38 protein-coding genes and 6 tRNA genes (2 of these 44 cut by a window edge) are annotated in these 57671 nt (G+C 44.9%); 12 read left to right on the top strand and 32 right to left on the bottom strand.

Going from position 1 to position 57671, the window contains the following annotated elements:
* On the top strand, positions 1 to 2560 hold the 3' portion of the coding sequence (locus tag J7I42_RS23785) for a glycoside hydrolase family 2 protein (RefSeq protein ID WP_209141378.1). 500 nt of this gene lie to the left of the window's left edge; the window shows 2560 of its 3060 coding nt (coding positions 501-3060); its start codon lies beyond the left edge, outside the window; the stop codon is at positions 2558 to 2560.
* A gap of 79 nt (positions 2561 to 2639) precedes the next feature.
* Here J7I42_RS23785 and J7I42_RS23780 read toward each other — a convergent pair whose 3' ends face one another.
* Positions 2640 to 4949: a T9SS type A sorting domain-containing protein gene (locus tag J7I42_RS23780; protein ID WP_209141377.1), complete on the bottom strand. Its 2310-nt coding sequence runs from the start codon at positions 4947 to 4949 to the stop codon at positions 2640 to 2642.
* 532 nt (positions 4950 to 5481) lie between these two features.
* Between J7I42_RS23780 and J7I42_RS23775 the strand changes: the two genes are divergently transcribed.
* Entirely contained in the window at positions 5482 to 6459 is a 978-nt protein-coding gene (locus tag J7I42_RS23775) for an acetyl-CoA carboxylase carboxyltransferase subunit alpha (protein WP_209141376.1), read from the top strand.
* A 193-nt stretch (positions 6460 to 6652) separates the two neighbouring features.
* Positions 6653 to 7537, top strand: a complete 885-nt coding sequence (gene dapA / locus J7I42_RS23770) for a 4-hydroxy-tetrahydrodipicolinate synthase (RefSeq protein ID WP_209141375.1) — start codon at positions 6653 to 6655, stop codon at positions 7535 to 7537.
* A 101-nt stretch (positions 7538 to 7638) separates the two neighbouring features.
* Here dapA and J7I42_RS23765 read toward each other — a convergent pair whose 3' ends face one another.
* From J7I42_RS23765 to rplK, 14 genes are all read right to left on the bottom strand, one after another.
* Positions 7639 to 8553 carry a ribonuclease Z gene (locus J7I42_RS23765; RefSeq protein ID WP_209141374.1) on the bottom strand — a complete coding sequence of 305 codons (915 nt, stop codon included), beginning with the start codon at positions 8551 to 8553 and terminating at the stop codon, positions 7639 to 7641.
* A gap of 258 nt (positions 8554 to 8811) precedes the next feature.
* A complete protein-coding gene (locus tag J7I42_RS23760; RefSeq protein WP_209141373.1) occupies positions 8812 to 9675 on the bottom strand; it encodes a fructosamine kinase family protein in 864 nt (287 codons plus the stop codon).
* 84 nt (positions 9676 to 9759) lie between these two features.
* Entirely contained in the window at positions 9760 to 10758 is a 999-nt protein-coding gene (locus J7I42_RS23755) for a bifunctional heptose 7-phosphate kinase/heptose 1-phosphate adenyltransferase (RefSeq protein ID WP_209141372.1), read from the bottom strand.
* Positions 10759 to 10828: 70 nt separating this feature from the next.
* Entirely contained in the window at positions 10829 to 12283 is a 1455-nt protein-coding gene (locus J7I42_RS23750) for an APC family permease (protein ID WP_209141371.1), read from the bottom strand.
* 248 nt (positions 12284 to 12531) lie between these two features.
* Positions 12532 to 13128, bottom strand: coding sequence for an OmpH family outer membrane protein (locus tag J7I42_RS23745; RefSeq protein ID WP_209141370.1), 597 nt, complete (start codon positions 13126 to 13128; stop codon positions 12532 to 12534).
* A 141-nt stretch (positions 13129 to 13269) separates the two neighbouring features.
* A complete protein-coding gene (gene rpoC / locus J7I42_RS23740) occupies positions 13270 to 17562 on the bottom strand; it encodes a DNA-directed RNA polymerase subunit beta' (protein ID WP_209141369.1) in 4293 nt (1430 codons plus the stop codon).
* Positions 17563 to 17692: 130 nt separating this feature from the next.
* Positions 17693 to 21496 (bottom strand): DNA-directed RNA polymerase subunit beta, encoded by a 3804-nt coding sequence (rpoB, locus tag J7I42_RS23735; protein ID WP_209141368.1) that lies wholly within the window; start codon positions 21494 to 21496, stop codon positions 17693 to 17695.
* Positions 21497 to 21936: 440 nt separating this feature from the next.
* Positions 21937 to 23493, bottom strand: coding sequence for a RagB/SusD family nutrient uptake outer membrane protein (locus J7I42_RS23730; RefSeq protein ID WP_209141367.1), 1557 nt, complete (start codon positions 23491 to 23493; stop codon positions 21937 to 21939).
* A 23-nt stretch (positions 23494 to 23516) separates the two neighbouring features.
* Complete coding sequence (locus J7I42_RS23725) at positions 23517 to 26666, bottom strand: SusC/RagA family TonB-linked outer membrane protein (RefSeq protein WP_209141366.1); 3150 nt, start codon at positions 26664 to 26666, stop codon at positions 23517 to 23519.
* 583 nt (positions 26667 to 27249) lie between these two features.
* Positions 27250 to 28287 carry a LacI family DNA-binding transcriptional regulator gene (locus J7I42_RS23720; protein ID WP_209141365.1) on the bottom strand — a complete coding sequence of 346 codons (1038 nt, stop codon included), beginning with the start codon at positions 28285 to 28287 and terminating at the stop codon, positions 27250 to 27252.
* A 130-nt stretch (positions 28288 to 28417) separates the two neighbouring features.
* Entirely contained in the window at positions 28418 to 28795 is a 378-nt protein-coding gene (rplL, locus tag J7I42_RS23715; RefSeq protein ID WP_209141364.1) for a 50S ribosomal protein L7/L12, read from the bottom strand.
* Positions 28796 to 28905: 110 nt separating this feature from the next.
* Positions 28906 to 29448: a 50S ribosomal protein L10 gene (rplJ, locus tag J7I42_RS23710; protein WP_209141363.1), complete on the bottom strand. Its 543-nt coding sequence runs from the start codon at positions 29446 to 29448 to the stop codon at positions 28906 to 28908.
* 71 nt (positions 29449 to 29519) lie between these two features.
* The gene (gene rplA, locus J7I42_RS23705; RefSeq protein WP_209141362.1) at positions 29520 to 30215 is read right to left on the bottom strand and encodes a 50S ribosomal protein L1; all 696 of its coding nucleotides are present in this window, start codon (positions 30213 to 30215) and stop codon (positions 29520 to 29522) included.
* A gap of 45 nt (positions 30216 to 30260) precedes the next feature.
* Positions 30261 to 30704: a 50S ribosomal protein L11 gene (gene rplK, locus J7I42_RS23700; protein WP_014221090.1), complete on the bottom strand. Its 444-nt coding sequence runs from the start codon at positions 30702 to 30704 to the stop codon at positions 30261 to 30263.
* A 1389-nt stretch (positions 30705 to 32093) separates the two neighbouring features.
* On the opposite strand from rplK, the gene J7I42_RS23695 reads away from it, so the two are divergent.
* Positions 32094 to 32720 (top strand): hypothetical protein, encoded by a 627-nt coding sequence (locus tag J7I42_RS23695; RefSeq protein ID WP_209141361.1) that lies wholly within the window; start codon positions 32094 to 32096, stop codon positions 32718 to 32720.
* Between the two features lie 181 nt (positions 32721 to 32901).
* Here the strand turns inward: J7I42_RS23695 and nusG are convergent, their stop codons facing one another.
* The 11 genes from nusG to rpsU all read right to left on the bottom strand — a co-directional run bounded on the left by nusG (position 32902) and on the right by rpsU (position 38063).
* Positions 32902 to 33468 carry a transcription termination/antitermination protein NusG gene (nusG, locus tag J7I42_RS23690; protein ID WP_081150214.1) on the bottom strand — a complete coding sequence of 189 codons (567 nt, stop codon included), beginning with the start codon at positions 33466 to 33468 and terminating at the stop codon, positions 32902 to 32904.
* A 2-nt stretch (positions 33469 to 33470) separates the two neighbouring features.
* A complete protein-coding gene (secE, locus tag J7I42_RS23685) occupies positions 33471 to 33662 on the bottom strand; it encodes a preprotein translocase subunit SecE (protein WP_209141360.1) in 192 nt (63 codons plus the stop codon).
* Positions 33663 to 33733: 71 nt separating this feature from the next.
* Positions 33734 to 33804: transfer RNA gene (locus tag J7I42_RS23680), tRNA-Trp, on the bottom strand.
* Between the two features lie 97 nt (positions 33805 to 33901).
* Positions 33902 to 35089, bottom strand: coding sequence for an elongation factor Tu (gene tuf / locus J7I42_RS23675; protein WP_209141359.1), 1188 nt, complete (start codon positions 35087 to 35089; stop codon positions 33902 to 33904).
* Between the two features lie 310 nt (positions 35090 to 35399).
* Positions 35400 to 35471: transfer RNA gene (locus J7I42_RS23670), tRNA-Thr, on the bottom strand.
* Between the two features lie 39 nt (positions 35472 to 35510).
* Positions 35511 to 35583 (bottom strand) — tRNA-Gly (locus J7I42_RS23665).
* Positions 35584 to 35685: 102 nt separating this feature from the next.
* Positions 35686 to 35768 (bottom strand) — tRNA-Tyr (locus J7I42_RS23660).
* Positions 35769 to 35804: 36 nt separating this feature from the next.
* A tRNA-Thr gene (locus J7I42_RS23655) sits at positions 35805 to 35877 on the bottom strand.
* Positions 35878 to 36236: 359 nt separating this feature from the next.
* Positions 36237 to 36536 (bottom strand): HPF/RaiA family ribosome-associated protein, encoded by a 300-nt coding sequence (locus J7I42_RS23650; RefSeq protein ID WP_209141358.1) that lies wholly within the window; start codon positions 36534 to 36536, stop codon positions 36237 to 36239.
* Between the two features lie 322 nt (positions 36537 to 36858).
* Positions 36859 to 37773 carry a tyrosine-type recombinase/integrase gene (locus J7I42_RS23645; protein ID WP_209141357.1) on the bottom strand — a complete coding sequence of 305 codons (915 nt, stop codon included), beginning with the start codon at positions 37771 to 37773 and terminating at the stop codon, positions 36859 to 36861.
* A gap of 92 nt (positions 37774 to 37865) precedes the next feature.
* Positions 37866 to 38063, bottom strand: a complete 198-nt coding sequence (gene rpsU, locus J7I42_RS23640; RefSeq protein WP_209141356.1) for a 30S ribosomal protein S21 — start codon at positions 38061 to 38063, stop codon at positions 37866 to 37868.
* A 95-nt stretch (positions 38064 to 38158) separates the two neighbouring features.
* On the opposite strand from rpsU, the gene J7I42_RS23635 reads away from it, so the two are divergent.
* The 6 genes from J7I42_RS23635 to J7I42_RS23610 all read left to right on the top strand — a co-directional run bounded on the left by J7I42_RS23635 (position 38159) and on the right by J7I42_RS23610 (position 44391).
* Positions 38159 to 38746 carry a riboflavin synthase gene (locus J7I42_RS23635; protein ID WP_209141355.1) on the top strand — a complete coding sequence of 196 codons (588 nt, stop codon included), beginning with the start codon at positions 38159 to 38161 and terminating at the stop codon, positions 38744 to 38746.
* Between the two features lie 23 nt (positions 38747 to 38769).
* Complete coding sequence (locus J7I42_RS23630) at positions 38770 to 39810, top strand: Gfo/Idh/MocA family protein (RefSeq protein ID WP_209141354.1); 1041 nt, start codon at positions 38770 to 38772, stop codon at positions 39808 to 39810.
* A 51-nt stretch (positions 39811 to 39861) separates the two neighbouring features.
* Positions 39862 to 40602, top strand: a complete 741-nt coding sequence (locus tag J7I42_RS23625) for a glycosyltransferase (RefSeq protein ID WP_209141353.1) — start codon at positions 39862 to 39864, stop codon at positions 40600 to 40602.
* A gap of 12 nt (positions 40603 to 40614) precedes the next feature.
* Positions 40615 to 41634 carry a glycosyltransferase family 2 protein gene (locus tag J7I42_RS23620; protein ID WP_209141352.1) on the top strand — a complete coding sequence of 340 codons (1020 nt, stop codon included), beginning with the start codon at positions 40615 to 40617 and terminating at the stop codon, positions 41632 to 41634.
* 15 nt (positions 41635 to 41649) lie between these two features.
* Positions 41650 to 43152: a glucosyltransferase domain-containing protein gene (locus tag J7I42_RS23615; RefSeq protein WP_209141351.1), complete on the top strand. Its 1503-nt coding sequence runs from the start codon at positions 41650 to 41652 to the stop codon at positions 43150 to 43152.
* A gap of 78 nt (positions 43153 to 43230) precedes the next feature.
* Entirely contained in the window at positions 43231 to 44391 is a 1161-nt protein-coding gene (locus tag J7I42_RS23610) for a radical SAM protein (protein ID WP_209141350.1), read from the top strand.
* A 63-nt stretch (positions 44392 to 44454) separates the two neighbouring features.
* On the opposite strand, the gene porU2 is transcribed toward J7I42_RS23610, so the two are convergent.
* Positions 44455 to 49536: a putative type IX secretion system sortase PorU2 gene (gene porU2, locus J7I42_RS23605; protein WP_209141349.1), complete on the bottom strand. Its 5082-nt coding sequence runs from the start codon at positions 49534 to 49536 to the stop codon at positions 44455 to 44457.
* Between the two features lie 37 nt (positions 49537 to 49573).
* On the bottom strand, positions 49574 to 50686 hold the full coding sequence (locus J7I42_RS23600) for a putative type IX sorting system protein PorV2 (protein ID WP_209141348.1): 1113 nt from the start codon (positions 50684 to 50686) through the stop codon (positions 49574 to 49576).
* Between the two features lie 334 nt (positions 50687 to 51020).
* Here J7I42_RS23600 and tyrS point away from each other — a divergent pair, with 334 nt between their 5' ends.
* A complete protein-coding gene (gene tyrS, locus J7I42_RS23595; protein WP_209141347.1) occupies positions 51021 to 52298 on the top strand; it encodes a tyrosine--tRNA ligase in 1278 nt (425 codons plus the stop codon).
* Positions 52299 to 52374: 76 nt separating this feature from the next.
* Here tyrS and J7I42_RS23590 read toward each other — a convergent pair whose 3' ends face one another.
* On the bottom strand, positions 52375 to 53703 hold the full coding sequence (locus J7I42_RS23590) for an aminotransferase class V-fold PLP-dependent enzyme (protein ID WP_209141346.1): 1329 nt from the start codon (positions 53701 to 53703) through the stop codon (positions 52375 to 52377).
* A gap of 150 nt (positions 53704 to 53853) precedes the next feature.
* Here J7I42_RS23590 and J7I42_RS23585 point away from each other — a divergent pair.
* Positions 53854 to 53924, top strand: a tRNA-Gln gene (locus J7I42_RS23585).
* A 480-nt stretch (positions 53925 to 54404) separates the two neighbouring features.
* On the opposite strand, the gene J7I42_RS23580 is transcribed toward J7I42_RS23585, so the two are convergent.
* The 3 genes from J7I42_RS23580 to J7I42_RS23570 all read right to left on the bottom strand — a co-directional run.
* Complete coding sequence (locus J7I42_RS23580; protein WP_209141345.1) at positions 54405 to 55241, bottom strand: NmrA family NAD(P)-binding protein; 837 nt, start codon at positions 55239 to 55241, stop codon at positions 54405 to 54407.
* A gap of 126 nt (positions 55242 to 55367) precedes the next feature.
* Positions 55368 to 56351 carry an alpha/beta hydrolase gene (locus J7I42_RS23575; protein ID WP_209141344.1) on the bottom strand — a complete coding sequence of 328 codons (984 nt, stop codon included), beginning with the start codon at positions 56349 to 56351 and terminating at the stop codon, positions 55368 to 55370.
* 182 nt (positions 56352 to 56533) lie between these two features.
* Positions 56534 to 57671, bottom strand: partial view of a PA14 domain-containing protein gene (locus J7I42_RS23570; protein ID WP_209141343.1) — the 3' portion only. It continues 1133 nt past the right edge of the window; the window shows 1138 of its 2271 coding nt (coding positions 1134-2271); its start codon lies off the right edge, out of view; its stop codon occupies positions 56534 to 56536.

Below are 57671 nucleotides of genomic sequence, written 5' to 3'. Positions count from 1 at the left end.
CAAACCCGGTGCCACTAATGCAATTGCCATCCGCATCACCGATCCCAATGGTAACTTTGACTGGCGCGATAGCCAGAACTTTATGTGGGGCGTGTACCGCACCCAACCCACACATGGTTTTGGCGGCATTACCGGCAACGTAAAACTGGTAGCCACCGATCGCATTTTTTTCGATGATATTTTTGTAAAAAACAAACCTGCCATCACCGAAGTGGATGTACAGGTAACCGCGCAAAACACCAGCACCAGCACAGTAAACGGCAAATATGTCGTTGACATTCGCGAAGCGAATCCACAAAAAAAGTCTGTATTTCAACAAACGATCACCGGTCTGCAGTTAGCTCCGGGCGAATCAACCAAAACCATAACAGTAAAACTGCCTGCCGCCAAACTGTGGAGTGTTGACAGTCCGAACCTGTATACAGCCACTGTGCGTTGGGAAGGCAGCAATGGAACAGCCGACAATACTTCTCAGCGATTCGGGTTTCGTTGGTTTGAAATAAAAGAAGTGACCGGCGATCAGCAATTCTATTTAAACAATAAACGCATCGTATTACGCACCTCCATCTCCTGGGGCTTCTGGCCCGGGAATGGCATCACCCCCTCCAACGAACTGGCAAAAAAACAAATACTCGATGCCAAACGGCTGGGTCTGAACATGCTCAACTTTCATCGCACCATAGGGCAACGCAATGTGCTCGATTATGCCGATGAGCTCGGGTTGTTGTATTTTGAAGAACCTGGTGGTAACTCATACCCAGATAATCTCTTCAATCCTAAAAATGACCTGGAGAAAAAACAAACCCTGTTTTACCTCACCGGCCGCACCGAAAAGTTCCTGCGAATGGTACGTCGGGATAGAAGCCATCCATCGCTTGTTATTTATAACATGCACAACGAACGGGGTGCCCAACCCCAGGCTATTGACCGGGCAGAAATGATGGCAGGGCATTACCTCGATGACACCCGCATTATCACCTACAACTCCTGCAATGGCAATATAAAACTGAATGAACCCGATCCTAAATTCAAACTACACCTGCTGCCCTATGACACTACTTTTTATGATTATGGCTGGTTCGATCAGCACCATGCCGGCGGCCCCGGGGTTTACCACGACAATCTGTATTCAAGCCCCACCTCCTATGCAAAGTACACCGATCACAAAAATGAGATCAACTATTGGGGCGAAGAAGGCGCCATTGGCACCCCACCCCGCTTGCAACTTATTCGGGAGGCTATCTTAAAAAGAGGTAAAGACATTGGATGGGAATCTGACAGCTACCTGAAATGGTACGATGCCTATAATGCTTTCTTAAAAAATAATGGATTCAGCAAAGCCTATCCCAATGTAGACAGCCTCACCCGTAAAATGGGCAACGTGGCCTATTACTACCAGGGCCGGGTGATTGAGAACGTGCGCATCAACAACATCACCGACGGATATGCAGTGAACGGTTGGGAAAGCATGAAGCTCGAAAACCACTCAGGTATTGTTGACAACTACCGCAACCTGAAAGGCGATCCTGATCTTATTGCCAAATACAACCAGCCTTTATATGTGGCCGTTAAGCTCAATCACAAAGTGCTGGCCGTTGGCGATACCACTACCATCGATTTGTATCTGGTAAACGAAAAAAACATCACCGGTAATTATACTCTTGAAATTGCTGCACGCAATGCCATTGGAGCAACCACCTGGCATAAGAACATTCCGGTTGAAGTAAAAGGCGGTGCTGTATACGGACAACTACTCTCAGCCGGTAATGCATTCGTAGCGCCGGCTCCTGGCTACACGGCCATTACTGCAAAACTGGTTAACGGCACCACTACATTGGCAACTGGACAGGACGAGCTTTTCGCCGTTCAACTAAATACCACTGGCATTCCACAAGAGGTAATGCTGGCCGACACCAGCGGCGTATTAAACAATTATTTTACAAGCATGGGATTGAACCAGTTTAAAAACTATCGCGGTGGTAAACCAGCAGGCAACGTGCTGGTGATAGGCGCGTTTGAGCCCCAGCAAACCGGTAATCCATTGGTAACCGATATCCTGGAATGGGTAAATAATGGCAATACACTGGTTGTAGTGAACAACAGTGAACACTGGGCCGACCACCTGGCTAAAAAAGAAGTACTCGAGTACCGTGGTTCAAAAGAACTGGGTAAAAGCTGGTATGGTGGTAACTATTTCTCCAAACAACATACATTGTTGAATGGCCTGCCACAGGCCTGTGTATTCAATTGGGAATACCAGTGTTTTGCATCCTATAATAAATACCGCCTGGGTCTTCGCCTCAATACCGGCAACTGTGTGGTGGGCTGCGTAAGTGACCACAAACCGGAAGTTTATTCCGCATTAAGCATCATCCCGCATGGGAAAGGCAAGATCATTATATGCGCCCTGGACATCTTCTCCTGTATAAAAGAGGTAAAGCTGGAAAAGAAAGCCGAAGGCGATGGCGAGAACGCCTCCCTGGCCACATTCAACAACTCACAAAAGAACAGCGCCAATATTGTAGGGCAGCAGTTGTTGTTGAATATGTTGAAGTATTAACAAAAGTTGATCCGTTCTCTAAACAAAAGTGGGTCATCCGCCAGTTAGCAGATGACCCACTTTGTTTTAATAATCTATGCTACTGAACGATCAATTTTTGTGTTTGATCTGTCTTTGAGTTTTTGATCTTCACCAGGTAAGTCCCCGATCTCAGGAATTTTGATTCTATTACATAGCGCATACCAGTAGTACTTGTTTCCAGCACTTTGGCGCCTTCCATGGTAAATAAAGTAATGGTTGTTTTTTCATTACCGGTCCCAATAAAATCAAGCGTTACCCGGTTGTTGAGCGGAGCCGGATTGGGATATACCTGCATTTTGACCAGGTTATTTAACGGCCCTGCAGTACGGGCAACCGGAGCATCATGGTTACAGTATTTCGACCAGTCAATCCCAACGGTGCTTTCTGTTCCGGTAGTTTCTTCACGAGCCGATGACAGCGTAGCGGAGTTATACCATTTTGTATTTACACTTGCGGTGCCGGTAACTCCGGTTACCAATCGCAGGCGGTAATCATAATGGGCTTTGCGCGTAGTTTCACCACTATAAACGTAATCGGTATTGGTAATAACAGCGATCACAACATTATTAGCCGGTGCTGCAGTGAGGTTCAACGTACAGGCCCCGCTTGATACGGGTTGGCTATACACCGGTACCCCGGTTGTGCTGCGATACACCAGTTGGCAGGTCATGTTGACGCCAATGGGTTCAAAGTTTACGGTAACGGTATTGCCGCTTACAGTTAATGGGATTTGATTGGCACCTGACCATCCGGGTAAGGTGGTAGCGTCTGGAGTAAGCAATCCGCTGTTATTGGTTGTTTTGGCATATGGAGTGGCCGTCCATACAGGGGGATTCATCCAGGATGGTTGCCATTCTGGGCCAATGGATTGCCCGAAGTGCGCATTTAATAATGACAATACCGCATTCTTCCATAAACCAAAATCAACAAGCGCCTGTTTGGCCCGGTACTCGGTGATCAGTCGGCGCATTTGCGTAGCGCCAATACCAGAGGCAATGCCTTCCAGCACCCGGCCCGAGGCATAGCGCCAGATCCAGGGTACAGCCCCATCGCCTAAAACATTACCCAGGAAAGTGGGGAAAGAACTGCTATACTGATGACCACCCAAATAAGTACGCCAGGTACAGATCTGTTGATTGCCATTGTACATATTTACCCCTTCCGCCGAAGGACCACCAAAACTGCCATCCTGTAACCAACCACTGTAGCATTCTATGGGCATAAAGGGCGCAATAAAGTCAGTGCCGCTCAAATCGCCCAGCGAACTGTAGTTATTGCTTCTACGTGCATCCGCAGTTTGTTGTAACCATACATCCCCGCCTTCATGAAACCAGGCAGCCTGTTTTACGCCGGGCAAATCGGCCAGCAGGGCATGGATACCTTCATGTACCATAGCGCCTTTTTGAAACTCCCGGTCGCTGTAGGGACAGGCAGGATCAAAGCTATAAATGGGGTAATAGGAAGCCAGGATCATTGGCCAACTGGTGCCATTATAATAGATAGCGCTTTGCCAGCCACCCAAATCGGTATTGGAGGCATTATCAGTACAAAGCCCCGAGCCATATAAATAAACTGAACTGCGATATCCGTTCTTGGCACGCAGATCAGGCGGCCAGCCCATTTGATCGCGGAAGTAAGCAAAATCAGTGTTCAGCCGCGCCAATAAGGGAGTAATGGCTGCTGTGGTCACCAGGGAGTTCTTATTCGGTCCCCAACGGAAACACCACCAGTTGGACGACTGGGTACCCACTACCTGCGGACAATCATTCAATACGTTTGTGGGTATGGGTAAGCTTGGAAATTCGGTTTTAAAGTTGTAACTGATAGTAGGCGAATAAGCAGGCCAGGTATAGGCAGCACCGTTCCCGCCACCACCGCCGCCAACAACGGTGCCCAGTACCCGCCACTCCAGCATCCCGGTGCTTTGAGTGGGGTTGAGCATGGTCACGCGCAACCGGCTCATATTAATATTGTTCACCGCCAAGGTGTTGAATGCATTGGTAACAAGGGGTACATTGCCAATGTTTACCCAGGCGCTTCCGTTCCAGTATTCGGCATATGCGGTGGTAGGTGTTAAAACACCACCGCCATCATTGAACCAATATACCTGAATTGAAGTGACCGTGTACGTTTGCGACCAGTCGTACTGTACCCATTGCAGGGAGTTGGGGTTATTCCAGTTTCCATAAGCACCATGGGTTTTGTCGTTCGAGTTGGCCGGGGTATACCCGTCGTTGAGGGCCGTAATGGTTTCCCAGGATGACACATAAGAAGTGGACGCTGTGGCCGATGGAGCAATATTGGTTTGTGCTCGGGCCAGCGTTACGCACAGGCATGCGAAAATCAGTAAGAAATGAATTTTCTTCATACAATAAAGTTTTAAGTGTAAAAGAAACAATTCCAGGGCAGAAGAGTGAGAGGGGATGTCTTAGACAATCATACCGGTGACAAATATACTAAGTTGTGGTAAGAGCGGGTATTCAAAAATTAACGGCTTATAGTTATAAAGTAGCGAGATGGCAACCATCAATTAAAGCTTATAAAAGGCATGAAAGTTAATGTCAGGCCATTGTATTTTCCCCTGCATAAAACACATTATAATTTTTCATCTTCAAAGGGTATAAAAAACATAGTTCTCCCCTACCAGGACGCTTCAGGGCAAAATATCCGGTTTTACCACTACATTTGCAACCTTTAAAAACCGGAAAGCATATCATAAATTACCCGGAAATACGTTAATAGGTGCTCATTAACAATGAGTTCTGTAAACGTAAGCGTAGCAAGCCACTGGTTGTCAAAATCTCCGGATTTTGCAATTAGTAACGTGAAATGGGGCATTTATAGAAAACTTTCATAAAAAATCCTTCATCCCTTAATTTTACAGCTTATTATCACTGCCTATGCCGCAAGATAAAAATCGTCAGTTCCTGGATTTTGAAAAACCGATCAAAGATCTTTTTGATGATATAGAAGGTTTGAAGCAAAAGGCCGAAAAGAGCAAACTTGATCTTACTGACCCCATTAAGAAACTGGAAGAGCGTGTGCTGGAAACCCGTAAGGCTATAACACAAAACCTTACGCCCTGGCAAAAAGTGCAGTTGAGCCGTCACCCTGATCGTCCGTACACCATGAAATATATCTCCAAACTGTCCACCGATTTTGTGGAACTGTTTGGCGACCGGAATGTTAAAGATGATAAGGCCATGGTGGGTGGTTTTGCCAACCTCGACGGTCAAACTGTAATGATCATTGGTCAGCAAAAGGGTATCAATACCAAGGCGCGTCAATTGCGCAATTTTGGTATGGCCAACCCTGAAGGGTATCGTAAAGCCCTGCGACTGATGAAGTTGGCTGAGAAATTCGACAAACCAATCATAACCCTGATCGATACGCCCGGTGCCTACCCAGGCCTTGAAGCGGAAGAAAGGGGACAGGGCGAGGCCATTGCCCGTAATATATATGAAATGATGCGGCTGAAAGTACCAGTAGTATGTGTGATCATTGGCGAAGGAGCCTCCGGCGGCGCTATGGGAATTGGCGTCGGCGATAAAGTGTTCATGCTCGAAAACACCTGGTACACCGTAATTTCTCCCGAAAGCTGTAGCTCCATTCTTTGGCGTAGCTGGGACCAGAAAGAAAAAGCAGCCGAACAGTTAAAACTCACTGCCGATTATATGTATGGATTTGGATTAATTGATGGTATCATTCCAGAACCTGTAGGAGGTGCACACTGGAATTATGATGAAGCCGCCGGCTTATTAAAACCTTACCTCATTAACACCATCAACGAACTGAAGCAGATGGACCCTGAAGAGCGTGTTCGAAAGCGAATCGATAAGTTTAACAAGATGGGCTTCTGGGACGAATTACCGGCCTAGTCCTTCGACTCCGCTCTGGACTTAAAAAATTTGACCTGAGCGAGATCAAAGGTTAAAAGCTCCCGGCCCTGGGCATCCTGAGCAAAGTCGAAGGATTGAAGGGGCTCTTGTACATACTTATCATTGTTCAGCTTAAAAACCAACATTCAAAAATTAATCGTTCCCGATAGTCGTCGGGCTCAATTTTAACTTTATGTCTCTTCGTCAATCATTATATGGTACCGGCGTAGCGCTGGTCACCCCCTTCAAGTCAAATACTGATGTTGATCTCGATGCTTTAAGCAAAATCATAGATTTCGTTATCAATGGCGGCGCTGAATACGTGGTAACACTCGGCACCACCGGCGAAACACCCACCCTCAGCAAAGAAGAAAAGATCGCCATTGTTCGTTTCACTTACGAGAAAGTGAACAACCGCGTTCCGGTAGTAGTTGGTATCGGGGGCAACAATACTGCTGAGTTAATACAAGAACTGGAAACTTTCCCTTTAGATAAAGCTACCGCTGTTTTAAGTGCCAGCCCTTATTACAACAAACCTTCACAGGAAGGCATTTTCCAGCATTACAAAGCGTTGGCCGCCGCTTCGCCCAAACCTATACTATTGTACAATGTACCAGGCCGTACTGGTCGTAATATGACTGCAGCCACAACACTGCGTCTGGCTAATGAAGTAGCTAATATCGGTGGTATAAAAGAAGCCAGTGGCGATATGGGACAATGCATGCAGATCCTGCGTGACCGCCCCGAAAACTTCCTGGTTGTAAGTGGCGACGATGCACTGGTATTACCTCAAATTGCCTGCGGCATGGATGGAGTTATCAGCGTAGCCGCCAATGCCTTCCCCAAACAGTTCACCCATATGGTGCGCCAGTGTTTGAAAGGCGATTTCAAAGCAGCTAAATCTTTAAATGATGTGCTGATCCAGGCGTATGAACTCATGTTTGCAGAGAACAATCCTGCCGGCGTAAAAGCATTTATGACCGAACTGAACCTGCTTGAAAATTATCTGCGTTTACCAATGATGTCGTTAAGCGAAGGTTTGCATGAGCAGGTGAAAGCCTTCCTCAAAGCAAATTAAGAGCGAAAAGAGGGATCTGAAATAAAGAAGTAAAGACAAATCTGCGATCTAAAATATTAGTGAGAAATGAAAGGGTTTTATACTTTTTCATTTCTCATTTTTCATTTTGTAGGCTGGGTCCTGAAAGTAACACCCTCCAATGCCAGACTGGTATTGGGGAATACCTCAACTGCCTCCTGTTCAAATAGTTCCAATTTATCGTATTTAGAACTAAAATGTCCAATGAGCAACCGGCCTACGTTGGCACTTTTAGCAATGAAGGCAGCCTGTGTAGTAGTGGAATGAAAACGCATGGCAGCCCTAAGTTCCAGGTCCTTTAGATAGGTGGTTTCGTGGTATAAAATATCAACCTCCTTCACATGTGGGATCAGCTCTTCGTCGTAAATGGTATCGGCACAGTATGCATAGGACAATGCTTTGGTGCCCGGATTGGTAACCCAGTCGTTCTGGATCACGTCCCCCTGCTTGGTAGTATAATCTTCCCCCCACTTCAGGCGGTCGTAAAAAGCAGCCGGTACCCCATGTTCTATTGCCTTTTCAGGGTTTACCCGGCGTGGCGCGCGCACCTGATCAAACCGGAATCCCCAACAGGGAATGCGGTGTTTGGTGGCAAAACAGGTTACTTTGAATTTATCGTTCTGTACAATTACACCTTCCTTTTCCAGTGGGTGAAAATGCAATGGATACGACAATTGATTGGAAGCGGCCTCCAGTTGCAGGTCCAGTATTTGTTTTAAGGGAGCCGGGGCAAACAAATGCAGGTCGTTTTCACGATGCAGCAATCCCATGCTGTGCAATAGACCCGGCAAACCAAAATAATGATCGCCGTGCAGGTGCGATATGAAGATATAATTGATACGTGACCAGCGAATACGGTATTTCACTAACTGCTGCTGTGTACCCTCGCCACAATCTACCAGGAACAAACTATCATCCAGCGTCACAACCTGTGACGTGGGATGCCGGTCGTAGGCCGGTAATGCAGAATTATTTCCCAGTATTGTAACAGCCAGCATTCAATTCGTTAAAGGGTGATCGTTTTGTTTAAGACGGCCTCATAAGTCATTCTGCTGCATTTCATTGTACAAATTTACGCAATAGCCGCATTACCTGTTGCACTCAAATTACCTCCTTATTGCATAATACTTACAATTTCCCTTCGCCCACCGAGGCAATGGCGTAGGTGGGTTCTCACCCGCTTTGCCCACATTCCGCCGGCAGGCCGAAGCCTTAACATAGAGGAACGTCTTTTAATTCCCAAAATATAACGTAAATCAATACCGCCGGATTGTATGCAGAATATCGGCCAGGTAGCTTTTGCCAAATAAATTCAAATGAATCAGCAATGGGTATAAATTGCATACCTCCCATTGCTGCCGGTAATTAACAGGCAAGGGGTAATGATAGTTGTAGCTCTCATAAAAAAGGCTGTCAAATCCGCCAAACAGGGAGGTCATTGCCATATCAATACTTCGATGGCCATAATATACCGCGGGGTCTATCAGCACCGGGTTTTCCGAAGCATCACACAGAAAATTACCACTCCAAAGATCTCCATGTAACAACACCGCCGGTTCTGGTGTAAAAAGATTGCCCAATTGCTGATACAATTTTTCAAACTGGTGTACATGTACCGGTTCCAGTAATTGACGGTCAATAGCCAGTTTTACCTGTGGCGCTATCCTTTGTTGTATAAAAAAATCGGTCCAGCTATCAGTAGGTTGATTGCTTTGGTGCAATGCACCCATATAGTTGTCAGTCGCCAGCCCAAACTGTTTTCCTTGTATATGATGTAAAGCGGCCAGTTGCTCTCCAAAGTGGGTCCAGAAGACATCGGATTGTAGCCCCTGATCAATCCATTCCAGTATCAATACCTGATGATCGGCACTTTGCCCACTGGCAATAACCTGCGGTATTCGTATTACCTGTTGCTGCGCCAGCAGCTCCAGCCCCTGTCGTTCCGTTTCAAACAACGCTGGTATAGTACACAACTGGTTGATCTTGCAAAAGAAGGTCTCTTTTCCCGCGGTAATGCGGTAGGTGTGGTTAATAGAACCACCTCCTACCGGAGTAAATTGTAAGGAGGTGGTAGTATTTAATAATGTTTGTATGAAGGATTGTACAGCTGCAGTTATCATAACACTGTTACAAGGGTCTTACTGCCGATTGCCCTCCCCCCGGATTACCCGGTCGGACGGAGATTCACGATTGCCGAAAACGTATTATGCTTGCAACAACAGTTTACATTCATGTAGTAACCTATCCTTATCAACAGCGGCGGTACCCACTTCCTCACAAACCAATCCTCCCGCAATATTGGCCACTTCGGCCATCAGGTCAATACGTTTGGTAGCGGCATATATCAGGGAGGCCACGGCTATTACTGTGTCTCCTGCACCAGACACATCGGCGATATTTCGTAAGTGGGAAGGAATGATCTTCGAGTCGCTGTTCTCCTGGTAAAACACGCCTTTTTCGGAAAGTGTAATGAATGAAATAGCGTGTTGTAATTTCTTTTGTAGCTGATGATGGATATCGTTCAGGGTAACCAGGTTAACATCTTCTATCAGCAGGTTCAACCCGTCTTTTACCTCTTTTAAATTAGGTTTAAAGATATCCACGCCCTGGTAGCTGAAGAAGTTTTTTCGTTTAGGATCTACAGTAGTAATAACGCCATGTTGTTTGCACAAGGCCGTTACTTCTTTTATTATGCGTTCGGTTAAAACCCCTTTGTTGTAATCTTCAAAAATGATCACCTGTGGCCGTTCGTTGACAATATACTGCCGTACTTTTTCCAGAAGGGCATTTTCATCATCGATGCTCAGGTCCCGGGTAATTTCCGCATCCAGTCGCATCATTTGCTGGTTACGGCTAATAATGCGGGTTTTGGCAGTGGTAATGCGGGATGCCTGTTTGGCTACCCAGTTTGTATTAATGTGGTGCTCATTAAACAGATCGGTTAAGATATGGCCGTTGTCATCATCGCCCATTACCGATAAAATGGATACCTGGGCGCCCAGGGCTGCCAGATTCAAAGCCACATTACCGGCTCCGCCAATTCTATGTTCTTTTTTATCCAGCGCAACAACGGGCACTGGTGCTTCGGGTGATATCCTTTCTACATGCCCCCACCAGTAAATATCCAGCATCACATCCCCTATGACCCCTGCCTTGATATTAGAAAAACCTTCAAATAGTTTATTGAAATCTACTTTACTCATATTATTCAATTGTTCCAGGTTACTAGTTGCTGGTTACAAGTCCCTGAAGCCAGTAACCTGGAACCTGTAACTATGCCTTTTTATTTCGCACTGCAATATAGTATAAAGGAACACCTGTTAAAACAATTCCCAGTCCAATACCGGCGTAAAGTGGTTTCATTTGGATCAGGAACACGCTAAATGTTAAAGCGAGAATGATATAAATAATGGGCAGGACAGGGTAACCAAAGGCTTTGTAAGGGCGCTCCGCATCCGGACGCTTTTTGCGCAAAATGAAAATGCCTATAATGGTGATGGCATAAAAAAGTACCGCTACAAAGGAAATCATATCCAACAGATCGCCATAACTGCCACTTAAACACAAAAGGGCGGCCATGGCAGCCTGGATCCACAAAGCAAATTCGGGTACTGCGTTTTTATTTAAAGTGCCGGTTTTCTTAAAGAATAGTCCGTCTTTGGCCATGGTATAATATACCCGGGCGCCGGCCAGTATCAATCCATTATTGCAACCAAAAGTGCTGATCATGATCATCACCGCAATTACATTAGCGCCATTGGTGCTGAAGATAGAATTGGCAGCTTCAACGGCCAGGCGGTCTTCTACCGGGTTAGCGATTGAAGTCAACGGCAATACATTCAAATACATCAAATTAGCCGTTACGTAAATGATGGTAACAATCAGGGTTCCCAGGAACAGACTCAACCCGATATTTCTTTTTGGGTTCTTTATTTCACCGGCTATGAAGGTCACATTGTTCCAGGAATCGCTGCTAAAGATGGAACCAACCATCGCAGCGGCTATAGCGCCAATCAATAAGCTCCCTCCAATTGAACTGGAAGGTTCCCATACATCCTGTGCATTCTTTTGCCATTGCATGGCATTCCAACCGGTTTGCCAGTTCTCATTCCAAAAACTTTGCTTTACCAGAAAAAATCCCAATATGATCAACCCAAAAAGCGATAATAGCTTAGCGGTAGTGAACGTTGTTTGTATGATCTTGCCGCCTTTAATACCGCGGGTATTTGTGTAAGTAAGAAACAGAATGAGTGCAATAGCCAGCACCTGGGCCCAACTGATCTTAAAGCTGTATTCCATTACCCCTTTTGCATTCAGTCCTTTTTCTAATCCCCATAAAATATGCTTTTCGCTAAACCAGGGAATAAGATATGCCGTATAACGGCTAAAGGCAACGGCTACTGCGGCAATGGTAGCGGTTTGTATTACGGCAAAAAAGCTCCAGCCATATAAGAATCCTGCTAATGGATTAAATGCTTCCTTAAGGTACACATACTGGCCACCCGCTTTAGGATACATTCCACTCAGTTCACCATAGCTTACTGCTGCGGTGATGGTCATAAACCCGGTGATCAGCCATACAGCTATTATCCAGCCAGCGCTGCCCACGTTGTGGGTAATATCCGAGCTAACGATAAAGATACCTGAACCAATCATAGAACCGGCTACCACCATGGTAGCGTCCACTAAACTAAGTGATGGTTTAAATGATGAAGCGTGTTCTGCCATACGAGGTAGATAATGTTAAGAAAATCAGGTTTTAATCCTCTCAAGATAGGGAAAGTAATTCGAATAGCAGATATACCAAATTTCCACAATTTGGGCAATAGGGACGATTAACCCACAGTAATAAGCAAAAGAAAACGCTTATTGCAAAACCCTGTTTTACAATAAGCGTCTATATTAATTTTTAATGCTAACTATACACGAACCCGCTTTTCTCTGCCATCGGTCGCGGTAGCCCTGACATAGGGGGCCTATTTCTTCTTGTCCTTATACTGAGCGTTCAATCCAGTGATCAAATCACCAGTAATGTTATAAGCGGAATCCTTGTAGTAAATTATAAAGCCAGGCTCGTATGACAGTATGTAAGCGTATTTCTTGTCTTTATTGTAATCTTTCAAAAACTCTTCTACCTGTTTGCGCAGTTCGCTCATGCGATCAACCTGCAGCTTTTGCATTTCCTGCTCCAGTTCGCCTTTGCGTTGTTGAATTTGTTGCTGTTGCAAGCCAACTTCCCGCTGGGCGGTTTCCATTTCAGCCTGGGTAATGTTATTACCCCTCTCCTGCCATTTGCGAACTGTACGTTGGTACTTATTTGTTAAGTCGTTCAATTCAGCATTCATAGCACTTTCTTTCTTCTTCATATCGCCTGAAACATCTTTGAAATATTCATAGTGTTCCTGCAGGGAATCAATATCAAAATAAGCTACGGAAAATTTGCTGGCAGCATCGTTATTATCATTTTTTACTGCTGCTGTTTTCTGTTGACCTCCTTTAGCAAACTGGAAGTAAAAAAGAACACCTATGAGCGCAAGAGCAATAATAGATAATATAGTAGAAATATTTTTCATGTACGCCTTTTTTGCAAGATATAAATCTGGTTGTAAAGAGAATTGTTAAAACTTTTAACAATGGGTTTATCTGTAATAAAAAAGTAGGAAGTGTTTAGCTTCCTACTTTGTTTTTTATAATCAATGAATTATTGATCGCGATTACTCTTCATCGTCAAAGCTCATCGCTTCGCGGGTTGTTTGCAGCAATTCATATTCTTCCTTGCTACCAACGATCATGTTCTCAAAGTCACGCAAACCAGTACCTGCTGGGATCGGATGACCGGTGATCACATTCTCTTTCAAGCCAAGCATATCGTCGGTTTTACCCTGAATGGCAGCCGATGACAATACTTTGGTTGTTTCCTGGAATGATGCAGCTGAGATCCAGCTTTGCGTACCCAGTGAGGCTTTGGTGATACCCAACAGCACAGGATGTGAAGTGGCTGGTTCGGCATCGCGGAATTCAACCAGCTTTTTGTCGGTACGACGCAGCAGGGAGTTTTCTTCGCGAATTTCACGCAGGCTCACGATCTGACCGGCTTTCAAGCGGCTGCTTTCGCCCGGATCAGAGATAACTTTCTTATCAAAGATCCAGTCGTTTTCCTCGTTGAATTCAAAACGGTCAACCAGGTCTTCTTCGAGGAAGCGGGTGTCGCCCGGATCCACGATCTCAACCTTTTTCATCATCTGGCGAACGATCACCTCAATGTGTTTATCGTTGATCTTCACACCTTGTAAACGGTAAACCTCCTGAATTTCATTCACCACGTATTCCTGTACCGCAAACGGACCTTTAATTGACAGGATATCGCTTGGTGAAACCTGTCCGTCAGACAATGGCGCACCGGCTTTGTTAAAGTCACCGTCCTGAACCAGGATCTGGCGGGTTAATGGAACCAGGTATTTCTTGATAACACCATCTTTCGCTTCCACGATGATCTCGCGGTTACCACGTTTGATGGCGCCAAATGCAACCACACCGTCGATCTCACAAACGATAGCGGGGTTACCTGGGTTACGTGCTTCAAACAACTCAGTTACACGAGGCAGACCCCCGGTGATGTCGCGTTGCATCCGCAGCGTACGAGGTATTTTCACCAACACCTGACCGGCTTTTACATCTTCGGCTTCATCAACCACAATGTGTGAGCCTACAGGCAGGTTATATTGTTTTACATCCTTACCTTCTACGATCAGGGTAGGTATCTTGGTTTTATCTTTTGTTTCAATTACCACTTTCTCGCGGTGACCGGTTTGTTCGTCAGCCTCTTCGCGGTAGGTAATACCTTCAATTACGTTATCGAATTTCACCTGACCAACGATCTCGGCAACGATTACGTTGTTGAATGGATCCCAGGTACAGAGGGTATCGCCTTTCTTCACGTTCTGACCATCTTTTACAAAGAGGGTTGAACCGTAAGGCACGTTTACCACATTCAATAAACGATCGTTTTTCAGATCTACGTTCCGGATCTCACCGGTACGGCCAATTACCACTTGAATTGGATCACCTTCGTTATTAACCGAAGCTACTGTACGCAAACCGTCAAACTGAATGGTTCCATCGAATTTGGCAGTGAGTGAAGACTCAACTGATGCAGATCCGGCAACACCACCCACGTGGAAGGTACGCAGGGTCAACTGTGTACCAGGCTCACCGATTGACTGGGCGGCGATGATACCAACCGCATCACCTTTTTGAGCGCGGTTACCCGTAGCCAGGTTCTTACCGTAACATTTTACACACACACCGCGTTTGCTTTCGCAAGTCAATACCGAACGGATCTCAACAGTTTCAATACCGGCTTCTTCAATTAGTTTGCCGATCTCTTCATTGATCTCCTGTCCGGCGCCAACGATGAGTGTATCGTTTTGCGGGTTGTATACGTTGTGGAGTGAAGTACGGCCAATGATACGGTCGTACAGCGGCTCTACTATTTCTTCATTATCTTTTAATGCACTGGTGGCAATACCACGCAGCGTACCGCAATCTTCTTCTGTAATTACCACGTCCTGTGCTACGTCAACCAAACGACGGGTCAGGTAACCGGCATCAGCCGTTTTAAGGGCCGTATCCGCAAGACCTTTACGAGCACCGTGCGTAGAGATGAAGTAATCCAATACGTTCAGACCACCTTTAAAGTTAGAGAGGATCGGGTTTTCGATGATCTCACTTCCGCTTGAACCTGATTTTCTGGGTTTCGCCATCAGACCTCTGATACCGCACAGCTGTTTGATCTGCTGTTTGGAACCACGGGCTCCGGAGTCAAGCATCATGTATACAGAGTTGAAGCCCTGTTTATCGGTGCTGAGCTCACGGATCAACGTTTCAGTAATACGGGTATCCACACGTGACCAGATGTCTACGATCTGATTATACCGCTCGTTGTTGGTGATAAGACCCATGTTATAGTTATCCCACACCTCGTCTACTTCACCTTTTGCCTGGTCAAGCACATCGCCTTTGATAGATGGGATGATGAGGTCATTGATACTGAATGACAGACCACCACGGAAGGCCGTACGGAAACCAAGTTGTTTGATATCATCAAGGAACTTGGCTGTTTTAGGTACGTTGGTGATGGTAATGATGTCACCGATGATCTCACGCAAGCTCTTTTTCGTGAGCAGGGCGTTGATGTAACCCACTTCCTTCGGAACGAATTCGTTGAAGATTACACGACCTACGGTGGTCTCAGTCAGCTTTCTAACGATATTACCTTCGTTGTTACGAACATCCACTTTCACTTTAATGTGAGCGTGAAGGTCAACGCGGTCCTCGTTGTAAGCGATGATCACCTCTTCGGTGCTATAGAAGGCTTTGCCTTCACCACGGATAATTTCGGTTTCAGTTGATTTTTTACCCTTGGTAATGTAGTACAGACCGAGTACCATGTCCTGTGAAGGCAGGGTCATTGGCGCACCATTCTGCGGGTTCAAAATGTTATGAGAAGAAAGCATCAACAGCTGGGCTTCCAGAACGGCCGCATTGCTCAAAGGCACGTGAACCGCCATCTGGTCACCGTCAAAGTCAGCGTTGAACGCCGAACACACCAGCGGGTGCAGCTGGATCGCTTTACCTTCAATCAATTTAGGCTGGAAGGCCTGGATTGACAAACGGTGGAGCGTTGGGGCACGGTTTAACATAACCGGGTGACCCTTAAGGATATTTTCAAGGATATCCCAAACCACTGCTTCCTTTCTATCAACCAGCTTACGAGCCGATTTTACAGTTTTTACAATACCTCTTTCAATCAGTTTCCGAATGATGAACGGTTTGAACAATTCAGCCGCCATATCTTTCGGTAAACCACACTCGTGCAGCTTCAGTTCAGGACCTACCACGATTACAGAACGACCTGAGTAGTCAACACGTTTACCCAACAGGTTCTGACGGAAACGTCCTTGTTTACCTTTCAGTACGTCGCTCAGAGATTTCAATGCGCGACCACCTTCAGCTTTAACGGCGTTTGATTTACGTGAGTTATCGAACAGAGAGTCAACCGCTTCCTGAAGCATACGTTTTTCGTTACGTAAGATCACCTCAGGGGCTTTGATCTCTAATAATCTTTTTAACCGGTTATTACGAATGATCACCCGGCGATACAGGTCGTTCAGATCAGATGAAGCGAAACGACCACCATCCAGGGGAACTAACGGACGCAGTTCTGGTGGAATAACCGGGATGTATTGCATTACCATCCACTCAGGGCGGTTGGTGATGCGACCATTGGCCTCGCGGAATGCTTCTACCACACTCAAACGCTTCAAGGCATCGGCTTTACGTTGCTGTGAAGTTTCGGTAGCAGCGGCGTTACGCAGGTCGAATGATAAGCTGTCCAGTTCAATTCTTTGCAACAGATCGTGTACCGCTTCGGCACCCATCTTTGCAATGAATTTTTGAGGATCTTCGTCTGGTAAGTACTGGTTCTCCTTAGGCAGGTTCTCCAGTATTTCCAGGTATTCTTCTTCAGTTAACAGATCACCTGATTTCAGGTTACGATCTTCCCGGATACCTGGTTGAATTACTACAAAACGCTCGTAGTAAACGATGCTCTCCAGCTTTTTGGAGCTAACACCCAACAGGTAACCAATTTTATTAGGTAAGCTTTTGAAATACCAGATGTGTACTACAGGAACCACCAGTTTAATGTGGCCCATGCGCTCACGACGTACTTTCTTTTCAGTTACTTCAACACCGCAACGGTCGCACACGATCCCTTTATAACGGATACGCTTATACTTACCGCACGCGCACTCATAATCTTTTACAGGTCCGAAAATACGTTCGCAGAATAAACCATCACGCTCGGGTTTGTATGTACGATAGTTAATGGTTTCAGGTTTCAAGACCTCACCGTAGCTGCGTTCCAAAATGGAATCTGGTGAAGCCAGCCCGATAGTGATCTTGGAAAATGTGGCTCTGGGACGATTATCTTTTTTAATAGCCATATTTTGATTGTCTTATTTCAGATTTAAAATTATTGGTACCCTGCCTGAAGTCGGATCTCTTATTTTGAGATTTAGAGAACCCGGAATTTAAATCCCGAATTCTCTAAATCAGAAATCGCTAAATAAAATATTATTCAAATTTCAGGTCAAGCCCCAATCCTCTCAATTCATGCACCAATACATTGAACGACTCTGGAATACCGGCTCTTGGGATATTATCACCTTTAACAATTGCCTCATAGGTTTTTGCACGGCCGATAATATCATCCGATTTAATTGTGAGCAATTCCTGCAGGATGTTTGAAGCACCATAAGCTTCCAGTGCCCAAACCTCCATCTCACCAAAACGCTGACCACCGAACTGAGCTTTACCACCCAGAGGCTGTTGCGTGATAAGACTGTAGGGTCCGATTGAACGGGCGTGCATCTTATCATCAACCATGTGGTGCAGTTTGATCATGTAGATCACACCTACGGTTGCTTTCTGGTGGAAGCGGTCACCGGTTTCACCATCATACAAGTGTGTATGGCCGAAACTTGGTAAGCCTGCGTTATTGATGTTCTGGGCTATTTCATCAGTTGTAGCACCATCGAAGATCGGTGTAGCGAACTTCACACCCATTTTCAAACCGGCCCAGCCTAATACAGTTTCATAGATCTGGCCCAGGTTCATACGGGAAGGTACCCCCAGTGGGTTCAACACAATATCAACCGGAGTGCCATCTTCCAGGAACGGCATGTCTTCCAAACGTACAATCTTGGCAACGATACCTTTGTTACCGTGGCGACCGGCCATTTTATCACCCACTTTCAGCTTACGCTTAACAGCCAGGTATACTTTAGCCAGCTTCAACACACCAGCAGGTAACTCGTCACCGATTGAAATGTTGAATTTCTCTCTCTTATATCTACCCAGTTCTTCGTTGTACTTGATATTATAGTTGTGCAACAAGGTATTGATGGCATCATCGATTGAAGCGTCACCAGTCCAACCCAGTGGGTTTACGTTCTGGTAGTCAATAGAACCAAGGTTCTTCGGATTGAATCTGGCGCCTTTACCGATCTGCACTTCACCGAAGTTGTTGTTTACACCAGCAGAAGCTTTGTCTTTCAACAGCGTTTGCAGCTTGTTCAACAATTCTTCTTTCAGGTCTTCTTCGTTTTTTTCGTGCACTTTTTCCAGCTTTTCCAGAGCGGCCTTCTCACGGATCTTCGCGTTCTTGTCCTTTTTGGCGCGTTGGAACAGCTTTTTACCGATCACAACACCTTCTACCCCGTTTGGCGCTTTCAAAGAAGCATCTTTGGCATCACCGGCTTTGTCACCGAAGATGGCGCGTAACAGTTTTTCTTCTGGTGTAGGATCGCTTTCTCCTTTAGGAGTGATCTTACCGATCAGGATATCGCCTTCTTTAATAGCGGCACCTAAACGAATGATACCATTTTCATCCAGGTCTTTAGTAGCTTCTTCCGATACGTTTGGAATATCAGGTGTCAGCTCTTCTTCACCCAGTTTGGTATCACGTACTTCCAGTTCATATTCAGAAATGTGAATAGAAGTGAACAGGTCTTCCTTGGCTACTCTTTCGCTGATTACGATGGCATCCTCGAAGTTGTACCCTTTCCATGGCATGAACGCCACTTTCAGGTTACGGCCCAGTGCCAGTTCACCACCCTGTACCGCATAACCTTCTGTAAGGAAGTCGCCTTTTTTCATGCGTTGTCCTTTTCTAACAGCAGGCTTGTGGTTGATACAGGTTTCCTGGTTGGTTTTTATGAATTTGGTCAGTCTGTAAACTTTCAGGTCATCTTCAAAGCTCACCAAACGGTCAGCTTCGGTACGGTCGTAGCGAACGTGAATTTCACTACCATCAACGTACTCTACCACACCTTCGCCTTCAGACAGGATCTGTACACGGGCATCGCGGGCAGCTTTAGCTTCCAGACCTGTACCCACAATCGGGCTTTCAGGACGGATCAGCGGTACAGCCTGACGTTGCATGTTTGATCCCATCAGCGCACGGTTGGCGTCATCATGCTCAAGGAAGGGGATCAGGGAAGCACTCAAACCTACGATCTGGTTGGGCGCTACGTCCATGAACTCCACTTCATTTTGATCGAGGATCGGGAAGTCGCCGGTTTGACGGCTGGTGATCTTCTCTTCCACGAAGTGGCCTTTCTCATCTAGCGGCGAGCTTGCCTGGGCGATCTTGGCATTGTCTTCTTCTTCAGCACTCAGGAAGGTGAGCTTTTTCAGGTCAACCTTTCCGTTATCTACTTTATGGTAAGGCGTTTCAATAAAGCCCATTTCGTTGATCTTGGCGTGTACGCAAAGCGTAGAGATCAAACCGATGTTCGGACCTTCAGGAGTTTCAATGGTACACAAACGGCCGTAGTGGCTATAGTGTACGTCACGAACCTCGAAACCGGCTCTTTCACGGCTCAAACCACCGGGTCCGAGTGCGGAGATACGACGCTTGTGCGTGATCTCACTCAGCGGGTTGGTTTGGTCAAGGAACTGTGACAACTGAGAGGTACCAAAGAAGGAGTTGATCACTGATGACAACGTTCTGGCGTTGATCAGGTCAACCGGGGTGAACACCTCATTATCGCGTACGTTCATTCTTTCGCGGATGGTACGGGCCATACGGGCCAAACCAACACCGAACTGAGCATATAACTGCTCACCTACAGTACGTACACGACGGTTGCTCAGGTGATCGATGTCATCGATTTCCGCTTTACCATTGGTTAAACGAACCAGGTATTTGATGATCTCGATGATATCTTCTTTAGTTAAGGTCTTTTGATCGAGCGGCTGATTCAGCATCAGCTTGCGGTTGATCTTGTAGCGACCTACTTCTCCTAAATCGTACCGTTTGTCGCTAAAGAACAATTTATCAATGATACCGCGGGCTGTTTCATCATCCGGCGCATCGGCACCGCGCAACTGGCGGTAGATGTGCTGAACGGCTTCCAGCTCACTGTTTGAAGTATCTTTATTAAGGGTGTTATAGATGATAGCGTAGTCACCACCTACATCTTCTTTCTGCACAAATACGCTCTTCACATCCATATCAGCGATCATGTCTACTGCTTCTTCATCCAGCACGGTATCGCGTTCCAGCACTACCTCGTTTCTTTCAATAGACACTACCTCACCGGTATCTTCATCCACGAAATCTTCAACCCATGTTCTTAACACACGGGCAGCCAGGCGTTTGCCCAGATATTTCTGCAGTGATTTTTTATCGCCTTTTACTTCGTCGGCCATACCGAACAGCTCCAGGATGTCTTTATCGGTTTCGTAACCGATTGAACGCAACAGCGTAGTAACCGGGAATTTCTTCTTACGGTCGATGTACGCATACATCACGTTGTTGATATCGGTAGCGAACTCCATCCACGCACCTTTAAAAGGAATTACGCGGGCAGAATAGATCTTGGTACCGTTGGGGTGAATTGACTGACCGAAGAATACACCAGGTGAACGGTGTAATTGAGAAACCACCACGCGCTCAGCTCCGTTGATAACGAAGGTACCGCGAGGGGTCATGTAAGGAATGTTTCCCAGGAACACATCCTGAACGATGGTCTGGAAGTCAACGTGCTCTTCATCATTACAGCTCAACCTGAGTTTCGCCTTAAGAGGAACGGCATATGTTAATCCGCGCTCCATACACTCCTCAATAGTGTAACGGGGCGGGTCGATGAAATAATCCAGAAATTCCAGCACGAATATGTTTCGTGTATCTGTAATGGGAAAGTTCTCCTTAAATACCTTAAACAACCCTTCAATGTTACGCTTATCAGGCGTAGTTTCTAACTGGAAAAACTCTTTGAACGATTGAATTTGTACTTCTAGTAAGTCAGGTGCTTCAGAAAGGTTTTTAATTTTCCCGAAGTTGACCCTTGTTGACAGTTTTGTTGAAGACATATTGCTTAAAACCGGTTTTTTTAATTATTCGTACGACAAAACATCTATAGACAAAAAAAATTTTCCTTGAGAATTTTACTCCTTTTTCGTTCTGGTTGAACTGTAAAGGTTAAACTCCCAAAGAATTAAAAAAGAGGCAGTTATGTTAAATTGCGCTTGTAGCAACGTACCTCTGCTAATTAGCTTTTGTGAAAAATGGAGGGCAAAGGTAAGAAATATACCTAAATGGACAATAATTTATTCACATTATCCTGTCGCCACCCCTGTAATTTTTTTTCTGTCTGTAAAGCATTGAAAAATAGAGTGTATAGTTGTTTTTCCATGTACTGAATGTACGTACTTCTTCTGATTTTACCAAAATGGGATAAACCTGGCCAAAAACAAAGCCGCAAAGGAGGATGTCCTTTGCGGCTTATTAAATACCTTCTTATTTCTTAAACTTAAACCCCGGGGTATCCATCATTTTGAGGTCTCAGCTTAGGATTATTTTGCATTTCAAGGGTAGGCAGCGGGAACAACAAATGCTTTTTGGTGAGTGTCTGTCCGCTTTCAGGCAATTTATGACCTTCAAACTCCTCAAAATTGTTGTTGGTCTCATTATACGCTTTTTTCAACCGCACCATATCGAACCAGGTAATCCCCTCATAACACAGCTCATGCCAGCGTTCCTTCCACACAGCATCCCGGAAAGAAGCCTGGGTATAGCTGCCCAGCAGGCCGGTTATCAGACCTGCCCGGTCGCGGATGCTTTTTAAAGCATTTACGGCATCCTGATTGGGTAAAGTACCTGCTTCATTCTGCGCCTCGGCATAGGTCAGCAGCACCTGGGCGTACCGGATGTTCATCCAGTTCAACCCGCTGATGGCTGTACCTGTTACCCCGGCGGTGCCGTTGGCGCCAATATCAAAATGTTTATAAATATAGGGGGCGCCCAACTGCTTCAACGTATCAAAACCACCATCGTAATAGGATTTATAAAAGAACCCCTGACGGTCTATTGTTCTCTTGTCACCCGGTTCAAATGAATTGTAAAATTGAAGGGTAGGTGTCGTAGACCCTACTTCTGTGCCATAAGCCGACACATTCTTGAAGTTGGGCAACAGGTTGGCCTGGTTGTTATTATTGGCCACGCCACCCAGGAATTGAATTTCAAAGATCTGCTCTCCTGTATTTTCCTGTTTTTCATCGTGCAGGCTATTGTAATCCGCAAAAAGCGTAAACTTCTTACTGTCAATTACCTCTTTTGCTTTATCGGCTGCCAGCTGATAATAAGCTTTTCCTTTATTCATCGGATAACCGGCCATAGTTAAATATACTTCGGCCAGCAACGACTTTACGGCGCCCAGTGAAACACGACCGCTATTATCGGTCCAGGGCAACCCCGAGCCTTCGGCATCTTTCAGATCCGCTACTATCTGCATATAAACAGAATCTTTCAAGGTTCGGCCAGTATATACAGAGGCATCAGTTGCTGATAAAACGGAAGTGGTCATTAAAGGCACATCTCCATACAGGCGAACCAGGTAAAAATAGGACCAGGCGCGTAAAAAATGCGCTTCGCCCAATACCGATTTCTTTCTTGCATCGTCCATTACTATACCTGGAACTTTGTCTAATACCAGGTTGGTTTGGGCAATAACCCGGTAAAGAGATGTCCACCAGTTCAACACAAACACATTATCGCCATTGTAACTAAGACCAAGCAGGTTGTTCAGATCAGTATTTTGTCCTGTTTCAGTTTTGGCCGTACCTGTTGGCATTTCCAGCATGGAAAAATTATTGGCAAAGATCCCCGCGCCTTCAGCAAAAAAACGGGTTCTTTCGTACGCAGCCGCAATGGCGGCATCTGCGTGACCGGGCAATGTATAATAGTTGTCGGGCGAAAGGTTCGATGGGTCCTTATCCTCTTCTACCAGCCATTTTTTACAACCCGTGGCTGATACGGCAAAGGCACATACAAGTAGAATATATAGCGAGTTAATCTTGCAGAATTTCATACGAGCTTGTTTAATGTTAAATTTTACAATCCAAGACTTATTCCCAGCATATAGGTAGTTGGCTTGGGATAATCAAAGAATGTTTGTCCCTGTGCAAAGGCATTGTTATAAGTAGTCACTTCCGGATCATTACCCGAGTACTTTGTTTTCAGGAAGAAATTTTGCACAGATGCGGTTACGCGTAACCTGTTTATTTTAAGACGCTCAAACATTTTGGCGGGCACATTATAACCCAGCAACAAATTCTTACCGCGAATAAAGGAGCCATCTTCCACCCAACGGGTATCCACGTTGGTTACATAACCGGCCCTGGTATCCCGGATGGTAGCGATCATGGTATTGTTGTTGTTCTTGCCTGCCTGATAATAATCCAGTACAGAACTATAACTATTGGCAATACCGGTTCTGTCTTCACCCGAGTGGTGTGATTGATTCAATACATCGTTTCCATACATAAAACCGATCTCCAGCAACAGATCAAAGTTCTTATAGGAGAAATCGTTGCTGAAAGAACCCCAGCCTTTAGGGTTACCATTACCAATGATCACCCTGTCCAGATCGTTGATCTGATAATCAGGTGTTACATCTTTATATTTTAAATCGCCTGGCAAAATGGGTTTACCACCGCGGTAGCTGACATACTTCGCAGCCTCTGCCCTTTCAGCTTCAGTCCATACGCCTTCCCGTATAAGGCCCCAGAATGAACCAACTGGCTGTCCCACCTGAATGATCCCGGTGTTTGACAAAAAGTTCGGGTTACCTGAGAAGATGGGTGCCGGTGTTGCCAGCGAAAGCACTTTATTTTTGTTGAAGGAAATATTAAAGGTGGTGTTCCAGGAAAAGTCCTGGGTTTTCACATTGATCGTACGTAAAGTAAGCTCAAGCCCCTTGTTCTCCATGCTGCCTACGTTTTTCGTATAGGAAGGATAGCCGGTAGATCTTGGTAATGGCGTCTCCAGCAACATGTCAGTTGTTTTACGATAGTACAGATCTGCTTCAAAATTGATCCTGTTCTCTAACAAGCCCAGTTCAAGACCCGCATCGGTTTGGGCCGTTTTTTCCCATTTCAGATCAGGATTACCTAACCTGCCTGTTCCAACCCCGGAGAACCGGGCGTTGTTAAACACCGCAGTATAAGAACCCAGCGTGGCATCTGATGAATAAGGATTGATCTCTGAGTTACCCGTTAAACCATGACTGATGCGTAGTTTAAGGTGTGAAACTGTTCTGTTGTCTTTAAGAAAGTCTTCATTGGAGACATTCCAGGCCACCGCTCCTGAAGGGAAAAAGGCAAACTTATGATTGTCGCCGAATTTTGAGCTACCATCAACACGACCAGTAAAAGTAACCAGGTACTTTTGTTTGAATCCATAATTTATACGGCCAAAGTAGGAGTTGAAAGCAAAACCGCTTTTGTTTGAAATAGATGCGTTTTGTACACTTCCTGCACCCAGGTTGTTATATTGGAAGAAGTCGGTCGAAAAATTCTGGGAGCTGGCATTAACAGAAAAATAGTTTGTTCCCTGCCAGGAAAGCCCCACTAAACCACTTACAGTGTGATCTCCATTAAAGGTTTTATTGTAGTTCAGGAAAGTTTCACTTGACCAGTATATTTCCCTGTTGTCAAAAATACTGGCGGTACCGTTCTGGTCCATAGAGATATTATGAAGCCCCCGGCCGCTGAACTGGTTTTCCTGTCTTTGTACAACACTCACCCCTACCTGGCTTTTGATATCAAAACCATTGCCCAGTAACAGGTTCACATAAGCATGGCCAAGCATATTCTGCACGTTCACGATATATTTTCTGTCGGTCATAATGTGCACAGGATTTGAACCACCTTCGGCGCCTGGGTACAGGTAATTATCGCCCCAGGTCCCATCAGGAAATTTAACAGGCAAAAATGGGAATGCTTCTGTGATCATGCGCACAGAGTTCAACCCACCGGTACCCTGATCTACCAGGTTTTCTTCCTGGTTATTATAACTCAAACTACCCCCAATCCGGAACCAGTCTTTGGGTTTCATATCAAGAACAAACCGGGCTGAATACCGTTTCAGATACGAATTAAGCAGCAAGCCATTATCATCGCGATAGTTCAGGAACAAACCATATAAATTATTATCGCTTCCACCGGTTACACCAATCTGGTGATTTTGTGAAAGTTTATGTTGTAATGATTCTTCCAGCCAGTCGGTGTTGTATAAAGGTTTACCATTGGCATCAAACATGGTGGGTAAACTTTGTCTTTTTACTCTTGGGTCAACCACCTTAGAATAAGAACCGGCAGCCCAACCGTCCGGATCATACGTTTTAATATTATCATAGGCCAGATTTTCAAGATCAACGTATTGCTGGGCATTCAGCATATGTATTCTTTTGGGCCCAATGGTGGGTACACTATAATTACCATCATAGGTGATCTTAGCTGGCCCGTTTGTGCCACGTTTGGTGGTAATGAGCACGACGCCATTGGCGCCACGGGCTCCATAAATGGCTGTACCAGATGCGTCTTTCAGCACTTCCACCGAAGCGATATCATTCGGGTTAATGTAGTCGATAGAGTTACTGTTCAACGTTTGGTTACCGATTGGTAAATACACCCCATCTACCACATACAACGGGTTGTTCGATGAATTGATAGAACTAAAACCCCGTATACGGATCCTGGTTTGACCTCCGGGACGACCAGAGTTGGTTGTTACCTGTACACCCGCAATACGGCCAGATAAAGCTTCATTCACTGAAGCCGCCGGCCGCTCCTGCAGTTGCGAAGCTTTGACCGAACCTACAGATCCTGTAAGGTCTTTCTTCTTTACGGTACCATAACCAATTACCACCACTTCGCTCATGGAGCCTTTACTTAATACTAATTGTACGTTCAGGGTTTCCTCCTGCCCCACTTTTACCTGGAAACCTTCATAACCGGTGTGGGTAAACACCAGGGTTGCCCCCGGTGCAACACTGATACTGAAATTACCATTCATATCAGTGGCAGAACCAACTGTCTGGCCTTTTAAGGTAACTGATACCCCAGCCAGTGGTGATCCGTCTTTTGAGTCGGTCACCTTACCGCTAATAGAGCGGTTTTGGGAAAATGTTTCAATGGAAATAAATAGTGCGAGGAAACTTAGCAGACATAGCCGTCCGACAAAATAAAACTGCTTTTTCATACGCAAGCTTTGGTTTATAAATAAATACTATATCGATATAGCAATTACAGCAAAGAATACCGCCTCGTAGCACAAAACAAACTCACAAAAGTCACAGAAGGTTTTAAGTTGAAATTACTTAATGCTCAAATACACACAGGGCCGGTTTTACCAACTCCTGTTTATCATAAACAAAGTGAACAAGTAGGGGATATTTCCAGGTACATAACTATACACCTGGTAGGGGGCAGATTTAGTAAGGCAGAATTCTACTGCATGTTATTTTCGTTCAATCAGAACAAAATAAGGTCGATGATAAACTTGGTTTTTTCATGTGGCAATTCGTTTAATAAACTAAAATTAGTGATTCTAAAACGTTTTTGCAAAATATTATCAGGACGTTTCTGTAATTTTTTTTACAGGCAGTAACCCGCAAGTTCAATAAGCAGCATGCAATGCTTTACAGAGAGCCACAATGGCTCATTGTACAATTCGTACCGTAACAGGGAGGTAGGAGATTTTGTAGGAAAAGTTTTCTCCTGAGCCCGGGAAAGACGCAAAAGTTTGCAGGCATATGAGCAACCTGCCTATTCTCCTTTGAAGTTTATTTATTTACTTTTTGCACAAACTCAGTAGTGCCCCGCACTACCAGTCCCGGGGATATTTCAATTTTGGTTTCTCCCAGGGAGCCATTTCCCTTGCCTAACTGGTCCATCAGTAACTCAAGGGCGGTCTTGGCAATTTCTTCTGCCGGTTGGCGAATACAGGTTATGCCTGGTGGGTACAGGCGAAATACATCGTGATCATCAAAACAGATCATGGCCAGGTCGTCGGGGAGCTTTAAACCCAGGCGGTGAATACTTTCAAGTCCCAGTAAGCCCAGGTAGTTGGTAGCAAAGAACACAGCTTCCAGTTCGGGTGTATTTTTAATATAATCGGTTACCTGTTGAATGCCGAGTTCTTTATCTTCTTCATATTTGATGGACAATACCAGGTTATCAGTAGACAGTCCTTCGCTATGCATGGTATCAAAGTAGGCCTTCAGGCGTTCTTCCATTTGTACCAGGTTCAAATCAACGGTTACAAATCCGATGCGCCGGTAGCCTTTTTCAATAATATGCGCCATTCCCCGTTTCACCCCTTCATAGTTATTTACCAGTACGTGGGGCACGTCAATACCCGGGAAGTAGCTATCCATCAATACCACCGGTTTATTATCGGCGATCAGTTCTTTTATGTCCTGCTCCATACCGGGCGTGGGTGTAATGATATACCCATCAACCTGGCGTTGCGACAACATGCCGATCAGTTCCTTACCCTTTTGAAGTTTATTTTCGGTACTTGTGTATACGATCTTATAGCCAAAGCGGGCTGCTTCTTCCTCAATAATACGCGACAGGGAAGCAAAAAAGTTACCCGAAATGGTTTCAACGATTAATCCTAATATCTGTGATTTACCGGTTCTTAGGCTTACAGCAACCGGGTTGGGATGATAACCTTCCTTTTTAGCAACCTCCATGATCTTACTGGCAAGCGTTTCACTGATCCGCATTTGTTTAGCCTTGCCATTCAGTACAAAAGATACGGTAGAGGGCGAAACACCGGCAATGCGAGCGATATCTTTGAGGGAGACCCGTTTCATATTTGATTATATGTTATATAAAGGAGACTACTAAACTATGAAAATAAAACTTAAGAAAGTGGATTTCCCCTATTTAATAAAAAAACCCCGGTGTAAACACCGGGGTAATTATAGTGAGTTGGAAGTTTAATTATTTAACTTCTACTTCAGCACCAGCTTCTTTCAGCTTAGCTACCAGAGCGTCAGCATCAGCTTTGCTGATACCTTCTTTAACTGGTTTTGGAGCGCCATCAACTAAGTCTTTAGCTTCTTTCAGACCAAGACCAGTTAATTCTTTAACCACTTTAACTACGTTCAGTTTGTTAGCGCCACCGTTTTTCAGGATAACGTCGAAAGCAGTTTTTTCTTCAGCAGCAGCAGCGCCACCACCAGCAGGACCAGTAGCAATAGCTACAGCAGCAGCTGCAGGCTCGATGCCATACTCGTCTTTCAGGATTTTTGCTAACTCGTTAACTTCTTTAACAGTCAGGCTTACTAACTGCTCAGCGAATGCTTTTAAATCTGCCATTGTTGTAAATTTTTCCCGCCTTCATTGCCTGTGCTCCGGCGGATGTTTAAAAAAATTTGTTTCAAATAACCCACAGGCAGGGGTTAATATTTTGAGATTACGATCAGAAATTACTGTGCGCGATCTTCTAAAGCTTTGATCAAACCAGCCAGTTTGTTGCCAGCGTTCAGGCCGCTGATAACATTCTTCGCAGGTGATTGCAACAGACCGATGATTTCCCCGATAAGGTCGTTTTTGCTTTTCAGCGTAGTCAGGGTAGTCAGTTGATTGTCGCCCATGAATACATCGCCATCGATAAAGGCTGCTTTCAACTCGGGTTTTACAGCAACAACTTTACCTTTAGTATTGGCGGCACGGAAGTCGCTGATGATCAGCGCTGGTTCCTTGGGGTTTTCGCTGAACATCAGGGCAGTTACGCCGTTCAGAGATTCGAACAGGCCAGCATACCTTTTTTCGTCCAGGCTTTCCAGCGCTTTGCGAATGAGGGTATTTTTGGCAACTTTCATTTCAACTTTCTTATTGAAACAAGTCCGGCGTAAATTAACTATCTGCTCAACAGTTAATGATTCAGTATTGGTAACATAGAAATTGTTGTATTGAGAAAATTTCTCCTTCAATACTTCAATTACTTCATTTTTTTCCTGTTTTGTCATAACGCTAATATTTTGTTGGTTCAACTCATAATCACTCCAGAGGCGTAATTACTTCGTCGCGTTATTAAAGTTTAGTTCATTAATGATTTTGTGTCAACTGCAATAGCCGGGCTCATAGAGCTGGCCATGAACACGCTTTTCAGGTAAGTGCCTTTTGCAGAAGAAGGTTTTGCCTTGATGATCGCATCGATCAGCTGGTGGCTGTTCTCTGCAATTTTCTCAGGGCTGAAGCTTACACGGCCGATAGAAGCGTGAATGATACCAGCTTTATCAACCTTGAAAGCGATCTTACCACCTTTTACTTCGTTTACAGCTGCAGCTACATCATTGGTAACAGTACCTGTTTTAGGGTTAGGCATCAGGTTACGGGGACCTAAGATCTTACCCAGTTTACCAATTTTAGGCATTACTGTAGGCGTAGCGATGATCACGTCTACGTCAGTCCAGCCACCTTCAATTTTTTGAACAAACTCATCCAGGCCAACAAAATCGGCGCCGGCTGATTTTGCATCAGCTTCTTTATCGGGAGTACATAATACCAGTACTTTTTTTGTTTTACCAGTACCATGAGGCAGGGTAACCGTACCACGAATAGCCTGATCGGCCTTCTTGGGGTCAACACCCAAACGGATGTGCAGGTCTACCGATGCATCAAACTTGGTTGTATTAACAGTTTTCACGATAGAGGAAGCCTCTTTCAGTGAATACACTTTATTTTTATCGACTTTAGCGTCTACCGCTTTTCTTTTTTTAGGAACTCTTGCCATTGTAATTCAGTTTAAAGAATCCCGTCTTACCGGGACCGTGAACAATTAATTTTCCCAGGGAGCTTTACCATCCACGGTAAGACCCATGCTGCGGGCTGTACCAGCCACCATGCGCATAGCACTTTCCAGGGTGAAACAATTCAGGTCAGGCATTTTGTCTTTTGCAATAGCCTCTACCTGGTTCCAGTTCACTTTACCAACCTTATTACGGTTTGGCTCTTTAGAACCGCTTTGCAGTTTAGCAGCTTCCAGCAACTGAACGGCTGCAGGAGGAGTTTTAATTACAAACTCAAACGATTTGTCGGAATAAACGGTGATTAATACGGGAAGTACTTTTCCCATTTTATCCTGCGTGCGAGCGTTGAATTGTTTACAGAATTCCATGATATTGATACCTTTGGAACCCAGTGCAGGACCTACAGGAGGAGCCGGATTTGCCTGGCCGCCTTTTACCTGTAGCTTTACGAAGCCGGTAATTTCTTTTGCCATGTTTACTGATTTATTGGTTCAAACGATGGTTCGCTTTGCCACAAGGCTAGGCTACTTGATCTCCCAAATTCCTCTGATCCCAATTTGATGGGAACTAAAAAGAACTTCTTTTGGGGACGCGAAGGTAAGAATATTTTTGAAAAATGCAATAGTTTTTCAAACCTGAGAATTAAGCACAAATATACGATAGGAGCTGGTTACAGGTTCCTGGTTTCAGGTCCCAGGCTCCAGATTGCAGGTTTCATATTTCAGGTTACAGGTTTCTGGTCCCCCAGGTGCTAAAGTGTGCATGGTAGCATGTTTTTAGTGCTATGCTTTAGTTACTTGTTCATGGGTTATCAGCTCCCATTTGTTGTTTGTCAGTTTGCCGGTTGCCAGTAATCTATATCCAGGCCGGGTTAACCTTCGCAATGCTCAGGTCGAAACTTACCAAATTGAGGTCGCTGCCTCGGAGTAGGGCTTGCGGCTTTGATCATCGCGTAAGGACAGGGCAACAATACGATGGATAAATAGCTGCGCAGCCCTAAGCCCATGAAACATATTCGAATTTAGTAATCTGCGGCCGACAGGCCGAAGTAGGCAACCTGAGGCAGGTTAACACCCTTTAGCCAATAATCGGCAGGTCAGGCCGAATGCAGGTTTCCGAAGATCAAGCCGAATGACCCCGAGCATGAAGACTTTCAACCAGCCCCCCTTTATCATTGGCCCCCCTCCCATTGCCAATTGCCCATTACCCATTGCCAATTGCCCATTACCCATTGCCTATTGCCCATTGCCCATTGCCTATTGCCCAATGCCCTCCGACCTATTGCCTATCCACAGCACCCCTAACTACCTCCTATTGTTAAAAAGACTCATCCTCCTATGCAACTACCATACGAAACCCAACGTTATAGGAACATATACTACCTTTGCACTTGCCTGTTTATAGATCATGAAAGAATGAATGCCGGTTAAACGCTTTATCAAAATTCAAGTAACAATAAAGGATGCAACAACCCGGGGTCAGCAATACCGTAACGACAGCTACCATACGGGTATTTACCGGCCTGTTTTAAAAGCCAACCTGCTTGTACAGCCGGCATCATGTTGCCCTGAAATCCAGTACAGACAAGGGTTTTGAAGTAATGGAGGGTTTGGGCTTAACTTACCCTATTGCATGGCACCGGATCATCAGATACACAACGTAATTACTCGTAAATGATGGCCGGGAATTTGCAAGAACTAGCAAAGAAAACAGCCTGACAGCCCATTGTAATGAGCTGTCACTGTTAGCAAAAAAGGGGGAGTTTTTTATTTTTTGAATTTTTATACGTAGCTTTTGCGATTAATTAGTAATAACGCTTCTTCTTATAGAAATTTACCAACAACAAAAAACACATCAACACTATGGCCAAAGCAAAGAAAAAAGCAGCAAAAAAAGCCGCACCTAAGAAGGCAGCTAAGAAAAAATCACCGGCCAAAAAAGCGGCTAAGAAAGCCGTGAAAAAGGCTGCGAAAAAAGCTGCCAAGAAAGCTGCTAAAAAAGCCGCTCCTAAGAAAGCTGCAAAGAAAGCAGTGAAAAAAGCCGCCAAGAAAGCCGCTCCTAAAAAAGCAGCAAAGAAGGCAGCTAAAAAAGCCGCACCTAAAAAAGCTGCTAAGAAAGCAGCCAAAAAAGTAGCTTCAAAAAAAGTAGCTTCAAAAGCTCCCGTAAAAAAGGCAGCCAAAAAAGCAGCACCTAAGAAGAAAAGAGCTGTATCAAAACCAGTTGCTGAAGCCGTTCAGGATGAGCCTATCATTATGCCTCCTGTAATGGATGAAGATGATGCCGTTGAAGAAACAGAAGTTGATACAGATGTTGATATTGACACTGATGATACTGATGACAACGACGATACCGATGTGGATATTGATATTGATGATGTAGATGTAGATACTGACGAGGATGAAAATGAAGAAACTGAAAACATCGGGGAAACTGTTGAAGAGGACATGGACGATGAAGATGATGAGGATGATGAAGACGAGCAGATGTAAGCCTGTCCGGGAGATTTGCTTCAATCAAATAGATTAACCTTTCCCGATTAGGAAAGGTTTTTTTATGCCCAAACGTTTCCGGGCAACCGCCATTCCCCCTTCGTTTTCGTTGGGGAATCGTCAAAAAAAAACATCTGCCCAAAGGCAGATGTTCTATAGTATTTTTAAGGAGCGAGTGGTCTTAACTTAATTTTTCAACCTGCATGTAGTTCAGCTCTACCGGCGTTGAGCGGCCGAAGATCTTAACTGTAACTTTCAATTTCTTCTTCTCATCATTCACTTCTTCAATGATACCATTGAAGTCATTGAAAGGTCCTTCTATGATCTTGATGGTTTCACCAACAATAAATGGCTCACTCATGCTCACACCACCGGTCTCTGCCATTTCATCCATTTTACCGAGCATTTTATTTACCTCGGCCTTACGCAGGGCAATAGGATTTTCCTTGCCCAGGAAATGGATCACATTGGTAGTATTTTTAATAGCTTCGCGTAAATCGTCAGAAAGTTTATTTTCCAGCACTTCAATCATTACATAGCCTGGGTAATAGTTTCTTTCACGCATTACCTTTTTGCCATTCTGCACCTTATAAACCTTTTCCACAGGCAGAAACACTTGCTTCACTACCTCACCCCACCCACCGCGGGAGATCTCCTTGTCAAGGTATTCTTTCACCTTGCGTTCTTTACCGCTCACCACCCGCAGCACATACCATTTAGTTTCTTGTTGTTGAGTAGCTTGTTCCATTATTAAAATAAAGAATAAATAAAATGAAGGGCCGACTGAGCAACCAGGTCCATAACCCAAACCACGCCGGTGATCAACAACGTAGCTACCAGCACGATAACCGTTGATTGTTGTAATTGTACCCACGTAGGCCAGGTCACCTTTTCAACCAATTCCCGGTATGATTCCCTAAGGTATGTTGATATCTTATTCATGATCAATTAATTAGCAAATTTGAGAATGTGAAATTAGCAAATTACTAATTCGCACATTCTCAATTTAAAGGCACGGGCACTAGGATTCGAACCCAGATCGAAGGTTTTGGAGACCTCTATTCTACCGTTGAACTATGCCCGTAGAAAGCAAAGTACCTGGAACAAAAAAAGCCCAAGTACTTTGCAAATATACTAAACGCTTACGACTCAATTTCCTTTTTCAGGAATGTTGTGAGCGATTATTTCAGGATTTCAGTAACCTGACCAGCGCCTACAGTACGGCCACCTTCGCGGATCGCGAATTTCAGACCTCTTTCCATCGCAATAGGCTGAATCAGTTTTACATGCAGGTTGGTGTTGTCACCAGGCATTACCATCTCAGTACCAGCTGGTAATTCTACTTCACCGGTTACGTCAGTAGTACGGAAGTAGAACTGAGGACGGTATTTGTTAAAGAATGGAGTGTGACGTCCACCTTCTTCTTTGCTCAGTACATACACTTCACCTTTGAATTCAGTGTGAGGAGTGATAGAACCTGGTTTTACAATTACCATACCGCGACGGATATCTTTCTTATCAACACCACGTAACAGCAGACCAGCGTTGTCACCAGCTTCACCTTCATCTAACAGTTTGCGGAACATTTCCACACCTGTTACAGTAGAAACGAGTGGTTTTTCAATCAAACCTACGATCTCAACACCTTCACCTACTTTAATACGACCTCTCTCGATACGGCCGGTAGCAACAGTACCACGACCAGTAATAGAGAATACGTCTTCAACTGACATCAGGAATGGTTGGTCAACTGGACGAGGAGGCAGAGGAATGTAAGAATCTACTGCATCCATCAATTCCATAACACATTTAACCCATTTTTCTTCACCAGCCAGAGCGCCAGTTGCAGAACCTTTGATGATAGGAGTGTTGTCGCCGTCGAAACCGTAGAAGCTTAACAGCTCGCGGATTTCCATTTCAACCAGCTCCAGTAACTCTGGATCATCAACCAGGTCAACTTTATTCATGAATACCACCATTTTAGGAACACCTACCTGACGAGCAAGCAGGATGTGTTCTTTAGTTTGGGGCATAGGACCATCTGTAGCAGCCACAACCAGAATAGCACCATCCATCTGTGCAGCACCAGTGATCATGTTCTTCACATAGTCAGCGTGACCAGGGCAATCCACGTGTGCATAGTGACGATTCGCAGTTTGATATTCCACGTGCGCGGTGTTGATTGTGATACCACGCTCTTTTTCTTCAGGAGCTGCGTCGATTTCGTCATATTTTTTAGCCTGCGCCAGACCTGACTTAGCCAGGATTGTAGTGATGGCGGCAGTTAAAGTGGTTTTACCGTGGTCAATGTGACCGATAGTACCAACGTTAACGTGAGGTTTATCCCTCTTGAAAGTCTCTTTTGACATCGTTATCTGTTTTTAGTTGTGGTGTTTATAATTTATTAAAACGCATCCTTTTTGCTCCTTACAGCGGAAAAGGACTTTATGTAACCAGCACCGGTGAGCCTATGAAGCTTCCGTTGCGTCGCACACTTCTTCTTTGGAACTATACCCAGCTGAACCCTCTTTCCGATGCCTCTCCAGCCAATAACCGGGATAGTGTAAATCAAATCTAATGAGCCGTTAGTGAGAATCGAACTCACGACCTTCCCGACCATGGTCGGGATGCTCTGCCACTGAGCTATTACAACTTCCAGAACTTTTCAAAAATCTAATGAGCCGTTAGTGAGAATCGAACTCACGACCTCTTCCCTACCAAGGAAGTGCTCTACCACTGAGCTACAACGGCTGATAGGTTTATGAGGCATAAAAAACCTAAAACCCAAAGAGCGGAAGACGAGGTTCGAACCCGCGACCTACAGCTTGGAAGGCTGTCGCTCTACCAACTGAGCTACTTCCGCATTTTAATAAGCCAATTAGCTAAAAGCTAATCTGCCATCTGAAAAAGAACTTAACACTAAACAACCCGCCTTTTCCGCCGGTTGGCGAATCGGCGGGCGATGTGGGCAGGAGAGGATTCGAACCTCTGAAGTCGAAAGACAGCGGATTTACAGTCCGCCCCATTTGGCCGCTCTGGAACCTGCCCGAATAAAACCAAATTAAATTGCAACGTGAATTGCTGAGCCACTTGTCGGAATCGAACCAACGACCTACTGATTACAAATCAGTTGCTCTACCAGCTGAGCTAAAGTGGCTTATTATTATATCAAAAAACTTCAATTTTCAACTCAAAACACCCGGCAAATTAATTGAAACTCAACCCAGTGTAGTGCTTCTCTCTCCTCATTTTCGCACCCTCTATTTTTTGAGGGATGGCAAAGGTAGGAGAATTTGTGTAATCGAAAAATTTTGAGGAAGTTTTTTTTTATTTGTTTTCAATGATTTGCAAAATCTTTCAAGGAACACCGTTATACAGACTGCAAATGTGCCGCTTTACAAGGAATTTTCAATGAAAAAGTCGAAACCTTTCTCATAAGGACATAAAAAAACCTCCCGAGGGGAGGTTTTGAGAAGGTGAACTATTGTATTAATTCTGAAATAATAAATTTTGCACTCAGGCAGCTTGTTTTTCCTTTTGTCTCTTCACCTGACTAACCAAAGATTCCAACGCATTGTCAAATGACTCCTCAAATGATTTCGAACTACATTTCACAAAAAACTGATGGCGTGGGACCTGTACTCTTATTTCTGCGATTTTGTCTTTTATTGTATGTACCACATTATCCAACTTCAGGTATACGTCAACCTTGATAATGCGGTCGTGAAAGGTATTAATTTTTTGAAGTTTACGATTAACATATTCGATCAATTTAGCATCAGCAGTAAACCGCACAGACTGAATGTTTACGTTCATAACAATCGCATTTTAACAGTGAAACAATATTTAAACAATAAATAAAAGATCTGATTTGAATTACCACCATTATATGTGTGAGAGTATAGTGTGAGGTGGTTAACATGAAGGATATTATACTACTACATAAGCACCATATTTAATCTTTATGAAGATAATACAACAGGCCTGTATTTCCAAATTAAAAATGCACTGTATTTGTCAAATTATTTGAGCTTTACTACAATAAAATCACTACTCTTCTATTAGCATTTCTTTAGCATAATTCAACAAACAATTAGTGTCATACAGCTATACGATCTTCCTTAGGAAACACCTTGTTTTACGCCTTGGGATGCGCCTTCTTGTAAATGTCCTTTAACTTCTCAATGGTATTGTGAGTATATATCTGAGTAGCAGCTAAACTGGAATGGCCTAATAATTCTTTTACCGCATTCAGGTCTGCGCCATTATTGGTTAAATGGGTGGCAAACGTATGACGCAATACATGCGGGCTCTTTTTATCAATAGTCGTTACTACACTTAAATATTTCTTCACCGCATCGTACACATATTTATCACTCAACTTACGCCCCTTATCATTCACCAGTAAATACACCCGATCGGGTTGTTCCAGCGCACCACCCTTCCCACCAATATAGTCATTGATCTCTTTTATCAATGCCGGATTTACCGGAATGACCCGCTCTTTATTTCCCTTCCCTAATACCTTAATACTATTGCCTGCCGTGTTCACCTGGCTTTCTTTCAGGTTCACCAGCTCTGAGCGCCGCATACCTGTATTATATAGTATGGCCAGTATCAGCCTTTCTGTTTGCCCGCTCCAGGTATCAGGAAACTCAACATGATTAAACAGGGTTTCTGTATCCTTCTGCTCCACATACACCGGCAAACGTTTTGGTATTTTAGGCGAAATTATAGTAGCCATGGGCGATTGCTCCAACCCTCCCGTTCGCAGGTGATATTTAAAAAATGATTTTAACGAAGAGATCTTGCGGTTGATGGTCTTTGCGCTGTTCTTATGCTCCTTAAGCGATGCCAGCCAGCTCCGTACCAGCGCAGGGGCTATTTCCGCCAGTGCCGGCGACTGCATTTCAAACTGTTCGCGTAGATAGGTAAAAAACTGCTGCAGATCCTCCTCGTAAGCAACTATGGTATGGGAGGAATACCTTTTTTCGAACCGTAGATAGTTCAGAAAGTGATTGACTGTTACTTCATTATGTTGGGGAGAAGGCATATTGAACCAAAAGATAGGTATAATATCATATACCACAAACAAGAAAAGCCACTTGTTCAGTGGCTAATCAGATATTTTATAACGAAGAAGTATTATCCTTCGATCTGTCCGCTGGCAATCTTCTGCTTGTACACAGCTTTCAACACCACATTGCGACGTTCTACCGACGGTTTGGTGTAAGATTGACGGCCTCTTAATTGCACCAGGATCTTAGCTTTCTCAAATTTCTTTTTGTACTTTTTGAGGGCTTTGTCGATATTTTCGCAATCTTTTGAATCGATAATCAGCATATTTATATACCTCCTTTAAGGCTTTTTAGGACTGCAAATATAGCTGAAATTTCCAAAACTCACAAAATCCCCCTAAAAATCCGATTTTTGCTTCCATGTTTACAGGAATAATTGAAACTATCGGCCGGGTAGAAGAAATAATTGCTACTGGCACTAATAAAACATTTTGGATCTCTTCGCCCCTTTCCCATGAATTAAAAGTAGATCAAAGCATTTCCCACAACGGCGTTTGCCTCACGGTGGAAGCGTTGCAGGACAGCCGCCACCGGGTAACGGCGATCGCTGAAACGCTTCAAAAAAGCAACCTGGACCACTGGCAAAAAGGCGACCTGGTGAACCTGGAGCGCTGTATGATCATGAATGGCCGGCTCGATGGTCATATTGTTCAGGGACATGTAGACACTACCGCCACCTGTATCCAAAGAAAAGAGCTGAATGGCAGTTGGGAGTTCCGATTCCGCTTCCCCGAACAATTCACTAACCTCGTTATCGAAAAAGGCTCCATCAGCCTCAACGGCATCAGTCTTACCATTTTCAATGTAAGCGCCAATGAGTTTACGGTGGCCATTATACCCTATACTTTCGAACATACGAATATTCAGAATATACAAACAGACACCACGGTGAACCTCGAGTTCGACATGGTTGGAAAGTATGTGAACCGTTTTCTTCAACGCGACTAAATATTAAGTACTTTACCGGTCATATGCCATTTACCAGCTGGATAGATAAATACAAGGCGCTCCGTAAACAGTCCTATTTAAACGCCATAAACAGGTACCGTTTACAATATGCATTTATTGGGGTTGGCAGCCACAGCATCAGCAACCTGTATCCATGCCTCCAAAACCTGCATGTACCGCTGCGGTATATCTACTCCCGCCATGTTGATCATGCTCAAAAGCTGGCCGTGCGTTTTTCCGGCGCTACCGGCACCGATCGCCTGAGCGACATTATGGAGGACCCTGCCATAAAAGGCATATTCATTTGCTCCCACCCTTCACAGCATTTTTGGCTGCTTCAACAGGCGCTGCAAGCTGGAAAACATGTGTTTATTGAAAAACCGGTCTGTTATTCCCTGGCCGAATTACAATCACTGGTACCTCTGCAAAAAGACAATGTATGCGTAGTTGGGTTGCAACGTCGCTCCTCAACCATCACCCGGTTACTAAATAAACACGGGTTATTGAAGGATGCATCCAGTTATACCTACCGGTATTGCACAGGCCCCTACCCCGAAGGCAATGTGCTTATTGAATTATTTATACATCCCATTGATAACCTGGTACAACTATTCGGAGTCGTGCAAAGCCTGCAGGTCCAAAAGAAAACCGGCAATGGCGTAACCTATCAGCTCCTTGTTCAGCATACGAATGGCGTTCAGGGCATGGTGGAACTTAGCACTCAATACAGCTGGAACGACGCCCTCGAAACCATGGAAGTAAATGGCGCCCGGGGCCTGGTTCAAATACAATACCCCAACGGCTTAAGCGTATGGGAAAAACCGATGCGTATCCTGGGCATGCCGGCAGAAAAGATCATGCAACGGCCTACTATTCAAAAGGTATACCTGAACAACCGGGACTTTATACCGGCCGAAGCCAATAACAGCCTGGTAGTACAGGGATTTTATCCCGAAATAAAACACTTCCTTCACCTGGTAGAGAACAATAAAAAAGACGAACGGGGCCAGCTCAGCTCACTGGTGAACACCTATGAATTGCTGGAGCAGCTAAAAAAATGGTGACAATCCCCATACAACACAGTCCGGCTATAAGGCGTTATCAACAATACAATTTTGACACAACAATACACTACTATATTAATAATCCCCTGCTTTAACGAAGCCCTGCGTATAAGTTCGGCAGATTACCTCGACTTCGCCCGGCAGCATCCCGATTATTTATTGGTATTTGTGAATGATGGCAGTACCGACAAAACAGAAGATCTTATAAAAAATATGCTGCAGCATGCCACCAACCTCGACTACCACACCTACCCTACTAATCTGGGAAAGGCCGAAGCAGTCCGAAATGGCATGCAGTATGCCCTGCAAACCTATCAATTCAACTATATAGGTTTTGTTGATGCAGACCTCTCTACTCCATTAACTGAATTTCTTTTCTTACAACAAGCCATTATCAATAATCCGCCCATAAAAATTGCCATGGGCGCCCGGGTGCAAATGCTGGGTAAGGACATAAAAAGAAACCTGTTCCGGCATTGGTTCAGCCGCATCATTGCCACCTTTATTTGCAAGGTATTGAATGAAGCCGTGTACGACACCCAATGTGGCGCTAAATTGTTTACGCAAACTGCCGCCACCGATCTGTTCCGGGATAAATTCTTAAGCAAATGGTTATTCGATGTGGAATTACTGGCCAGACATAAAAAGAAATACGGTGCTGTACAATTTAAGAAATCGGTAGTAGAAATGCCGGTAAGCAGTTGGACGGAAAAAGAAGATTCCAAACTACGCTACCACCAGGTATTCAGGATCCTGTTCGATCTGTACAAAATCAAAAACCACTACTTTTAACTGTCTATGGGAATGCCGCATGTAGCTATAGTACTGTTAAATTATAATGGTAAACACTACCTCGAACAGAACCTGGGTTTTGTTCAGCAATGCAGTTATCCCAACAAAAAGGTATATCTGATCGATAACGGCTCTACCGACGATTCACTGGCTTTTGCCCAGGCTTACCACCCCGATGTTAGGATCATCCGTAACTCAACCAACCTGGGTTATGCAGCCGGTTATAACGCCGGACTGGCACAAATAACAGCCGACTATTTTGTTTTATTGAACACAGATGTGGAAGTGACCCCGCAGTTCCTGGAACCGGTCATTACTCTGATGGAAGGAGATGCTGCTATTGGCATTTGTCAGCCCAGGATCCTTTCCAGCACCAACAGAACACAATTTGAATATGCCGGCGGGGCCGGAGGGTTTATTGATGCATTGGGTATTACTTTTGCCCGTGGGCGGGTATTTGATGTCCAGGAACAAGACAATGGTCAATACGATGATAACACGGCGATCTTCTGGGCAAGCGGCGCCTGCCTCATCATAAAAGCGTCCCTGTTTTCTACTTTGCATGGGTTTTATGGTTATTACTTTATGTATTCCGAAGAAGTAGACCTTTGCTGGCGCGCCCAGGCACTGGGTTTTAAAGTATATGCCTGTCCGAAATCGATCGTGTACCACCGGGAAACCACCAGGCTCACCGATCAGCCTGCCGACAGGTTATATTATATCTTCCGCAATAATTATGTGATGCTGCATCGCAATCTTCCATTGCTTTCAGCCTGTACTATTTTACCAGCACGGTTTGTATTGAATAAAGCAGCCTTCATTCACTTACTGTTTATTGGCCGCTTTGCGCATGCAGGCAGCATTATAAAGGCAACGTTGCATTATTTAAAATGGGCATTGTTCACCAAAAAAGAACGCATTCCTCAAAAAGCCTTGCGCTCCTGTCAGGGCGTTTTTAAAGGTTCGATCGTGTACCAGTACTACCTGTTGAAAAAAAAGAAATTTTCCGATATTGTACCCAACCATTTATAAAGCAGGCCACAAACTATGACCAACCCGCCATCATATACAAAACTCAAATTTTTTGTTGCTACGCTGCTGCTGGTGTTTGTTATCCTGGTTACCCGGCCCTGGGACCTGTACTTCCTCAACGACGATTTTATACATATCCCCTTAAGCACGCAAACCATCTGGGTGCATTTCACCTTCTTCAGGCCCATTGCCAATATGGTAACAGCTGCAGAAGTGTGGCTGTATGGCAATAATCCTTTAGGATTTCATATAACATCCTTAGTGTTACATATAATGGTTACTTTTTCAGTAATGGCGCTCACCCGCGCTTTATTAAAAAAGTATAGTTCGCCCATAAAATATGAGCACGCCCCTTTTTTGATCGGTTGTCTCTTTTTTATTTACCCCTTCCACAGTGAACCCCTGTTATGGGTCATTGGCCGTATTGCCATGATCGCCACACTATTTTATGTCCTGTCACTTATCTTTTTCATCAGAGCAACCGCCTGGTATCATTATGCACTGTCCATAGTATTCTTTATCCCGGCATTGTTTACTTATGAGATCTCCTGGACGCTCCCCCTTTTGATCACCATATTGGCCATCACCGATCGGTACCTGTATAAAAAAAACTGGCGTGCAACCGTTGGATCATTCGCCCCACACTGGATCGTCTTTGGTTTGTTTGTAACCATCCGCTCCCTGTTGCTGAACCAGGTATTCACCCGCTATGAAGTGGAAGGCCGCAGTATGGACATCCTTACATTAGCCGGCAACTATTTCAGGCTTATTGCCCGTACTATAGCCCCGCCAGCACAAAGCACCACACTTTTTATTACCGGCTTTGCGGTATTGGCAGCAGGGTTTACCATCCTGGTTGTTTACTGTATCAAAAAGAAAGCATTCACCACGCTGCCTATACTTCTCACCTGTCTCCTATTGATCACTTATTTACCGGTTATCACCTTCGGCATTGACACCCATGGTACCGAAGGGGAGCGCTATCTGTACCTACCCTCTGTATGCTGGCTGATCCTACTGGTTTTACTGATCTATGCCACCCCGCCCAAATTCAAAACCGGGTTATTGGCATTCCTCTTTATTACAGCTGCCACTACCCTGGCCATTGAAGCCCGCTACTATCAGCACGCCTCCCGGGTTGCCAAAAACATCATCACAACAATAAATCCGCCGTCCCCCATAAAAAATATCATTGCCCTAAACCTGCCCGCCAATTACAAAGGCGCCATGATCTACCGCATGGGCTACCCCGAGGCGGTGCGCTGGATGCGGCCCGAGATTCAATTTCAGGACGCTATTATAGAGCCCGCCGCAAGAACTTTTGATAAGGTTTCCGATACCCTGCGTACGCTGGTCCCCAGCCAATTGCCGGCAACTGGCTTATCATTTCAACAAACCGGCCCCGATAGCCTGCTGATCGACTATAACAATAAAAAGATCCAATATTCTCCTAAAACAGATCTATTGCTTTATTTCCCAACTGGCCAGCCAGGCGTGTTGATATATCCGCATCCGTAAAGGCCAATGAAGACAGGGATACCGGAAAACTATTGTATTTTTGGTCCCGGGCAATTATCGTAAATACCTGAAAACCAGATGTATACCTTTGCAGACTACTATAACCGGGGCATGACTTTTTTGCGGAACCAGGCATTTCCGCATCATAAGCGTTTATCCAATGTCATGATCTATGCTACCGATCTGTGTGACAGTGCCTGTAAACATTGCCTCATCTGGACCAAACGACCGGTCATTTACCTGCCCAAGGAAAAGATCTTTGAGCTCATCACTAACAACAAATGCATTACGGCCAATACAACCGTGGGGCTGGAAGGAGGCGAATTCATGCTGCACCCCCAGGCATTGGAAATACTGGAATGGTTTACTAAACACCATCCCAGGTTCGACCTGTTGAGCAATTGCCTGAAGCCAGCCAAATTGATAGAGGCGGTAAAAAAATTCCCCCCAAAAAGACTATGGATCTCGCTGGATGGCAATAAAGAAAGCTACCTCAATATGCGTGGGAAAGACGGGTACGAGAATGTGTTGCAGGTAATTCATGAACTAAAGGACCATGTACCTATTTCAGTAATGTTCACGCTGTCGCCTTACAACGACTTCGATGATATGAAACATGTGGCCGAAGTATGCAAGCAGAACAATGTCGACATGCGGGTGGGCATCTACAACAACATTGCATTCTTCGACACCATCGATCAGGCGCATACCACCGATATCGGAACAAAAAAAGAGGAGGAAGCACTCACCCTGCAGGCAACCCGGAAATTAAAGGCAATCAGCCCCGCCGCACCTGATAGCTATGAAAAAAAGCTGGAAGACCTGACCACAAAGATCCCTTCGATCATAAAAGAATTTAAGGAGAACTTCGACTTCATGGTGCTGTATAACAACTGGCGGCAACAAAAGACCCAGCTGCGTTGCTTTAGTATATTCGATAGCATTATTGTATTGCCCAATGGCGATGTGCCCATTTGCCAGAACCTTGATCTGAAACTGGGGAACATCCACAACAACTCGCTCGATGAGATCATCAACTCCGCCACAACAGTTGAACAGCAAAAAGAGCACAGCCAAAACTGCAACAAATGCTGGATCAATTATCACCGCAAGTACGATGTGGTGTTGTATAAATCTTTCGAAAACTTCTTTGGCCGACGGGTAACCCAAAAGCTCTTTGGTTATTATCAATGGGACGAAAGCACCAAAACCACCTATAAGGAAATGTTCAAACCATAATAAAGCAAAAAGCCCTCCCGACAGATCGGGAGGGCTTTTTGCTTTATGGACTGCCTGGAGAAATTACCTCATCAGGTACATTTTACCATAGCCATTATTAAAGTACTTATCGGTATTGTCGCCGGAGGCTTTGTATTTATCAAGCGATTTGCCGTTCAGCGACGTGATAACCCGGTACAGGTATACCCCGTTCGCCAGTTTATCGCCATACTGGTCGGTACCATCCCATTTAAATTCGGTGATGTTTCTACCAATATGCAGTGCACCCAGCTCGCTTGTTGTGATCTCCCTTACAATTTTACCCGTTACCGTCAGGATCTGAATACGCAGGTTCTGTGGTATTTCGCTACCGGTCAATGTAAACACGAAAGCGGTAGAGGTACTGAATGGATTGGGGTAGTTCAATAGGTTCGAGATCATTGCTTTGGTAATAACCTTAAAGGCCACGCGATAAGCTACATCACCCGATTTGTTGCCACTGGCATCCTTACCCACCACAATCAGTTCATAATCATCACCCTCAGGGTTTACCTGAGTAGTGAACTGTGGTGTAAATTCAATGGTCGCCGTATTGTCCTCACCACTGCTGGCGGGGATGAACCGCAACGTATCGTTATCAAAATGATAGGTCCGTAAGCTGTTGTTTGACAAATTCCTGATCTGCACCGTACTGATCGTGGTATCCTTCAGCAGCATATACGTGCTCTCATCCTTGATCTTGATCTGAATATGCGGTTTGGCAGAAACGATATCCTTGTTCAGGATATGCACGCCATCGAAGGTAACATCCAGTGTTGGCGGGGCATTGTCTGGCCGAACATAAAAATTCTTGTATACAAAGTTATTAAAGTGGTTGGCCTCAGGCTGGTCATTATCCGGGTTCACATCCACATTCAAGAAGTTTAAGCCAGGGTAATTTTTCGAATCTATGTCAAAATCGATCTTGATCGTATCTCCCACAATGATGGGTTTAAATTTCGATAAAGGAACATTATGATCCACGTTACCCGCATCGGTGATTGTGACCTTCACCTTCATACTATCGAAATCGTTATAACTGATATTCTTGAACCCAATTCCGAAATGCATTTTTTCACCCAGGTTCATCGTGTCTTTTGAAACGATATACAGGTTGGGTGCAATAGCTCCCTCTGGGATCGGATCAAAGAAAACACGCCAGTATTTCAACTGGTAAGGTGTGAGATCAACCGGATCGGTGTTTCTCATTTTAAGAACAATGTATGGATAGAACCGGGTATCAACGGCAGACAGATCATAATTCAGCTCGCTCTTATCCAGTGTTTTTAACACGGTTTCTACGCCATTATTATCAATACCAATAATATCTACAGAAGGATTATCATGCGTGGGGTTTTCCTGTGAAAAGCCATTCCATTCCATCCGCTTCCACGAACGGGCAGGGCCAAATTTCGGTGAACGAATATAACCCAGGGTGTCGGGCGTAACCACATCGGCAGTTATACTAGGCTTGTCAGCAACGCCATTGCTAAACCTGACTATGGGAACAAAGGTTGAACTAGGCCCTTTTTGATAGACCATCACCCATGCCCGCTCTCTGTAGAGAGAATCTATTGTAACAAAACCAGCGCCTAACAAACTATGGTATAAGGATGTATTAGTTCCAAACAAAGTGGTATCAGCCTGCCAGGTAGCGGCAAATGAACCCGGGTTATCGGCGTCAAAACTGCGGATAGCCACATAATTACCGTTTGGAATAATGTTCATAAAATCCATGATCTTCTTACGCTCAGTAGGCGTCATATAAGAAAACTCAAAATTGGCTTCCCGGCCACCCCCACAAACCGAGGTAGCGCTGCCATACAGGTAAAGCGGATTACCATGCGAATCGACATTCATCCAGGGCACCATTGAAACGCTGTCGATTACCGTGAAGGCCAACGAGTGGCCCAAACAGGCACTTTCTACCACCTTAACGTTATTTATATCTACCCTGAAGTCGTCAGCCGATCCACAGTTCTGGCTCCAGCCGAAAATACAGTTGTTAACAAATATCTCATTCAAATTTGTACCAAACTTCCAGGTTTGAGAAGCCGAATCAAGCACCATGCGTTCGGAGGTTGAACCAAAATGCTGATAAAAATGCGACATATTGTATCCGTCGCTACCAGGTTTGTACATGAAAGAACTATGCGACCATTTCAATGGGGTGCCATCTGAAGATATCGGTGCTACGCGCCAATAATATACAGTACTGTCTACATAGCTAAGGTTACTATTAAATTCCATTACCCCGCCAACAGTTGAAGTAGATTGACTCACTTTTAATGGCGAGTTAAAGAAATCGGTGGTATCGATCTCCATCAGGTAATCCTGTTTTGCACTCAGCGGATTAGCTGTGGATGCATATAATTTCTGGTTGGGGTCATGAATGATAGCATAATTGTAAGGATAGGAAGGCCTTGCTTCTTCTTCATAAATAAAGAAGTCTTTGGTGGCCCGGTTGTTGTTTTCAGCTACTTCATTCACTCCATTGTCAGCATCTATGGTAACAATGAGCTTGTTCTGGCCTTTATCGCGGGTAGCAACAATGGGCACATCAAACTCAAGCGAATCCGCGAATCGAATACCCCGTATCTTCTGGCGGTATACCGTACCGGTTACACCGGTGGGGTATTGTTGTTTTATTTCCAGGGTAATTGAATCTGGAACTGCTTTGCCCAGATTCTCCACTTTCACTTTCAGCTTATAAGATTTTTCAGCCAGTGAAATAAATACCGGATTGATCTTTATAAGCGATTCTTCAATTACATAATCTGGTTTTTGCTGCGCATTGATCTTTATAGCCGGGTCGCCATGCAGGGTCATTTGCTCCACATGCATCCGGGAATAAAAATCATAGGAGCCTGTTCCATTGAGCATATTATGGAACGCATCGCTCAGCGTTTGCCCAAGTGATTTATCAAAATCCCCTGCACTGATACTGGCATATAAATAGTTTAAGTACAGGTTCAGGTAATTCACCACGCCATAGTGGGTACTGGCCACAAAAGCGACACACCCACGCTGTTTGGCCAGTGTAAATTTCTCAGACAGGGTTTCATTACTTACGAAACGCTGCGGATAATAGCTGAAAAGGTTACCCGCATAACATCCGTTCACAAAAAACACCGGGTACTTGCCCTGGTTGTTATAATTCTGCGGATTATCGATATTAAACTCAAGCGTGGTAGTGGAAGAGTGACCAAAATAGTTAAGAATACTGATACCCTGTTCAAAAAGGTCCGCTAATCTTCCGGAAGACACCTGCTCTTTGGGATTGGTAGAGGTTTTACAAAAAAGGTTCACATTACCGCCAAACAGGGTGTCGGCGATGATACTTTTGTAAATATCCATGTAATTACACAATACTTGTCCCAGATAGGCATCCGTTGACCCGGTAACATGCACAACATTCTTCATCCATTCACGGCCAGCCACCGTATTGGGTGCATTCTTTTGTACCGCTTCATATTCTTTCAACTTTTGCAGATAGTCCTCCAATTCTTTACCCGTAACTACCGACAACCGCCCTATGGGCGTAGCCGCCACCGGGAAAGTCAGGTCTTCGGCACTTAACAAATTATCAGAACCGGGCCAGCCAAAAGTAGGCACCAGGTTAAGCGCATCATTGAGCGGAAAAGAAGTTGGGTACCGGTCGCCATACTGGTATTCAGGATAAGCAACCGCTTTTCCTATTAATAGGGCATAACTGGGTTTTAATGGCCAAAACTTGCGGGCAAACCTGAGAAAATTGCGTACAGACAAGGGGTGCTTGTTAATTCCAAAAGCAAACTGATCAACCAGGTCGTTGATATCAGCAATCACCACCTTGTAACTACCGCCATCCACAGACTCGCGGTAAGTTTTATAATCTACAACCGGGTTATTGCCATTTGAACCTGTATACAGAAGGGGGTTACTCACAAAAATATAAGTACCCTGATTGGCCGCCTGAAGGTAGTTACGGAAATTGCGGGTCGTGGCACTTGTAACAATATTGATATTATACGCTTCTTCGTTTACCAGCACCAGTTGCCGGTCGGTAGCAGAACCTGGTAAAGCAAACCGTATTGTACCGCCACTTACATCCCCTGTATACCGCTCACCGTTCTTTCTATCATATAAAACCGGCGGTGTGCCACCACTATTAAAATTGGTGATCTGCAAAAAATAACCAGCCGACCGGGCTGGTAATGAAAACTTGAAATTGGCTTGTCCGTCGAAATTGAACATACGCGGGTATGTTAATTCAAAAAAGGAGACCTGCATCCGGTCTGTATTGGCACTGGAGGTATTAAAAAACAGTACAGACGCATTATTGCTGCTGAGTATACTATTATCCACGGGGACGTTGGAAATCAGGTCGTCCAAATAATTCATTATGGTATCTTTCACGGTAACCGTGTTTACCTGTGCCTTTATATTACGGGTATTGAGGGCAGTACCCACAGCGCCAAACTTCAAACTAGACTGGGGCCCTGTAGGGTATAGATACAAATTATTTAATGTACCACCATCCGGGGTTGCAGGATAAATATCACCGCTGGCAAAAACTTCTCCCCTATCGTAACTGGAAGAATAAACCATTGTACCCACCAGTGAGCCCTCCCCCCAATTGGTGAACTGACCCCTGTAATAGGTGCCGGTAGTATACATAAAATAGTCCTCAGCCGGCAATGAATTGCCAGCCACATTATTGTTCACATCGGTATATCTGAAACCACTGCCATTCGAATTCACACTTAAAAAATAAGTGGCGGTATCAGACTGTAAACTGTAATAGGTCGTATGCTGATAGGCAGGGTTCCTGTACATATCCTTATCAGGTTTGCCATCATTTTTCTCACCCCAGAACTCGATATAGCCATTGGAAGGCAATGTTCCGCTTGACACGGAGGGGTAAAAAGGAACTTTCTCCCCGTTTCGCCACAACTCCAGGTTCTGTACCGACGCGCCGCCAATACCAATAGCATCGAGCAGGGATTTGGGAACACGGTATAACCCGTCCTTCGCTATCCGGATTTTGTAATAGGTTTGGGAGTAGTTGATCCATTCATTGTTATACTGCTGGCTTGAAGCAGCAAAACCTGCCACCAACAGTAACAGGGTAAAAATCTTCCTCATAGTTATACAAGTTTCAGATTCCTTTCAATAGGGTCGTTTACTTTTTGGTTCCCTTTTTAACCAGGTCCACTTTTAACGAGAACACATGCGTATATAACGGATTCGATTGATTGGCGAGATTGGTAAAAGCATAATCGATCAGCACATTCGATATTCTGAACCCGGCGCCCACCGCAGGCTGGTAGATCCAAACTTTTTTGGTATCGGTGATATCGTTATCATCCAGGGCCTTTTGAAAGTTGTTGATTCCCCCACGTACAAAGAACACGTTCTTCCAGGAAGCTTCCAGCCCCAGCTTGGGATCAAGGCTCACCACGCTGCTGCTGATCACGGTATTACGGCGGCCATCAAACGTCAGGTCAAAGTTGGCCTCCGCCATCAGGTTCAGGTTCTTGTTCAGCTTGAAGTTATAATTGCCACCCACAATTAATTTGGGTGCGGTTAACTCGGTTGATTTACTTGGGATATCGTTGCCTGTATAATAGAACACCTCCCGCATTTTTTCAGGCAGGCTGTATGACCAGGCATTAAAGGTGGTGGTTACGTCCCGGGCCATGATACCGATCTTCCATTTGGCATTAACGATCTGCACGCCCGCATCAAATCCAAAACCCCAGGCAGAAGCCAGATCGCCCGCTTTGCGGTGAATGATCTTGGCATTTACACCCGCATTGATCTTACTTTTACCAGTTGTCTTTATGGGCTGGGCCAGAGAAAATAGAAAGGCATAATCGGCAGAAGAGAAAGTGGTGATATTACTGAAATTGATTGAGCCATCCGGTTCAACCAGAAAAACGGTATTTGGAATATCATCTACGGCAAATCGTAAGAGTGATAATCCCAGCACCCGTTTATTATCTTTTAACGGTATAGCCAAACTACCGTAGTCATATTTACCAATACCGGCAAAATACTCGGCATGCATTAAATTAAGCTGGGGATTGTCTTTTACATTCACCAACCCGGCAGGGTTCCAGTAACCGGCTGTACCATCACTAACCGAAGCTACCTGTGCACTGGCCATTGCAAGACCGCGGGCGCCTGCCCCAATATTTAAAAATTCGTTAGAATATTTACGAAACTGCGCATAGGAAAACTGCTGTAACAATAAAACAGCAGATAGGGTAACGTAAAAACGGGTCATTTTCATTGATCCAATTTTCGAAATAAGCAACTTGTTGATTATACTATTTCTTTAGGATATTGGCTGCACCCGTTGGCAAAGTGTACTTTGTGTACTTTAATTGTATTGGCAAATAGCCGCTTTTAAACAGGGTCGGGGCCAATATAACCAAACGATTTTACAATTAAAATATTGCATCTTTCAGCCAAAGTTCCGGTAATCCTTACATTTGCATAAATCATTGATTTACTACATAAAATCATGTACTAATTACCGGTAAATTATGTAGGATAGCACAAATGTATAACCTTTGTGCGGCCAATGCAATAACTATTTATTATTCGTTTAATGTCAATATAATATGAACCTGGTAGCAGAACTAAAATGGCGGGGTATGATACAGGATATTATGCCCGGAACTGAAGATCAGTTGAACAAAGAAATGACCACCGGCTATATCGGCTTCGATCCCACGTCGGATAGTCTTCACATTGGAAGCCTTGTACCTATCCTGTTGCTGGTACACATGCAACGGGCGGGTCATAAACCCATTGCCCTGGTGGGTGGTGCTACCGGTATGATCGGCGACCCTTCCGGTAAAAGCGAAGAAAGGAGTTTTTTAAGTGAAGATCAATTACAGAAAAACCTCGACGGCATCAAAAAACAGCTGATGCAGTTCCTTGACTTTGACGCCGCCAAACCTAATGCAGCTGAAATGGCCAACAACTACGACTGGTTCAAGGAAATCTCGTTCATCCAGTTCCTGCGCGATGCAGGTAAACATATCACCGTCAATTACATGATGGCCAAGGATAGTGTAAGAAAACGTATTGAAGGGGAAACCGGTATCAGTTACACCGAATTTGCCTACCAGTTAATGCAGGGCTACGATTTTTACTGGTTGTACCAGCGTAAGAACTGCAAACTGCAAATGGGTGGCAGCGACCAGTGGGGTAATATCACTACCGGTACTGAATTCATTCGCCGTAAAATGGGTGGAGAAGCATTTGCGCTTACCTGTCCTCTGTTAACAAAAGCCGATGGCGGTAAATTCGGCAAAAGCGAAAAAGGCAATGTGTGGTTGTCGGCGGAAAAGACCTCGCCCTACGAGTTTTACCAGTTCTGGCTCAATGCGGCCGATGCAGATGCGGAAAAATGGATAAAAATATTTACGTTCCTCCCTCAGGAAACCATCAACCAGTTAATTGAGGACCACCGTAAAGACGCAGCCGCCCGTTTGTTACAAAAAACACTGGCCAAAGAAGTAACTGTTTTTGTACATGGCGATGCAGGTCTACAGGCAGCGCTGGAGACCACAAAAAAAATCTTTGAACAAAAGGAGGCCCCGGCTGAATCCCTTAGTGTGGAAGACCTGCAAAATCTGGAAGGTGTTCAGCAATTTGGTTATGAATTATCGAAAGTGCAGGCAGGCATTGACGTGGTAACCTTTCTGGCCGAAACAAAGATCTTTCCCAGCAAAGGCGAAGCCCGTAAAATGGTACAGGGCGGTGGCGTTAGCATCAATCGTAAAAAAGTAGAAGATGAAAAGTTAACGGTAACCCCCGATATTTTGCTCCATGGCCAATATATGCTGGTGAATAAAGGAAAGAAACATGTTTTCCTTGTAAAAGTGAGTTAACCGAATTATACAATAAATGAATTAGGAAGTAAGAAGTACGAGATGCTCGTTTTTCTTACTTCCTATTTCTTATCTCCTACTTCTTCGCTTCCTTTATCTTTTTCCAGTTCCGCACAAAATCATTGATCCCTTCTACCAGCACATCCAGTTGTTTCGTAGTGGTATATACGTTGGGGGTTATACGCACCCCTCTTATATTTTCATGATTAACATTGGTACTGTGAATTCTATACTTATTCCATAAATAGATATCGAGGTCCCCGGGATGACAATCGGGAACATTATAATGCACCAGCCCAATAGCGCAGCCAAAACCAGGCTTCATAGAGGTGCCGAACTCGATGTTTGGAATATCTTTCACTTTATGCATCCAGTAATTTTTCAGGTAGAACAATCGCTGTTCTTTTCGTTGAGCGCCTATCATGTCATAAAATTCGATGGCTTTTCCTACGGACTGTTCAATAAAGAAGGGCCGGGTGCCCAGGTTTTCAAACTTGCGGATGTCATCTGCAGTCGCATCCGGCGCTGCAAATAAAGGATACAGATCTTTGATCCTTTCTTTTTTTACATATAAGATCCCCACTCCAATACAGGCGCTGAGCCATTTGTGCAAACTGGCGCCAAAATAATCGGCTCCCAGATCGGAAACATTGAATTGAAAATGGGCAAAGCTGTGGGCGCCGTCCACCACCACTTCAATATGTCTTAAATAAGCAGCATCGGCAATTTTACGAACGGGTATTATTTGACCGTTCCAGTTAATAACATGGGTAATGTGCACCACTTTGGTCTTTGACGTAAAGGCGTCGGTGTAGGCTTTCACCAGCTGATCGGTGTTCTCGCTGGGTAATTGCAGGTCAACCCAAATTAATTTAATGCCATCCCGTTGTTCGCGTTGTTTCCAGGCATTGATCATATTGGGATAATCCTGTTTTGAAAGCACCACCTCATCGCCAGCTTTGAGGGGCAGGCCAAAGATGACGGTTTCCAGCGCCTCTGAGGCATTACGTTGAATAGCAATTTCTTCGGGATCACAGCCGGCCAGTTGGGCCAGGTTGCGGCGCAGGGGTTCACGGCCCTGGTCCATAACACGCCACATATAGTAGCTGGGCGCTTCGTTCACCTGATCGAAATTGCGTTTCATGGCCTCCTGCACGGGGATGGGCGAAGGCGCTACTCCGCCGTTGTTTAAGTTGATGAGGGCGGGGTTAACCGTGTAGGATTGCTGAATATAATGCCAGAAATCCTCATCAGAGGCCAGTTGTTCGGGGGTTTTATGGCTTGCAGCAGCCAGGGCCTGGTGCAAATCACGGCTCCAGACGGGCCTTGTAATAGCCGACAAAGCTGTACCTGCAGCCAGCTTTTTACAAGTCTGTAAAAAAGAACGACGATTAAATTGACTCATGTGACTTTAATATTGATAAGGTAATTGGTTATGCACCAGAAGCTCTTGAAAAAAAATCTTCTGAAAAATAAAGAATTTATGCCATTTTCATTTGGGAGAAATAACAAAACCCCCTACTTTTGCACTCCCCTTACAAAAGGGGACCAAGGCTGCCCAATAGTATAATGGTAGTACAACTGATTTTGGTTCAGTTAGTCTTGGTTCGAATCCAGGTTGGGCAACAAAAAAACCGTCTCGATAATATCGGGACGGTTTTTGCTTTTTTGGCAGCGTCCCGAGCTCGCTCGGGAAAGCGGACAGAAAAACAAAACAGTCCCGCCAAAGGCGGGACGTAGTTTCCTGGGTAATGGGCACGCCCCTGGTCAGACACAGTGCAGATCCTAAGTAAATAGGGCATTTATATACTACATATCCCATCAAACTGCCACCATAATGCCATAAGAATGCCATAGCCTATGGCATTATAGCTGATCTTACTGCAGCACATATCAGCTTATTACTTTCTATCAACAAGGCCGGACATTTCAAATGCGGCGATTCAATAAAGCATTTGTTGCGCCAATTAAGAGATCTAAATTTAATTGGGCACAATAAGGAAACTTTAGCCGCCTCCGATTCAGTTTATCTGACGGCTACGGGTAATGAAATAACAGAATTGATAATTGGGGCCAACAAAGCTTAAAAAGAGCACTTACATAAACTTACCCCCACAACCCCGTTTTTGCAGTACGTTTTGCATACTCATTAAAATCAGTAGCCGGTCTGCCCAATGCTTCCTGCACCCCATGGGCAATACTGGCATTGCGGCCATCCAGCACTTCTTTAAACAGATAAGTTATCAGCCAGATAAAATCATCCGGGATAGCATACTCTTTTAACATAGCCTTGTAATCTTCTAATGGCATTTGCTCAAAGACAATGTCCCGGCCTGTTTCGCGGGCGATGGTCCCGACGGCTTCTTTGAACGTGAGTAACCGAGGACCAGTTACTTCATACACTTTATGGTTATGACCGGGTTGAGTAATAGCCGTCACAGCTACTGCGGCAATATCATCTGCATCAACAAATGGTTCGGGAATATCACCTACGGGTAATGCCACCTGACCAGCAAGCACGGGGTCCAGCAAATACCCTTCACTAAAATTCTGGCAGAACCAGCTGGCACGCACAATGGTCCAGTCGATTGTAAGCGCCATCACCATCTTTTCACATGCCTGCGCTTCTGCTTCGCCCCGACCCGATAATAACACCAGTTGTTTTACCCCACACTCAACAGCCAGTTGGGTAAAGGCCCGAATGACATCAACTGCACCCGGAACGGCAATGTCAGGATAGTACGACAAGTAAATAACCTCCATATCCCTGATAGCTTCTTTCCAGGTAGCCTGATCTTCCCAATCAAAGGGCCTGTCGCCCGACCTGGAGCCGATATATACCGGCCACTCTAATTGTTGCAATTGGGCAACCACGCGGCTGCCGGTTTTTCCTTTTCCGCCTAATACCAGGGTATTGGCTTTGTTGTTCTGTTTTGCATTCATGGTATTTAATTTTTATCAAAGCTATATTCACCACGAGTGCATAAATAGAACAAAACCGACACGAAAAAACGCCAATAATAAAGCCCTCCCGGTAAAACCGGAAGGGCTCCTTAACAATGAAATAATTTATTTCAACGCATTCTTTATTTCTTCGGCAGCATACCGAAGCACCGATTGTACTTCGGGGATATTTGCCAGCGGGTTCAACATACCATAATCATGGATCATACCCATACAGCGGATCAGCGACACGGGCACCCCGGCCTCATTCATTTTTCTCGCATAAGCTTCGCCTTCATCACGCAATACATCGTTCTCGGCCACTTGCACCAGGGCTGGCGGCAGGCCTTTTAACTGATCGAGCGTAGCGCGCAGGGGCGAAGCAAAAATATCCTTGCGGGCATTTTTGTCTGTGGTATAATTATCCCAGAACCAGATCATCATATTGCGGGTAAGAAAGCGATCATTGGCGAATTGATGATATGAATCTGTATCGAAGTTGGCATCGGTAACCGGCCACAACAAAACCTGTAATGCTAATGCGGGTCCTTTTTTCTCTTTGGCCATCAGGGCAACCGCGGCGGCCATATTGCCCCCCACACTATTGCCTACCACCGCCAGTTTCTTTCCATTAACATTGATCTCGCTACCATTCTCCGCCACCCATTTGGTAGCCACATAGGCTTCAGTGATCGCTACCGGGTATTTAGCCTCCGGTGAAGGCGTGTATTCGACAAACACCCCTGCCATTCCTGAATGCACCACCAGGTCACGCATCAGGCGTTTGTGGGTGGGGAAATCGCCCAGTACCCAGCCGCCGCCATGAAAGAACATAAATACGGCCAGTTCTTCCGATACGCCAGCCGGACGCATCACCTGTAATTTAACTGTAAGCCCATCCTGGGTAATTGTTTTTTCAGTAATATCAACACCCGACACGTCCACATTCACCGATTTTTGGGCGCCTACCAGCACCTGGCGGGCATCTTCCGGAGTCAGGGTCTCGATGGGTTGGCCACCACTGGTGTTCAGTGCTTTCAAAAATGCTTTTGTTTGAACCTCAATAGAAGGATCGGTAGCATAGTTCATTACTTCTGCTGTAATTGACATGTCTGTTTGGTTTTGAATGTTATCAATTATGATTGCTGAAACGCGGTACTCAGTAAAATGTCACTATTGCTACTTATCAGGCGGGGGTACAGAAAAAAAAGGAATGGGGTACAAGGTAGGCATTTCAGCCATTGCACACACAACGGACATTATTAATTTTTGATGATAAAAATCAAATTCTGCTAATCCAGGTAAAGCTGCGATTGAGGCACCAGCTCCAGTGGCAGGGAAGGGCTTTGCCAAAAAAAATAAAGGGCGGAACGATCGTCCTGGTTAAAGTATTCCAGTTTGATGGCATACTTTTTCCCTGCCTCTAGTTTTATTTGGGCCGACTTATGTATAGCGGTATACAGTTCCTGCCAGCGATCGATGAGCAGTTTATCATTTACCCATAACCGAACTCCGCCAGCTACTTCAGTACTGAAGGTATAGTCCTCAGAGAATTGGGGTTGAATAAAACCCGAAAAGCGGATGCTGTACCGGGTGTCTTTTATTTTGTAATGAACACCGGTGGCTAAACCAGGCAGGGGTATTCGCCATTCAGGAAAGCTGATGAGGGGGTCGATGCGATCTTCCACGGCGACGCCCCATTCATTGCCATTGTAATAAACACCTTTCAGGCCCGCACCATTACCCCATACACCAGGAGCAAATGGCGGGATGACAGTCCGGCCTGTTTTTGAAAGCATATACGGCTGCCCTTTTAAAGGTTGAACCCGTACAACTTCCTCCTTTCCGGCATCGGCTGCTATTTTTATGTCACCACGGATCTCACATTGTACAAGATCGAGCGATTTGGCAGCATTGGTACTTGCATTTTCAATAGCGCCTTTTGTTCCCCCTTTTATTATACAATTCCGCATCAAAACTGGACGCGAACCTTTGGCAGGCCCTTCTACCATGCGAAAGGGATAAGGAATTTGGGCAGCGCCATCGAGTGTCAGATTTTCTAAACGAACACCATTGGCGCCGCTGGCAGCATGGTCTTCAAAAACGCTGTTGTATATGTAGCCGCCATTGTAAGTATAGTTGTTTACATAGGCGCCATGCAGCACGCCTACGTTGCAATTGTAAATAGTAGTTTGTTCCAGCACATGGTTCTTGCCATTGTTTTGCCAGCTGCGGATGCCACAATCGGAATTATGCACCACGTTGCCATTAAAGATCCAGGCAGATTCAATAGGCATTTCTTCCCAGTCGTACGCGGCATTCACGGTCTCCAGCCCTTGCTGACCAGCCACTACGTTGCTGTCGCAGCGGTTATCATCGCCCATACTCAGCACAAATGCATGAGTGCCGAAGGTGGGTGCGCCTTTGGTA

The sequence above is a fragment of the Niastella soli genome (genome assembly GCF_017742245.1).
GTDB lineage: Bacteria > Bacteroidota > Bacteroidia > Chitinophagales > Chitinophagaceae > Niastella > Niastella soli.
This window is presented reverse-complemented; position numbering and strand designations above follow the sequence as displayed.

Coding starts and splice junctions, on each gene's coding strand:
- J7I42_RS23780 (WP_209141377.1), bottom strand. CDS start 4,949: ATGAAGAAAATTCATTTCTTACTGATTTTCGCATGCCTGTGCGTAACG.
- J7I42_RS23775 (WP_209141376.1), top strand. CDS start 5,482: ATGCCGCAAGATAAAAATCGTCAGTTCCTGGATTTTGAAAAACCGATC.
- dapA (WP_209141375.1), top strand. CDS start 6,653: ATGTCTCTTCGTCAATCATTATATGGTACCGGCGTAGCGCTGGTCACC.
- J7I42_RS23765 (WP_209141374.1), bottom strand. CDS start 8,553: ATGCTGGCTGTTACAATACTGGGAAATAATTCTGCATTACCGGCCTAC.
- J7I42_RS23760 (WP_209141373.1), bottom strand. CDS start 9,675: ATGATAACTGCAGCTGTACAATCCTTCATACAAACATTATTAAATACT.
- J7I42_RS23755 (WP_209141372.1), bottom strand. CDS start 10,758: ATGAGTAAAGTAGATTTCAATAAACTATTTGAAGGTTTTTCTAATATC.
- J7I42_RS23750 (WP_209141371.1), bottom strand. CDS start 12,283: ATGGCAGAACACGCTTCATCATTTAAACCATCACTTAGTTTAGTGGAC.
- J7I42_RS23745 (WP_209141370.1), bottom strand. CDS start 13,128: ATGAAAAATATTTCTACTATATTATCTATTATTGCTCTTGCGCTCATA.
- rpoC (WP_209141369.1), bottom strand. CDS start 17,562: ATGGCTATTAAAAAAGATAATCGTCCCAGAGCCACATTTTCCAAGATC.
- rpoB (WP_209141368.1), bottom strand. CDS start 21,496: ATGTCTTCAACAAAACTGTCAACAAGGGTCAACTTCGGGAAAATTAAA.
- J7I42_RS23730 (WP_209141367.1), bottom strand. CDS start 23,493: ATGAAATTCTGCAAGATTAACTCGCTATATATTCTACTTGTATGTGCC.
- J7I42_RS23725 (WP_209141366.1), bottom strand. CDS start 26,666: ATGAAAAAGCAGTTTTATTTTGTCGGACGGCTATGTCTGCTAAGTTTC.
- J7I42_RS23720 (WP_209141365.1), bottom strand. CDS start 28,287: ATGAAACGGGTCTCCCTCAAAGATATCGCTCGCATTGCCGGTGTTTCG.
- rplL (WP_209141364.1), bottom strand. CDS start 28,795: ATGGCAGATTTAAAAGCATTCGCTGAGCAGTTAGTAAGCCTGACTGTT.
- rplJ (WP_209141363.1), bottom strand. CDS start 29,448: ATGACAAAACAGGAAAAAAATGAAGTAATTGAAGTATTGAAGGAGAAA.
- rplA (WP_209141362.1), bottom strand. CDS start 30,215: ATGGCAAGAGTTCCTAAAAAAAGAAAAGCGGTAGACGCTAAAGTCGAT.
- rplK (WP_014221090.1), bottom strand. CDS start 30,704: ATGGCAAAAGAAATTACCGGCTTCGTAAAGCTACAGGTAAAAGGCGGC.
- J7I42_RS23695 (WP_209141361.1), top strand. CDS start 32,094: ATGGCCAAAGCAAAGAAAAAAGCAGCAAAAAAAGCCGCACCTAAGAAG.
- nusG (WP_081150214.1), bottom strand. CDS start 33,468: ATGGAACAAGCTACTCAACAACAAGAAACTAAATGGTATGTGCTGCGG.
- secE (WP_209141360.1), bottom strand. CDS start 33,662: ATGAATAAGATATCAACATACCTTAGGGAATCATACCGGGAATTGGTT.
- tuf (WP_209141359.1), bottom strand. CDS start 35,089: ATGTCAAAAGAGACTTTCAAGAGGGATAAACCTCACGTTAACGTTGGT.
- J7I42_RS23650 (WP_209141358.1), bottom strand. CDS start 36,536: ATGAACGTAAACATTCAGTCTGTGCGGTTTACTGCTGATGCTAAATTG.
- J7I42_RS23645 (WP_209141357.1), bottom strand. CDS start 37,773: ATGCCTTCTCCCCAACATAATGAAGTAACAGTCAATCACTTTCTGAAC.
- rpsU (WP_209141356.1), bottom strand. CDS start 38,063: ATGCTGATTATCGATTCAAAAGATTGCGAAAATATCGACAAAGCCCTC.
- J7I42_RS23635 (WP_209141355.1), top strand. CDS start 38,159: ATGTTTACAGGAATAATTGAAACTATCGGCCGGGTAGAAGAAATAATT.
- J7I42_RS23630 (WP_209141354.1), top strand. CDS start 38,770: ATGCCATTTACCAGCTGGATAGATAAATACAAGGCGCTCCGTAAACAG.
- J7I42_RS23620 (WP_209141352.1), top strand. CDS start 40,615: ATGCCGCATGTAGCTATAGTACTGTTAAATTATAATGGTAAACACTAC.
- J7I42_RS23615 (WP_209141351.1), top strand. CDS start 41,650: ATGACCAACCCGCCATCATATACAAAACTCAAATTTTTTGTTGCTACG.
- J7I42_RS23610 (WP_209141350.1), top strand. CDS start 43,231: ATGTATACCTTTGCAGACTACTATAACCGGGGCATGACTTTTTTGCGG.
- porU2 (WP_209141349.1), bottom strand. CDS start 49,536: ATGAGGAAGATTTTTACCCTGTTACTGTTGGTGGCAGGTTTTGCTGCT.
- J7I42_RS23600 (WP_209141348.1), bottom strand. CDS start 50,686: ATGAAAATGACCCGTTTTTACGTTACCCTATCTGCTGTTTTATTGTTA.
- tyrS (WP_209141347.1), top strand. CDS start 51,021: ATGAACCTGGTAGCAGAACTAAAATGGCGGGGTATGATACAGGATATT.
- J7I42_RS23590 (WP_209141346.1), bottom strand. CDS start 53,703: ATGAGTCAATTTAATCGTCGTTCTTTTTTACAGACTTGTAAAAAGCTG.
- J7I42_RS23580 (WP_209141345.1), bottom strand. CDS start 55,241: ATGAATGCAAAACAGAACAACAAAGCCAATACCCTGGTATTAGGCGGA.
- J7I42_RS23575 (WP_209141344.1), bottom strand. CDS start 56,351: ATGTCAATTACAGCAGAAGTAATGAACTATGCTACCGATCCTTCTATT.